The following is a 57,671-nucleotide window of genomic DNA, read 5'->3' as shown; positions in this document are numbered from 1 at the left end:
GCGCGATCGCGTGGTTCTTGCACAAAATGGCGTTGTCGTGGATCTCGTTGACGGACGAGCTCGGGTGGTCGGACAAATTCAGATCGGTAACCTCTACGTGGACGGTGTCACCATGGGTGATATTGACGCTGGGGTTCTGGAGGAGCGGACTTCCCTGGGTGAAGGCGGCCTGATCGCAATCACAGCAGTGATTGATAACCGAACCGGAAGGCTGCTAGAGCGTCCTACTGTGCAGGCTAAGGGCTTCTCCGAAGATGCCGTTGCCATGATGCCTGAAGTCACCGAACTGGTGGAAAACATCATGACTGACTTGGCTGGTGAAGGTGAGAATGATCCTTACCGCATGGTTCAGCAGCTGCGTCGTCGCGTCTCTCGTTTTGTGGAGCAGAAGTGGCGTCGTAAGCCAATGATTATGCCTACCGTTATCCCAACGACTCAGACTCAGGTGGAAGCGGACGAAGAGGAGATTCGCGCAACGCGCGAAAGCCTGTAAAAAGCAGCAGTAAAAGCGGGCGGCACCGGAAAGATGTGATGGTGCTGCCCGCTTTGTGCTTCCCAGGATATGCTGGGACTTATGTTATTTGTAGAGCAGGAACGCTTAGCATTAGCAGAGCTATTGCTAGAAAAAGGGGCAGAGGCGCCAACGCTGTGCGAAGGATGGAACACTGAGGACTTAGCGGTGCATCTCTACGTCAGGCAGCGCTATCCGCTGGCTACTGCCGGAATGTTTGTGCCAGCGTTATCCCCACTGCTCAAGCGCCGCACGCAAGAAACTGCGTCTATGCCTTTTACTGAAATTGTGGAGGCGTGGACGGAAGAAAAACGGGGATTCTCACGCAGTAAAACTCTGGACTTTTTCCTCAACACGGCGGAACATTTTGTTCATCACGAGGATCTGCGTCGGGGAGCGTCACTAGGAGAGGATTCTCTTGGGCATGGGGTACAACCGCGTAGCTTGAGTGACACAGCAGAGAAAGATTTGTTGCGGTTGCTACGTCTTTTTGCACCTAAATTGCTGCGGAAGTCATCGGTGCCTGTGGTGCTGGAACCTGATCGCTATCCACGGATCGTTGTGGCGGATTCGTGGGGAGTGGTCTCTTCTGGCAGCGCCGTAACCCATATCAGAGGCGGGGTTGGAGAACTAGTGTTGTGGGCTTTCGGCCGTGACGCCGTGGATATTGACGTGTGTCGAGATATTGGCAAAGTTGTTAGGTCAGGCCTGTAGGCTGGACTTAAATAAAAGGTAGTTTGCAGTGTTGCGAATGTGATGAATGTGACGTGAGCGTCTAAGCTTGGCTACATGACTGTCAGAAGCAATTCCCGATCTGCCGGATCCTCGGCGCACCAGAAACGCTCGCGAGGATCTTCTAATAGATCCGCACCACGAGCTACAGGTGGGTCAACTGGGCCGAACAGTCGTAATAAGAGGAGTGCTTCTTCTGTGAATCATCCTGCACAGTCTGCGCGTCGTGCCGCAGATACTTCTGAGGAGCGGACCGGCAGTGCTTTCCGCGCTGTCGGTGGTGGCCTGGCGTCTCTCTTCGGCGCTACGGCGCGAGGGGTCGGATCTCTTACTCGAGTCATCGGAGGACTCGGCAAAAACCGAGACGATGATGAGGTCGAGGAGTTCTTTGACGATGACACAGATAATAAGGCTCGTCGCAAGCGTTCTGCTGTCCGCAGCTCTGAGGATGATGCTGTTGAGGAGGACAATGATTACGGTGATGGCCGACTAGCTGAGCAACGCGCTGATTCTATTGGGCTTATCCTTATCGCTTTGGCCGTCGTTTTGGGTGCCTCTGTGTGGTTTAACATCGCTGGACCTATTGGTGAGGGAATTTCTGCAGGGGTGCATTTCCTCATCGGATCAGGGGCGCTGATTCTGCCAATTCTCCTGGTTGCTGGTGCTATTGCCCTGATGCTAGGGCATTTCCCGTCCACGGATTCGCGAGGACGCATTGTTGGCGGAACGATTCTGATTGCGGTGTCCGTGCTTGGCCTGGTGCATCTTTTCGGTGGTAATCCTTCCGACTGGCCGGGTCGCGCTGCCGCTGGTGGAGCCGTGGGGGCGTATACCGGTGGGATTTTGGCCAAAGGCTTTTCTTCCTATTTAGCTATCCCGCTTTTGGTCATCATCATTATTTATGGGGCCCAGAGGATCACAGACATCACAACACGGGAGCTTGTCGACGCCCTCCGCGAGTTTATAAACCAACATCGCGGGGCCGATGCAGATGAGGAATATTCGGATGTCGATGAAGAACTAGAGGCACGTGCGGAAGGGGAATCGTCTCGCAGGGGAGCGTTGGCAAGCAGAAAGGCTGCGCCTCGTACGAGCACCTGGGCTGAGAACACAGCGCCTTCTCGCGGTAGATCTGAAATTGATTCACGAATCAGCAAAAAGCCATCAACGCCTTTGGATGCTTATCCATTGGAAGAAAACGATGAAGAAACTGGGCTATTTGAGGTTCCGACAAACCCGGATCAGAGGCGTCGTCCCGCTGCGCCGAAGCGAAGCGATGATACGCGCTTGCCTAGAGATATTTCTGATACCGATGAGCTTCCGATCGTCACGGATAAGACTGAAGTGGTGGAAAGACGTCCTTCGGCCGCTAGAAACGCTGCCCAGCAAGTAGCGGGGATCGTCTCGGGGGACGTCGGCGGTGCAGTCTCAGGGGCGGTGGCCGGCAATGTTTCTGCTGCCGGCCAAGCTGTGACGGCTGCTGCGGCAGCTGCTGATGTGGTTGCGGCGGGGCGTAAGGCGGTACAGGAAGCGGTGTCGGCGCGTGCGCAGCAACCGGTGGCGTCGACAATCCACCAGGGAGTTGAAGATGCAAGGACTGTTGATCGCGTAGCAGATGATTACGAGGTTCCTAGTACTGAGCTTCTTATCCCTGGACAACAGCCCAAAACCCGTTCAGCTGCCAACGATCGGATGATTGAGGCGATCACCGATGTTTTCGCGGAGTTTAAAGTCGACGCGCACGTGACGGGATTCTCCCGTGGTCCAACGGTAACCCGTTATGAGGTTGAGTTGGGGCCGGGCGTGAAGGTATCCAAGATTACAAACCTCCAATCAAACTTGGCGTACGCGGTTGCGACGGACAACGTGCGCCTTCTGACACCGATTCCGGGTAAATCGGCCGTGGGCATTGAGGTCCCTAATACCGACCGCGAGATGGTTCGGCTAGGAGACGTGTTGAATGCTCCTGAGGTTCTGGCGGACACCGATCCGATGCTCATTGGCCTGGGTAAAGACATTGAGGGAGACTTTGTCGCGCACTCGGTGCAAAAGATGCCTCACTTGTTGGTGGCGGGTTCTACTGGATCCGGTAAATCGGCATTTGTAAATTCGCTTCTGGTATCCATGCTTACCCGAGCAACCCCTGAAGACATACGACTGATTCTGGTTGATCCAAAGATGGTGGAGCTTACGCCTTATGAGGGTATTCCGCACCTGATCACTCCTATTATTACTCAGCCTAAAAAGGCAGCGGCTGCGCTTCAATGGCTGGTGGAGGAGATGGAGCAGCGGTACATGGATATGAAGTCTGCGCGTGTGCGACACATTAAGGACTTCAACCGCAAGATTAATGCCGGCGAGATCCAATCTCCGATGGGGTCGCAGCGTGAATATCATGCGTATCCCTATATCGTGTGCGTTGTCGACGAGCTAGCAGACCTGATGATGACTGCGCCTAAGGAAATCGAGGATTCGATCGTTCGAATTACGCAAAAGGCGCGAGCAGCGGGAATCCACTTGGTCCTGGCTACGCAGCGCCCCTCCGTTGACGTTGTGACCGGTCTGATTAAGACAAACGTGCCGTCCCGGTTAGCCTTTGCTACTTCATCCTTGACCGACTCGCGAGTGATTTTGGATCAGGGTGGGGCAGAAAAACTTATCGGCATGGGCGATGGGTTGTTTATTCCGCAAGGAGGAAGGCCTCAGCGTATTCAAGGTGCCTTTGTTACTGATGAGGAAATCCAGTCCGTTGTAGACGCCGCGAAAGCACAGGGCCAGCCTAATTACACCGAGGGCGTGACCACTGATAAGGCAGCTGAGGCGAAGAAAGATATTGACTCCGATATCGGAAATGACTTGGAGGATCTGCTCCAAGCTGCTGAATTAGTTATTACTTCTCAGTTGGGTTCGACCTCAATGCTGCAGCGTAAACTGCGCATTGGCTTTGCCAAAGCTGGCCGCTTAATGGATTTGATGGAATCTCGAGAGATCGTGGGACCATCGGAAGGCTCGAAAGCGCGAGAAGTTTTGGTGAGGCCGGAAGAGCTAGAAACAACGCTGTGGATGCTTAAGGGCGCAAAGCCTGAAGACGCCCCTAAAGAGTTTGATACGGATGGCGGCGCCGATGCATCGTCTACAACAACGCAATCAACATATAACCCCACTGGCAATGCTTTTTAATTTTATCCATGGACAGCGCTTGGCTCTGCAAGGGGCTTAGCGTTGAAATGAGAAGCTTAGTCGGTCTGGGTGGGCAAAATGCTTGTGATCGACTACACTCGGGCACCGTGCATGGAGGGGAGTACCCCACCCACAGCATTGATCGTCAACACGGCAATCTTCATAGGTTCCCGGTCGTGCTGGCTCCTATAGGAGCTTCTGGCAAAAACAGCTAAAAGTTCTAGGAGTGGGGGAGACCTCCGGTTCATCCGCTGACCGAATGAGACCGGAGGTGTCTTTTTCCTTGGAAGTAAACATGATGGTATGGATCATCACTTTTGTGGTGATCTCAGGGTTTTTTGTTTTTGATTTTTATTCCCACGTAAAAACCCCACATGAGCCCACGCTCAAAGAATCTGCAGGATGGTCTTTGTTCTATGTGGTCCTGGCGTGCGCTTTTGGCGTCTTTCTTTGGTTTGTTTGGGGCGAGCCTGGTAACCCGCATCAACACGGGATTGAGTTCTTCACGGGATATGTGACGGAAAAAGCACTTAGCGTTGACAACCTGTTTGTCTTTGCGTTGATCATGGGGACTTTTAAGATTCCTCGTAAATATCAACAAAAAGTGCTGCTTATTGGCATAGCGCTGGCGCTGATCTTTAGGTTGATCTTTATTTTGCTTGGCGCCGCTGTGATTCACGCCTGGTCAGATGTGTTCTATATCTTCGGTATTTTCTTGTTGTACACCGCTATCAAACTCATCTATGACGAGGCAACCGATCAACCTGAGACCGACCCCAACGATATGCGGATAATCAAATGGTTGCGCAAAGTAGTTCACGTCACGCCCACCTATGAGAAGGATCATCTCTACATTCACCAAAAGGGTAAATTTGCGCTAACGCCGCTGTTTATCGCCCTGGTGGCAATCGGCATGATTGACCTCATGTTTGCGTTTGACTCGATTCCTGCAATCTATGGCATCACTAAAGAACCGTATATCGTCTTCACCACTAATGCGTTTGCGTTGCTGGGTCTGCGCCAGATGTACTTCTTGCTCGATGGCCTGCTTGAGCGTTTGGTCTACCTGCCTTATGGATTGGGCATCATCCTCGGCTTTATTGGAGTGAAGCTAGTCCTGCACGCCCTGCATGAAAATAATCTTCCGTTTATCAATGGCGGTAACAACGTTTCAGTGCCAGAAATTGGCACGGTGTGGTCACTTGTTGCCATCGTGGGGATACTGACGGTGACTGTGCTTGCCTCTGTAATTAAATCCAAACGCGATGACCCCCAAGGCGTAGTGCGCACTAAAGCGGTGTATGACACTGATGAATAAAGGCTAGCTACGCGCCAAGCAAGCATAGAAGGCAACGCAGAAAAGACTCTGCCGCATACATAAGGAAGCAATACCCTTAGTGCGGCAGAGTCTTTTGCATGCAACGGCAAATTTTCCAGCCGTTTTAATATTCAAAAATATTGATCACGGGGTTCCATGTGTGGGTGGTGCGTCCGGTGAGGGCACCCTCTGCGTAAAAGGGATCGCGGTCCATGATCGCTGTAGCGTCGGCAAGCGTGCTGGGCTCGGGCAGTCGTACAACGAGTAGTGCGCCCCCGTCGCCGTCGACAAAAGGACCAGTACCGATGACTGTTCCTTCTTCTTTGAGTTTGCTGCAAAATTCGCGATGACGTGGGCGAATCTCTGCGATTGCGGGGTTATTGGGGTCATAACTATAGAGGAAAGCAAAGGTGTTCATGTTTTAGATTGTATCGTTAGAAACCCAAGCACCACTGCGGGTTGATCGAGAATTCTCAGTTGACTAATCGTGTGGTGCAGCAAATGATTAGCGCGGAGGCGGGTATGGTGAGTGATTGTGAATGAGGAACGCACTGTCAACACACCGGAACATAAGCCTTCTAATTTTAATGTTCCTAACGTCCTGACTAGTCTGCGCATCATTGTCATCCCATTATTTGCGTGGCTCGTTATTTCAGGTGATGGTCAGCATGTCTCGTGGATGTGGTGGAGCCTAGGCGTCTTTGTTGCGCTCATGATTACGGACAAGTTGGATGGCGATATAGCACGAGCTAAGAACCTGGTTACTGACTTTGGCAAGATTGCGGATCCGATCGCAGATAAAGCGTTGATGATCACGGCGCTTGTGTGCCTGAATATTGTGGGACTCGTGGGGTGGTGGGTCACGGCTATTATTGTGGTTCGCGAACTCGGCATCACGTTCTGGCGCATGGGTGAACTGCGTAAAGGAAACGTGGTTCCAGCCAGCAAGGGCGGGAAGATTAAGACAACCCTCCAATCTTTGGCGGTAGCGCTGTATCTGATACCTCTGTCTGGAGTTTTTTCGGTTGTTCAGTTCCTCGTGATGCTAGCCGCCGTGGCGATCACTGTTATTACTGGTGTGCAATATCTTATCGACGCGCGTCGATTGAATCGTGAACGATAACGTGGAGGGCGCGCAGCGGGTTATCACCGCCTTGAAACGGCGAGGCGAGACCCTCGCGGCATGCGAATCGCTTACAGCTGGTTTGTACATGGCATCGCTTGGCGACGTTCCAGGCGCCAGCGCAGTGCTCACAGGTGGCTTTGTTACCTATGCTACGAGCTTAAAACACGATTTAGCCGGGGTGGATCAATCAATACTTGATGAGTTCGGCCCCGTTTCTTCCGAATGTGCTGTGGCTATGGCACAGGGGGCGCGCATCCGATGCGGTGCCTCTTGGGGGGTTTCTTTAACCGGTGTTGCCGGACCGGACCAGCAGGCAGGGCATCCGGTGGGTGAAGTGTGGATTGGGATTGCTTCCCCCGCGGGACAGGCCAATGCGTATCGTGCAGGAGACCTTAGTGACTTAGGTGCGAAGGACGGGCTTCTTGTGAGCACGCGACCTCATATCCGGTCTGCGGCTGTGCGATGTGCCCATGAACTCATGATGCGACTTTTAACAGTGTAAGGTTTGTGTAACGCTGTGATCTACTACTGCTCTATATTGAGTAGAGTTGACGCAAGTTTGGGAATTTCTATGGGAAGTGGGAACAAAAGGGCGGCTTAAGCCGTTTGAACTAACGATGATGAAATATACCGCTGTCTTAGATAATCCAGTTTCGGCTTCTGCCACTGGGCGGTCTGCTCGTGCACCAGAGCCGCTTTTGCGCCAAGCATTGGGAGCTGCGCTGCGTGCTTTCCGCGCAGACAAAGGTATTACGCTGCGCGAACTCGCGGAAGCGTCGAGAGTGTCTCCGGGATATTTATCGGAGTTAGAACGGGGCCGGAAAGAAGTATCCTCGGAGCTTCTGGCTTCTGTCTGTCATGCGCTGGGAGCTACTGTGGCTGACGTCCTTATTGAGGCCGCAGGCTCTATGGCCGTGCGGTCGGCTGAAGCCGATCTAGCTCGCGTATAAGCAAGACTAATTTTCTTGATTTTGTCCCCGACCTGTGGTGAACATGGTCTGATAGCTCGAACCTGAGCTAGGATTATTAAGCGCGTGCATAACGCGAACAAAACTATTGAAATGAAAGGCCTAACGCACGATGGCTAACCCATTTTCCAAGGGATGGAAATACCTGATGGCTCTCTTTGATTCTAAGATCGAAGAGAACGCTGACCCGAAGGTTCAGATTCAGCAGGCTATCGAGGATGCTCAACGCCAGCATCAGGAGCTATCGCAGCAGGCAGCAGCAGTTATTGGTAATCAGCGCCAGCTGGAGATGCAGCTCAACCGTCGTTTGGCTGAGATTGAGAAGCTTCAATCCAACACTCGCCAGGCTATTCAGCTTGCAGATAAAGCACGCGCTGAGGGCAACACGCAGAAGGCCACAGAGTATGAAAACGCTGCAGAGGCCTTCGCTGCGCAGTTGGTTACTGCGGAGCAGGGCGTAGAGGACACCAAGCAACTGCACGATCAGTCGCTTCAGCAAGCTGAGGCAGCTAAGAAAGCAGTTGAGCGTAACTCCATGGCGTTGCAGCAGAAGGTGGCAGAGCGCACCAAGCTTCTTAGCCAGCTCGAGCAGGCGAAGATGCAGGAGAAGGTCGCAGAGTCGATTCAGTCGATGAACTCTATCTCTAACCGCAATACTCCTAATCTTGACCAGGTTCGTGAGAAGATTGAGCGTCGATACGCTAATGCTTTGGGCACTGCGGAACTCGCTCAGAACTCCGTGCAGGGGCGTATGGCTGAGATCGAGCAGGCGGGCGTGCAGCTTGCAGGCCACTCACGCTTGGAGCAGATTCGTGCAGAAATGGCAGGCGGCCAGCTCGCGTCCGGCAATAGCGCCCAGCAGCGCTCGATTGAGGCGTCGCAGGCAGCACCGAGCGCTACCGATGATGCTGTGGCGCAAAAGATGCGAGAGCTTCGCGGAGAAGCATAAAGCTGCGAATCAATTGTTATACGAATAAGGCACAAGTCCCCGATTGGTGGTAGGACTTGTGCCTTTTTGTTGTGCTAATAAAGAGCGCCTAATCGCCGGCGCCACGTGCCATAAGCGCATCCGCTATGCCCCGCGCGCGACGGATGGAGCGGATCATCACAGGCGTTCCTAGGGCCATAAGAGAAAAAGTGGCACCGCGGGCTTTCCTAGCGTCTAGTACCTCATAGACGGTTGCGAGCATGAGGGGGATGAGTCGAAGTGTTAAAGAAAACGCCAACGTGATGGTTTCTACAGGAACTCCAAACCGTTCCGTGGGGGCTAATAGTCGTTGCACCGCCTCCATCATTGAATCCAGAGTGGTGGTCACCGTGAGAAGCATTGCGAGCATGAGCGAAGAAAAAATAGCTAAAACAAGGGTGGATGCGTACGGCAATCCTTTTTGCCACCACTGAAATGCGCCGAGGAATAGCAATATAAGTACTGGGGGCCACAGTTGCCCCCACGCAATACGCGGGGGAATTTTTGCCAAGATGTACAGAGATACAGAAAAGAGGACGCAGAATAGTGCGACAACCGGCTGTTTTACTAAAGCCGTTGTAGCTATGACAAAGACTATAAGGAAGCAAAACTTTGCACTTGGAGGGATTCTATGGATAACGGTTTCGCCTGGAACATAGACTCCTAAAGGGACATTGCGCATCATAATGGGTTGTTTTCCATAAGGGAGACATACTGTGGGATCACAGACTCGGGTGAACCATCGAGCAAGATTTTTCGCTCATGAACGCACAGAACTCGATCGAAATTGCTTAAAAGATCAAGGTCGTGACTGACCACAATAACCTGCTGCTCTAGCCCTTCGATGATGGTCTTGATATGAGCGCGGTTGCGCATATCTAAAAGTGTGGTTGGTTCATCCATGATCACGATTTCAGGCTCTATGACCAAGACAGATGCCAACGCAAGTAGTTGTTTTTGCCCTCCGGAGAGCAGATGAGGCGAGTGCTCCGCGTGTGATTCAAGGCCAAAACGGGCTAGCACGGTTGCGATGCGCTTGCGTCGTGTCTCTTTATCCAGTTTGAGGCGGCGCAAAGAGAAGGCAATGTCGTCTTTAACCGTTGGCATAATGATTTGGTTCTCTGCATCAGAGAACACAAAACCTACTTTACGGCGAACCATCTTGCCTTGCGTTGCGACGTCAAGGCCGTCCACGACTACGGTTCCTGAAGACGGATCGCTTAGCCCGTTAATAAGCCGCACCAAGGTAGACTTTCCGCCGCCGTTAGCACCGATAATACCCACGCGGTGTTCCTTGAGCGACAGACTTACGGAGTCGAGAACGGGCAGGTCTTCGTAAGCCACGGAGACGTTGTCAAAGATGATGCTTGGCATGGTCCTAGCCTGCGGACGGGGTGGTACGGCGAGTACCGCGGATATCCGGGAAGGCCGCGTGCACGCCTAATGCAATGACAACAGCGATGACGAGTTTTACAGCATCAGGGCCAACGAAGGGAATATTAACAGCTGCCGCCTTGGCAAAATCGAGGCCGGCTCGAATCATAAGTCCAAAGGTTCCGCATGCGTATTGGACTAAGAGTGCGGAAAAAGCTGCGAGGGCAAAGAAGACCGTGGCTAAAGGCTTGGATTTCTTTGGTGCGAGATACGCAATGGTTCCTGCTACCAAAGGCGATAGCAGGTAACCAACGAGGTAACCTACCGAAGGGCCTGATAATGCAGCCAGGGTAGTACGCCCACCTGCCAGTACAGGGAGACCGATTAGTCCGAGCGCGAGGAATAGAGCCGTCGCAAGGAAGCCTCTGCGTCCGCCTAGGATAAGGCCGGCCAAAATGATGACTGCGTTTTGCATAACGATAGGGACGCCGGCAGCGCCTACCGGAATGGAAACGAAAGCAAAAACAATGATAAGAGCCGCAAAGACTGCGATATAGGCGAGGTCAAGTAGTCGATTGCGCTGAGAAGAAGTGTTCACGTTCATAAACAGTAGTAGTTAACGCTGTTCAATTCACTATCGGGGCTGCGCTGTGCATGGGATTATCGCCTACGATGACCACTATGCGATTAACAGAGTTTCACCAGTTGGTAGTTGATGAATTCGGCAGCACTCGCGGACCGTGGTTGCTCCATTCTCATGTCCTGGCAGCATTGGGGGATACTCCGAATCGCTTAATTGAGAATGGGGTAGAGCCGCGAGCAGTGTGGTGGGCATTGTGCGAAGACTTTTCGATTCCCGAAAGCAGGCAGCTGGGGCTAGATAATCCGAATTAAAAGGTGCTCAGGACTATGCACAATTCTACGGAGACTGGTTTGCTTGTCGAACATCTGTTTGTGTATTCTCGTGGGAGATTAATGCGATGTTGGCAGTGGTCGTTAGGATTCATGCTTAGTTGAGTCGAGCTCACCAATCGGGGGTGGAATTCCCCGGCTATACACTGATGAGGGATCCGAAGTGCCCTGATCATTCGTTAAAAAGATGAGCCAGATTAATTTGAGTGTTCCTCAATGAGAAAAGAAGGATAAAAATGGCAGCTAAGAAAAGTTCGAAGTCTCAGCCGGCAACAGGGGATAATCGGCAAAAAGCGCTCGACGCGGCCTTGGCTATGATCGAGAAAGACTTTGGTAAAGGCGCAGTAATGCGCCTTGGTGACGAAAATAGGCCTCCGATTAGCGCCATTTCTTCTGGAAACACTGCAATCGACGTTGCCCTCGGCATCGGTGGTTTCCCTAAGGGGCGCATCGTCGAGGTGTATGGACCTGAGTCCTCGGGTAAAACGACTGTGGCGCTGCACGCCATAGCGCAAGCGCAGCGTGCTGGGGGGATCGCCGCGTTTATCGACGCCGAACACGCCTTGGACCCAGACTATGCACGCAAGCTCGGCGTAGATACAGACGCGCTGTTGGTATCTCAGCCAGATACCGGTGAACAAGCTCTGGAAATTGCAGACATGCTTGTTCGCTCAGGTGCCATAGACATCATTGTTATTGACTCCGTGGCTGCTCTTACCCCTAAAGCGGAAATCGAGGGGGAAATGGGAGATAGCCATGTTGGTTTGCAGGCGCGTTTGATGAGCCAGGCTTTGCGCAAGATCACAGGCGCTCTCTATAACTCGGGAACGACCGCTATCTTTATTAACCAGCTGCGTGAAAAAATTGGCGTGATGTTTGGTTCACCTGAGACAACTACGGGTGGTAAAGCACTGAAGTTCTATGCCTCAGTTCGGTGCGATGTTCGTCGCATCCAAACGCTTAAGGATGGGCAGGATGCCATTGGTAACCGGACCCGGCTAAAAGTGGTGAAGAATAAGGTCTCGCCCCCATTCAAAATTGCAGAATTTGACATCATGTATGGCGAAGGAATCTCGAGAGAATCCTCCATCATTGATTTGGGTGTAGACAACGGAATCATCAAAAAATCGGGCTCGTGGTTTACCTATGATGGCGACCAACTCGGGCAGGGTAAGGAAAAAGTCCGTCTGTACTTAAAGCAGACCCCTGAACTGGCAGACGAAATCGAAGAGAAGATCTTCCGGGCACTGCAGATTGGAAAGTACGCTAATCAAAACGATGCGCTTACTGATGATCCAGTAGATATGGTCCCTAATATCGACTTTGATGATGAGGACAATGGCTAAGATTGATCCAAGTCTAAGCAAAGAAGACAAGCTCAAGCGCCTTTCGCGGGCGCTTGAGCGCTATCACGAGGAAGGCAGCGAGCTTTTTGATAAAAAGTTCGAAGAAGCCAAAGCTCCGGTGAAACACCGCGCGCTTCTGTTGCTCAATCAACGTCAGCGCTCACGCCACGAGCTTAAGCAACGGTTGCTCTCTTTGGATTTTGAAGAAGACGTTGTTGATTCGGTACTGGAAGACTTTGAGCATGCAAAGCTACTCGACGACCAAACGTTTGCCAATGAATGGGTGCGGCAACGGCATGTAGCACGTGGAAAATCTCGCGCTGCGCTTAACCATGAGCTCAAAGAAAAAGGAGTGGCCAGGCAACAGTGTGAGGAAGCACTGCGCCAGGTTTCTGAAGATGATGAAGAAAGCGTGGCGAGCACCTTAGCCTGGAAAAAGGCTCGGTCGATTAAAAAAGTGCCCGAAACGCGAAACGACTATGACAAGGCACTCAGAAGAATCGTAGGTGTGCTTGTGCGTAGAGGCTTTGGGCAATTCCAGTCGCTGCAGATCGCACGTTCTGCACTAGAACAGCGGTTGGATGAACTTAAAGAATGAAAGCCAAGGAACAGCATCCTAAAAATGCAGGTGATCCGGTTATGGCTTTTATCCCTTGACCACTACAATGGCGTGACGTGTCATTGTCAACAAAAGATGTGCAGATGAAGAACGAGAAGTCCGAGAAAACAACTGTGGGCGTGGGTAAGACGTATGAGGTGCGAACCTTCGGTTGCCAAATGAACGTCCACGACTCTGAAAGACTTTCTGGGCTTCTTGAAGACGCCGGATACTCACCCGTAGCAGCTGGTGATGAACCAGATCTGGTGGTCTTTAATACCTGTGCTGTCCGAGAAAACGCTGATATGCGCCTTTACGGCACCCTGGGGCAATTACGCGCAACCAAAGTGGAACGCCCTGGGATGCAGATCGCCGTGGGCGGTTGTCTAGCGCAAAAAGACAAGGACACCGTTGTTAAGAAAGCGCCTTGGGTAGACGTGGTTTTTGGCACGCATAACATTGGTTCGTTGCCAGCGTTGCTTGATCGTGCGGAGCATAACAACCGTGCTCAGGTAGAGATCGTAGATTCCTTGGAGCAATTCCCCTCCGTCCTTCCCACAAAGCGAGAGTCTGCATATGCGGGATGGGTGTCGGTGTCCGTCGGATGCAACAATACGTGCACGTTCTGTATCGTGCCCTCACTGCGCGGTAAAGAAGCCGATCGCCGTCCCGGCGACATCCTGGCAGAGGTTCAAGCACTCGTGGAACAGGGTGTGTCTGAGGTAACGCTGCTTGGGCAAAACGTTAACGCCTATGGTGTTAACTTCGCGGATGCTTCGATTGAGCGTGATCGTTCCGCTTTTTCTAAGCTTCTGAGGGCTTGCGGTGATATCGAAGGGCTCGAACGACTGCGTTTTACCAGTCCACACCCGGCCGAATTTACTAGCGACGTCATTGACGCCATGGCGGAGACTCCTAATATTTGTCCGCAGCTGCACATGCCGCTTCAATCTGGTTCGGACAAGGTCTTGAAAGAGATGCGTCGCTCGTATCGATCAAAGAAATTCCTTGCGATTTTGGATGAGGTAAGGGCGAAGATACCTTATGCCTCGATAACCACAGACATCATTGTTGGTTTCCCAGGTGAGACTGAAGAAGATTTCCAGGCGACACTGGACGTGGTAGAAAAAGCCCGTTTTACGAGTGCTTATACCTTCCAATACAGCCCTCGTCCGGGAACACCTGCAGCAGAATATGAAAATCAGATACCAAAAAAAGTGGTGCAGGAACGCTACGAGCGTCTCCTAGAGCTGCAAGAGCGAGTGTCTCTCGAAGAAAACCAGAAGCTGATTGGCACAGAGGTTGAGCTTTTGGTGCAGGCTGAAGGCGGACGGAAGAACAATAAGACAAACCGGCTCACCGGACGTGCCCGTGACGGCAGACTGGTACATTTTTCCCCAGAAGGTGTCACGGATGGGGAGATCCGCTCAGGCGACATTGTTGTCACTACGGTCACTAGCGCGGCGCCGCACTTCTTAATTGCAGATTCTGGCGTTATCTCGCATCGTCGTACAAAAGCCGGTGATATGAGCGCCGCTGGAAAAGTACCTACGACTGCGCCTGTCGGCATTGGGCTAGGATTACCTTCAATAGGTGCACCAAGTGCACAGAAGTCCGCGTCGCAGGATGCTTGTGGCTGCTAAGTCAGGGAAGCACATTACATCTGTTTGCGCACTGTGCGCAGCATTATTGAGTCGTTAATAGGAGAAGGCAGTAGTGTCTGAAGCAAAACAAGAGCCAGTTTCTGCTAGCCAGTTAGCACGTGAAGAGAAGACCGTTTCTCGTCGTGTATCAACGGATGGCGCGCGTGCCGGCATGCTTGTGGCTCTTATCCTTTTTCTTGTTGGCCTTGCGCTACCTCATACAGGTGGAATTCGCGGGGTACAGCTACTCATCCCCGGCGACTATGGCTCAGTCAAGGTGGCGGAGCACATCTTTGTGTATGTGGGGACATTGTCCGTCGTTGTCCTTAATGGCTTGACGTTATTATTCCGACGTACTTTAGCTGCCAATGTATGCTATCTACTTGGTGGAATCTCCCTGCTGGTTTCCTTGTTCTGCTTATGGATGAGGCTGCCAAGTAAAGAGTTTCAAGGACAGACCGGTATCGGAATCGGCTTGTTATTGGAAGTGGCAGCCACGATTATTCTGGTCTTCTTTTTAAGCTTGATTATCTTTGCTCGAAGCGATGAACAAGCAAAGGTTGCTCAGGCGCGGGCAGAACATGAAAACCTCGATGAGGTCGGCTATGCACAGCGCTCTCTGCGCATAGCCGACCAGGCGAATATGCCGAAAGACAACCCATTATTTGTTGATGATCGGCGTCGGTTAGCTGCAGCGAAGCACAAGAAGAACCAGGAACGTGGAACCGACAAAGACAACCGATAAAGCCAGTCCCCGGTTAAACTAGTTTTTCCTCCCATGCGCGTACTGCAGCTACGTGTGTAAACCCAAGTTGGTTATTAACCGTTTGCATGGCCACGTTGTACGTGGCCATCTCGGTATATATACGCTTGATATGAGGCCATCGACGAAGCGCTTCCGCTATACAGAGCGTTTTGATCAGCGTGCCCAGATGCTTTCCCCTATATTCGCGTAGAACAAGGGTAAAGCTTTGTTCGGCGACAGAAGGAGATGCGTCGGCGCGTCGAGAAGCCTCGCTGAAAGCGATGGCCCTTCCTTGGTGCACGAGCACGGTAGAAACTACTTGGTTTCCGCGATGGCGAGTTGTTTCAGCTGCTTGTTCTAGCCTTTCCCTAGTCCAGGGGCGTGGCTTCCTAGTTAATGTGCCTACCGGTATGTCGTGGGCTGCTTGATCGAATAGCGACAGGAGGCTGTCGACGATATCATGTGGCGGCGCATGATCGTAGTAGGTGAGGGATTCACAATCTTCAGGAATCTCTGTGGGATAATCCTGAGCGGGTACATATCCTTGAATCTCATCCAGACCTTGGACAAAGCCTTGTTCATGGATGACTGACTCGAGGAAACTGCTCTATAAGGAGTCGGCTCCGCGGGCATGAGCTTCCACAATTGGATGATGGTACGACCTAGCTTTTCCGCAAGCGAGGGGAGAGATTCCAACAATAAGCGGACGCCTTCGCGTGCCTCGTCGCTTGGCTGTTCTGCGGGCAGGGGCTGAAGCTCCGCATCCAGGATGATGTCGCACGCGATTGAAGAAAGATTTGACTGCAGCGGCACGTCAATTTCTAGGTATCCGACTGGATAACCAACAGTGCTTTCCTCTGAATCCGGTAAAGAATGATCAGTGCAAGGAAGCATCTCTAAACCTAGCTCACCGATTGGATATGTCGGCGCCTGAGGCTCTGTCTGGACAGCAACAACAATAATTGTTCGTTGAGCAGGAGAACCATGAATTTGTTGGATAACAGAGGCAACGGTGGAAGACGTGGAGTTATCCCCGCTGATGTCTTGTGTCGCTAGATTAGAGGAAAAGTGAATGACCGAAGCAGATCACTCGGCTCGATGTGAGACGAGTTGGTGTGCTCCGGCCGTTCGATTTGGTAAAGCTTCAGCATCTAGCCAATTCTAGCGGTTTTCTACCGCATTGAGTGCCGCATTAGCCCATTCTTGCCATTGCTGCGCCTGCTCGCGCAATTGTGCAGCCTTCTTGGAGTTGCCTTTAGCCTCAGCCTCTGCGGCTTGCGCATTAAACTCTTCGACTTTGGCGGTGAACTGGGAGGCGCGGGCCTGTGCCTCTGGGTCGGTACGGCGCCACTGGGCATCAGCGGCATCTTCTACCCTGCGCTCAAGCTTGGAGATTTTATCCTCAAACTCGCGTACCCGGTCACGTGGCACATAACCGATTTCTTCCCATTTCTCTTGCAACTCGCGTAGCTTCTTACGGGCTGCGTCGAGATCCTTGGAAGGATCGATGAGCTGAGAGTATTCCGCAAGGAGAGCATCCTTTGCGTCGGCGTTAGCGCTGAACTCTCGATCTCGTTCCTCATTAACCGCATGACGCGCGTTAAAGAAGTAATCCTGAGCTTCTTTGAAAGCATTCCACAGTTTGTCGTCTACCTCACGGGGAGCCCGTCCGGCGGTCTTCCAAGAGGTCATAAGATCCCTGAACGTCTTAGCCGTGTCATTCCAGTCAGTGGAATTCTTAATCTCGTTGGCTTTGACTACGAGTTCTTCCTTCACCTTGCGTGCTGCTGCTCGGCCACGATCCAACTCAGCAAAGTGAGAACCACGACGACGATTAAAAGCGTCACGCGCACGTGAATAGCGCTTCCACAGTTCATCGTCTGTTTTGCGATCAATCCCCTTGATGCTCTTCCACTCATCGAGGATCTCGCGGATACGGTCGCCGGCAGTCTTCCAATCCGTCGAGTTCTCGGCTAGGTCTTCTGCTTCAGCTGCGAGTTCTTCCTTGCGAGCGATTGCTTTGATGCGGTGCTGCTGTTTTTCCTCGCGTGCTTTTTCTCCTGCGTCGTCTGCGCCATTGATGATGGTGCCCAAACGTCGCTCAAGCGATTCGATGTCGCCAATAAACGCTGCGGTAGGCAGGGTCTCCAGGATTTCTGCAGCCTTGCGCTTGATGTGATCCGCGTCGCCAGGATGCGTCTTAAGCCGTGCTTCTAACAAGGCAACTTCCGTAGCGGCATCGTCGAAGCGAGCCCCGTAGTGGGCGAGGCCTTCAGCCGGGGTGCCCGCTTGCCAGGACCCGATCTCTCGGTCGGTGCCTTTGTAGGTGACAAAGACAGTGCCGTCTTCTTCCACGCGACCCCATTTGCTGGGGTCGTTCTGCGGTGCAACAGGGACTGCAGGCGCTGAATGCGCTGCATGTGCACCAGGGCGTGGCCCCGGAACAGCTCCTGGTCGAGGACCGGGACGAGGACCTGGGGTGGGGCCTGGCTTGGGGGAAGTGTTAGAGCTCATAACGCTAGTCCGTCTTTCTATTCATCGTGCCGCGCGTCGCGGCTGCCGAAGCTTTAACAGAAGCACAAGGAGAGGAATCTCCTATTCCGAGTATGCCTTATGTTTCACTTCAATAAACTTACAGGTTTCGCAATGACACTGCCGCAAAATCAAGCGTGACATTCTCAGCAACTGAGCGCATGCAGGTTGGTTCTCTCAAGACCCACGTTTAGGCTTAGCTCTGAAAGCGTTGCGTACGTGCAATGTGGAAGGTAGTGGGAAGGCAGTTGTGGTGAGTATTGATACGGATACCGCGGTGGAAAGTCGTGGAAAATGTGAAACGAAACCGTGGGCCGTGTTGATTATTCCGAGCAGCCCAGCGCTTGTCTCAGAGTTATCTCCTGATGCGGCCTCAAGTGCGTTGCGCGAATGTGCGCGTCACATGATTGCAGACTTGTCTCCTGCGTCGATAGACATTGTTGGTGCATGTGATACCAACTTCCGTACAAACGTAAAAGGCAGTTTCAAAGCATGGGGCGCCCCCCACGTGAATGTGGGGAAGGGGTTTTATCTTTCTGAACTTATCGCTCGTTATATTGCGGAGCCTTTTCTAGCGGATAACCCTACGGTGGACGTGGCAGAGATCAGACCGCGTCTGGGTCAACCGCGCGGTGGAGCACTCACGATTGTGGTGGTTGATGGTTCCGCTGGGTTAACTGAACGGGCACCACTTGCTTTGCTTGATGCGGGGGAAGAAACCCACCAGCTCATGGAGAAACTGTTGGCAGGGGGACCTCATGCTCTCCACGATGACGCGGAAAAAGAGAAATTCAATGCGCTGGTTACCCAAGAAAACGGTGGGGTAGTGCATCCAGACTTGTGGCATGAACTCAGTGGGCTGGAAGTAGAAGAAGCGTTTTTAGCTTTGTCTGATTCGTCTTTGGGCGTAGGAAGATTTGTTGCAGTATGGAAAGGCACAGCAGCGGGTAGGAGAAGCAGGTGTCAATAGCGGTTACACAGCACAGAGAAAGTAGCATGCACAAGGAAAAACCGGGTCACCAGGATGCAGCCGGAATACGTCCCATCGCCGTCGTTGGTCCTACAGCGTCGGGGAAGTCAGCTCTTGGTATTGCTTTAGCGCACGAGCTAGACGGAGAGATAGTCAATGTTGACTCGATGCAGCTTTATCGAGGCATGGATATTGGCACAGCTAAACTTTCTATTCCTGAGCGCGAAGGGATCCCTCACCACCAGCTTGATGTTTGGGAGGTCACAGAGACTGCATCGGTAGCAAGGTTCCAACAAGACGCCGTGCGCGATGTGGAAGACATCATGGCGCGTGGGAAAACCCCCATTCTCGTGGGGGGATCGATGCTGTATGTGCAAGCGCTTGTCGACGCCTGGCAATTTCCCCCCACCGATAAGAAAGTACGGTCTCGATGGGAAGCAAAACTGGCTGAAATCGGTATTGACGCGTTGCATCGCGAGCTGGCGCTACTCGATCCCGCTGCGGCGGAGATCATCGAAGACAAAGATCCTCGCAGGACAGTCCGGGCGTTGGAAGTCATTGAGCTTACTGGTCAGCCATTTCAAGCCAGACAGCCGCCCAAAAATGGTGCTCCTCGTTGGGGGACGCGAATTCTAGGCCTATGTACGCACAGTGATTGGCTTAATCCTCGTATTGAGGTGCGCACTCGTCTCATGTTCGAGCATGGTTTTGTCGCAGAGGTTGAATCGTTGTTAGACAAAGGATTGGTAGCTGATTCGACGGCGGGACGGGCGATCGGATACGCGCAGGTTTTACAGGGAATGGCAGGTGATTTGACCTGGGATGAGGTAGTAGATCGGACGATCACGGGGACTCGCAGATATGTGCGCAGGCAAAGAAGCTGGTTTAATCGTGATCCTCGTATCTCCTGGATTGATGCTGCTGAAGACACGTCGTCGCAAGCGTTATCATTGCTAACGTGACTGTGACACATGAACTACCTCAGCAGATCTCGTTTGCTAAAGGCCATGGGACTGAAAATGACTTTGTAATTATCGAGGATCTTGACGCGAAGCTACCGTTGACGCCTCAGATCATAAGCGCCATGTGCGATCGTCGAGCGGGCGTGGGCGCAGACGGTGTTTTACGCGTTGCTCGTGTTGGGGCATTGCTGGATTCCGGTGTGCTTGCCCAAGCCCCGGAAGGGCTAGACCCATCTGACTATTTTATGGACTATTACAACGCGGATGGCTCCGCTGCAGAGATGTGCGGTAATGGAATACGCGTGTTTGCCCATTGGCTGAGGTCGCGAGCTTTAGTCGATGCAGATGACTTTAGTATTGGCACTCGTGAAGGAGTTCGTACCGTTTCGGTCCACTCCTTTAGTGCAACGGATGCTGACGTTAGCGTTGATATGGGACCAGCCGAGGTCACCGGTATCTCAACATGTCGTATCGGTACGGCCTCATACGCAGGTATGGGCGTGGATATGGGCAATCCACATCTTGCCTGTGTGGTTCCGGGTTTGACTCCGGAAGGCTTATCAGAGGTTGATCTGGTGCAGCCTGTTATTGACGGCGAGTTTTTCCCAGAGGGAGTCAACGTAGAGCTGCTTACGGAACTCGATCAACAATCGCAGATCCATATGCGTGTGTATGAACGTGGCGTGGGAGAGACCCGCAGTTGCGGCACCGGTACCGTCGCTGCGGCGCGCTCGGCGCTAGCTGATGCTGGGCTTGTCGACGGCCACGTGGTGGTATATATTCCTGGTGGCAGTGTCAGCGTGACAATCCAAGGAGACACCTCCGTTTTGCGGGGTCCCTCGAAAATCGTTGCGTGGGGCCAGCTGGATACCCGCGGTTTAAGCGCATAAACCCGTTAGATGAATAAACGCCCGGACCGAGACATATCGGTGCGGGCGTTTGCTGGTAAAAGGTGAGGCTAATTCTCACTCAGCCGTTTTGCGGCGCGTCGTGCGGCAATCCACGATTCCTCAAAATCAGAGGCACGACGGTCTGTAACCTCAAGGATTTTCTCTAGTTGCCCGATGGCCAACGCCTTAGTGAGGTGTCCATCGGCGCGGGTCAGGAATCGGCGCGAGGTCTTCCGAAGATAATGGAAAGCCTCAATATCCGGGTCGCTGCTTTCTGGGTCCAGAAGCGCAGGACGATAGAGGGTGCGATCTGCGATCGACTCCATGTCCGTACCCGTCTCAAACCTGTCATACTGCGTGAGGATATCTTGTATATCCTCAAGTGTGAGCCGGATGGAAGCACGGAGAGAATCTATCTCCCGTGTATTGGGACGGTGCTGAGTCATGAAGGTTGTTGCGCCGATAATGATGATAGAGAGCATCGCTCCGGGAAACTTGAGCCATATAACGAGGCAGACACAAGCAAAAGAGATCGCGATGTAAGGCCAGAGCGGCCTACGTCCTGCGTCGCTAATTCCAGCGAATTCCGGCATTATTTATCGTTCCTTTGGCATCAAGTTGCTGCGCGATTATGAGATGATATGGCCTAAAACTAAGTAAGGGGTGGGCAAAGAAATAATCGGGAGATCAGTGTCCACTACAGCCGCAGCCACCAGAACCGCATCCGCCGCCGGAACCACATCCACCTGATTCTGGAACGGACACGGATCCCACCAACACGGCTTTGCCTGAGATGACGGAGTCACGTTCTGGCAGAGAAGCTGCGTCGGGCAAACAGACGTCAAAGGGGAAAGGCCCGTCGACGGTTGCATGGATAAACCGTGAACCTGTGAGGGTATTCGTTCTGTACTCGGCTGACAAGACACGGACGTTAAAAGTTGCAAAAGCATCAGGGGCGGCAGTGCCATTGCCAGACATCACTGTAAGAGCGCCCTCGCTGACTACCGTTCCCAGGATCTCGGGGGAGGCCTGTTCAAAGTCTGTGATAGTCGGATACGTGATCACGTCGAAAGCGAGAGCAGATAAGCCTAGTTGTTGCCAACGCTGCTCGGGCTCGTCGACAAGCAAAGGCCCTTGCGCAAGATTGCAGGCCACTGTTGTGACTTCTTGCCCGTTGTAATCAACAATTTCGCACAATGCGAGGACGTCATTCACCATGGAGATATGCGCGAATGATTGAGTAACGGAGTCGAAGCCAGCAAAAGTTGCAAACGGCTCGACCGCCAGGATATTAATTTGTGCGCCGGAGTCGTCTGCATACTGAATAAGCTGTCCACCACGGACTTCGCCGGTCACGGCAAGTTTATCGGTGGCGATGGCTGCTTCAACGGCATCCTGCCACTTGTCAAAGGTCATACCAATGCTCAAGAGATCAGTGCTCATAGCGTCTGATTGTATCCCTTTGTGACCCTATTGATGGCATTGGAACTATTTCTCAGGAGTTCTTCTTACTCACGGAGGCTGACACTGCGTTACGACGAGACATAGACGAGCACGGTTGTATGTCACAGAAAAACATGTGAGGTTGGCTCTTGTGCTACGTTTTTGCTGCGTTCGCTAACAAAGATCATCGGTGCAAAGTACTAGTGTCGGGCTATTCAACATGCGACAATAGTCGGTAACGATGACTAAAAATAATGAAACCCCAATTCACGACCAGATCCTCAACTCCGATCATTCATCAGAGCAGCTAGGAACCGCGCATGATGACCTCCTTGACCAAGCCTTCAGGGACCATCGGCCTGTAGCACCGTATGAAGATTCTGGAGTAGATCAATCTGGGCTTCTTAGTTCTCGGCATGCAGATGGAGCAGCGTCCTCGTCTGGTGTGTCGGAGACCAAGCGGCCTACTGTTGGTGAGCTTGATCTAGAAGCTCGATCCAGCCTGCGCAGCCTCACCCGAGGCTCAAGTATCCATGCGACAGACCAAGATGACGGCTATGACGTTGAGTACCGAAAATTACGCCTAGAACGTGTGATTCTTGTCGGTGTGTGGACGCAAGGAACTACTGCAGAAGTAGAAGCCACTATGCAGGAACTTGCAGCTCTGGCTGAGACAGCAGGGTCGGAAGTTGTGGACATGCTCTATCAAAAGCGTGATAAGCCTGACCCAGGAACCTATATCGGTTCCGGTAAAGTAGTAGAGCTTAAAGACATCGTGATGTCTACCGGTGTGGATACCGTGGTGTGCGATGGTGAACTCTCGCCGGGACAGATGATTGCGCTGGAAAAAGCCCTAGATGTTAAGGTCATCGACCGAACGATGCTGATCCTTGATATCTTTGCCCAGCACGCTAAGAGCAAAGAGGGTAAAGCTCAGGTGTCATTGGCACAGATGGAATACCTCATTACCCGAGTTCGCGGTTGGGGTGGGGCATTGTCTCGGCAAGCGGGTGGCCGAGCAGGCTCCAATGGTGGCGTAGGCCTGCGTGGACCCGGTGAAACAAAGATCGAGGCAGATCGTCGTCGCCTTCGTTCAGACATGGCTAAATTGCGTAAAGAAATCGCTGGTATGAAAACAGCGAGGGAAGTGAAACGCTCGCAACGTCGCGAGTCTACGATTCCTCAGATCGCGATCGCCGGCTATACCAACGCTGGAAAATCATCCCTTATCAATGCTCTTACTGGTGCGGGCGTGCTTGTGGAGGACGCACTGTTTGCGACCCTGGATCCGACCACCAGGCGCGCTGAGCTTGCCGACGGCCGATCCGTGGTCTTTACCGATACCGTGGGTTTTGTCTGTCACTTGCCCACCCAGCTAGTGGAAGCATTCCGGTCTACCCTTGAAGAGGTCGTGGGGGCAGACCTTGTCCTCCACGTTGTTGACGGTTCCGATCCTTTCCCGCTGGAACAGATCAAAGCTGTTAACGGAGTGATCTCTGGCATTGTGCGGGAGCTGAAAGTAGAAGCGCCACCAGAGATCATCGTGGTCAATAAGATTGATCAGGCAGATCCATTGATCCTTGCAGAGCTGCGCCACGCGTTGGATGACGTGGTGTTTGTATCGGCGCAAGAAGGCGACGGCATTCCTGAGCTGGAAGCTCGTATCGAGCTTTTCCTGAATACGCTAGACGCACATGTTCATCTGCTGATCCCCTTTACCCGGGGAGATATCGTGTCGCGGCTCCACAAATTTGGAACGGTTTTGTCTGAGGAATATCACGCGGAAGGCACGCTTATCGACGTCCGCCTACCGCATTCTTTGGCATCAGAACTAGGGGAGTACCAGGTTACTTCTGCCTAATAATCCGAGGTGGGGGCGAAAACCGTACATGGTGCCCCCACTTTCTTGGAGAAAAGCCCCTTTGGGGGTGATAATAAAGGCTCGTGAGCAAAACTTCCTGGGGATGGACCCTTCACGGCGACGGTAAGACGATTGCCCCTGGTGCCGTAGTAGCACCAGAAGAACGATTGAGTTGGGGTCGGACCGTAGGTATCGGCATGCAGCACGTAATTGCAATGTTCGGCGCAACGTTGCTGGTGCCCACCCTGACCGGGTTCCCTGTGAATACCACCTTGCTCTTCTCCGGAATCAGCACCATGCTGTTCCTCCTGATCACTCGAAACCGGCTTCCCTCTTATTTGGGTAGCTCGTTTGGCTTTATTGCGCCGCTGATTGCCTCTCAAAGTGAAGGTATCGCTGTCCAGCTGGGTGGCGTAGTGGTCACGGGTCTTGTGCTCATCGCGGTGGGTTTTATAGTCAAAGCTGCCGGTAAACGAGTTATCGATCTTGTTATGCCACCTGCTGTCACGGGTGCCATTGTCGCGCTCATCGGGCTTAACCTTGCTCCGGCGGCTACCTCTAATTTCCAAGCGCAGCCACTGGTAGCAACGGTAACTTTGGCTGCGATCCTCTTTTTCACGGTTGCTGGGCGCGGAATGGTCGCCAGGCTGGGGATCCTCATTGGCGTCATCATAGGCTGGGTTTTTGCTGCTCTGACCGGAAATCTTTCCGAAGGTGCAACTACCGCTATTCACGATGCTGCATGGATCGGGTTACCGCAGTTCCACACACCGCAATTTACGGTGCACACCATCCTGGTGACTTTGCCGGTAGTGATCGTTCTTATCGCGGAGAACGTAGGACACGTCAAAGCCGTGAGCGAGATGACCGGGCGTGATCTAGACGATTTGGCTGGCGACGCACTCATCGCGGATGGTCTAGGAACTACTTTCGCCGGAGGCTTTGGCGGATCAGGTACCACCACATATGCAGAAAACATCGGTGTTATGGCAGCAATGCGAGTTTACTCAACAGCTGCTTATTGGATTGCGGCTTTGACTGCAGCCGTCTTGGCTTTTATCCCGAAGTTCGGGGCGCTCATTTTCACTATTCCTACGGGCGTTCTCGGTGGTGCGGCCATCGTCTTGTACGGCCTTATCGGAATGCTTGGCGTGCGGATTTGGCAAGACAACAAGGTCAACTTTAATAACCCGGTGAATCTTACCGCTGCAGCCGTGGCACTTATTGCGGGAATCGGAAATCTGACTCTCACAGTCTTCGGCGTTGAGCTTCAAGGTATCGCTTGGGGTTCCATGGGCATCATCGTCTTCTACCCAATCCTGCGATGGTTGTACACCCGCGTTGGCGAGGGACAAACAGCACGATTTTAACAACAGGCCAGTATCCTGATCGCTGATTCTTGATCAGGATACTGGCCTGCGCTATTTTCTATGAGAACATAGCCGGCGTACGTGTACCGTGTATCCATAGAGGTCATGAATAGGAGGGGACCCTCATGGAACATATACAACAGTCAGTGATTGAGAACCGGCTCCTTGTTGGAATCCACTATAAGGTCCCGCTCTTGGAGATTCCTACGGTGTTTGAGCCAGCATATACAGCTCTCGGGGATCTGTTTAAAAAGCACGGAATGGCGCCTGCTGCCCAAGTGGCTTATTACTATGAGATCTCAGATGGAGTAATACACATGGCTCCAGCATTTGTGGTGTCCCCGAAAGACTGGCCCTTGCTGGAGGCTGCGTGCGAGACTTCTGACGATGCTCATCACGAGTATCTTCCTGGCCAGGTAGGGGCGATGGCTACATGGAAAACACCAAGCACTGCCGCAGCATTTATGGAACATAGGGGGTCGTATTCTGATCTTCCCATGCTGTGGAGTGAACTGGAGAAACGAGTATCAGAATGCGGGGAACCAGGGCTGCTTCGCTGGGAAGAGTACACGGTGATGTCGGAGCAAGAGGAAGAACGTGTGACTCGCTTGTATTGGTCGTATTCCTAAGCTTGTTTGCCTCTTTGCCCCGGCTACTTGGATTTAAGAACCAGTGTGTCCCCGGAGTAGCTCACTAAACGGAGTCAAATTTTCCTGAGGGTCGATCCTACTGTGTCGTCTCGTTTCTTTGCTGAGAACAAAATCTCCGAGACCATCTACTTGCGAGGAGACATTGACCATATGCTCTGCTAACTCGTTGGCAGCTCGTTGAATTCTTATGTGAATCGCCTCTGACTCGACGCCACCAAAATCTTCTGTAGCAACGAAAATCCCTGTAGGCACAAACAACTATTGCGCGCATATAGGTAAACAAGGGACGCAAAGCGAAGTCGAGAACCAAGGAATGCCGTGCAGTGCCTGCAGTAGCGCCGATAAGTACCGGCATATCGACGAGCGCTTCTGCATCAAGAACATCAAAAAAAGTTTTGAATAATCCGGAGTAGCTTGCCTTAAAGACGGGGGTCACCGCCACCAGGGCATCTGCAGACGATAATTTTTGCTTGACTTCTTCTAGTCGTGGTGTCCCGATGCCCGTCGACAATGCGGTGCTGAGATCCGGGATCAATTCAGATAGCTCGACTAGATGAATCTCTAAAGACTCACCACGCGCAGTGACAGCCGCAGATACAGCACGAGCGATGGTATCGCTGACATTTGAGGTGGATGAGGGCGTGGATAAACCTGCTGATATGACAACAAGAGAGCGCATAACTTAAGACTCCTTAGACGTTGGATCAACGAGGAAGTGTGGAGAATCCCGGTGCTCAGCGAGCCAGCGGTGGCTAGGAGGATTGCTGGGAACGTGGTCTGGACGGCGAGCTTCCATGCGCTTACGCAATTCAGGAACCACGTCTTTTCCTAAAATCTCAATCTGTTTCAAAACAACTTCTTGCGGAAGTCCCGCATGATCGATTAGGAACATTTGGCGCTGATAATCGCCGACCCAGTCTGCAAAGTGCATCGTTCTCTCAATGACTTGTTCAACTGTGCCTACGGTTAGGGGCGTTAATGAGGAGAATTCTTCTAGTGACGGGCCGTGACCATAGACAGGAGCATTATCAAAGTAAGGCCGGAAAATGCGTTTGGCTTCGGATTCTGTTTCAGCGATAAATACCTGTCCGCCAAGACCAACAATTGCTTGGTCGGCTTGGCCATGGCCATATGACTCATAGCGTTTGCGATAGAGCTTGACCATTTTGGCTGTGTGTTCTTTGTTCCAAAAAATATTGTTGTGAAAGAAGCCGTCACCGTAATAGGCCGCTTGTTCGGCGATTTGTGGGGAGCGGATGGAACCATGCCACACAAAAGGCGGTACATCTTCGAGCGGGGCCGGGGTAGAGGTATAACCCTGTAGCGGTGTACGGAATTTACCGTGCCAATTAACAACTGGCTCGCGCCATAGCCTGCGGAGAAGATGATAGTTTTCTACTGCTAGCGGTAAGCCGTCGCGGATGTCTTTGCCAAACCACGGATAAACAGGGCCGGTGTTTCCACGTCCTAGCATGAGATCGACCCGGCCTTGCGCAAGATGCTGGAGGAATGCGTAGTCTTCGGCGATCTTTACTGGGTCATTTGTTGTGATAAGCGTAGTTGAGGTCGAAAGCTGGATGTTGGAGGTTTTGGCGGCGATATATCCCAGATGCGTCGTGGGTGAGGAAGGCACAAAAGGTGGATTGTGGTGTTCACCGGTAGCAAAGACATCGAGTCCTACTTCTTCCGCTTTGAGGGCTATCTCGGTGATTCGGTTAATGCGTTCGTGCTCTGTGGGGGTCTTGCCAGTAATAGGGTTGGGGGTGAGATCGCCGATCGTGAAAATTCCGAATTGCATGGTGGTTCCTTCTTATTATCGAAAGTGTTTGGAAAACATTTTATATGACATGTCAACAAAAATATTTCGCAAGTATTCCACACTGATAATGCAGGGGGAGTGTTCATGTTAGGAATCGGAATATTCAACGCGACTTTAGTCGCTTAACCAGCGCATAAGTAAAGCGCTGAGGGGGTAGCGTACCTAGCCTCAGCGCTTTACTAGAAAAGGACTATTCAGCGTCAAGATCTTTTTCGATCAAGGCTGCAATCTTCTCAACTGCTTCTGCGTTCTCAGAAGTTACGGTGACTTTATCGCCTTTTTCTGCGCCGAGGGCCATGATCATCAAGGATGAAGCTGCATCGGTTTCATCATCGTCTTCTCCCTCAAGGGCAAGGAAGATTTCCTCATCGAACTCGCCGGCTGCCTCTGCGATGATGGAAGCTGGGCGTGCGTGGAGGCCAACTGCGGAGCCGACTGCAACAGTCTTAGAAGCCATGGAATATTCCTTTCATAGTGCTGGATCCAGCTCTAGGATGCTGAATCCTAACGCTTTTCTTTGTCCTTAGAGGGCCTTAAATCTTAGTTTTTCATGCGTATGAGAGCCTCGCATAAGAGCCGCACAGTGCACAAAAACCATGATTAGAGTTTTCCTCGGTAGGTTCTATGCCCGATTCTATTCCGATTCTGTCGGTTTTTCCATTAAACGGGCATAGAATTGTCATAATGCTTTGCGTTTGAGTGTTTGACGCTCCACGGGAGAGCATTACGAGATAGTTCTATGCTTGGGCTTTGGCAGCTGCCTGCTCTGCCACTTTGTTGGGCCACAAGCTTTTTAGCGCGATGACAGAAAACGCGGAAACAATCACACCAGCTACGATCCCGAGGACGAAGCCCCAGATGGGCTCGATGGCAAAGGAAACAAAAATTCCGCCGTGGGGAGCCCGAGAGATGGTGTGCGTTGCCATGGTTATCGCTCCGGTGACTGCGCCGCCAGCCATCATTGATGGGATGACTCGTAGTGGGTCGGCTGCAGCGAAAGGAATGGCTCCCTCAGAAACAAAGGAAAGACCGAGCAACCAAGCAGATTTGCCGTTCTCTTGCTCTGCTGGGGTGAAAAGGTTTTTCCTTATAAGCGTGGCAAGGGATAGAGCAATCGGGGGGACCATTCCGGCGGCCATGACTGCTGCCATGATCTGTAGAGAAGCCTGGTCGCCTGTGGACAAGCCTGCTGTGGCAAAGAGGTAGGCAGCCTTATTGACTGGTCCGCCTAGATCAAAGCACATCATTAAGCCAAGGATGATGCCTAAAAGAACAGCGGAAGAGCCGGACATCGTTCCTAACCAGTTTTGCAGCCCCATCATGGCTGCAGACAAGGGGCGTCCTAAGAGGAGGAACATGATGAGGCCTATGAGCAGCGAGGTGAGAAGCGGAATGATGACCACTGGCATAAGTGATTGGACAATCCTATGTACTTTCCAGGAGCTAATCCACAACGCAATGACGCCAGCCAATAAACCAGTAACGAGGCCACCAATAAAGCCCGCACCCAAGGTCACGGAGATGGCGCCACCGACAAAACCGGGGGCGATACCGGGGCGTCCTGCCAGAGCATAAGCAATATAGCCAGACAGCGCTGCCACAATAAAACTCATTGCTGCTTGACCGGTCGCAAAGAGGACAGCGCCAAGATAAAGCAGTAGCCCTGAGCGGTCAAAGGTTATGTCGGAGCCGTCGATAGCTACAGTATTGCCAGGCAGATTGGTAATCGAATACTCACTAACAATTGTCTTCCAACCATTGGCTATGTCATACCCACCAAAGAGAAATCCCAATGCAAGGAGGAGTCCGCCTGCGGCAACAAAAGGAACCATGTAGGAGACACCAGTCATGATCGACTGCTGCACCTTCTTGCCTAGGCTCAGGCCTCCACTTCCTGCTGAAGCATCGGCTGTTTGCCTGGAAGATGAAACGCCTGAGACTTTGCGAGCTTGTGGATTCTGTGCAGCGAGAACGGCTTCCTCCAACATTGCTACTGGCTCGTTGATAGCCCGTTTAACCCCAGATGCGACTAGCGGTTTACCTGCAAAGCGCTCCCTGTCTTTTACACCAACATCGGTGGCAAAAATCACGGCGTCCGCAGCATCAATCGTTTCTTGGGGGACAGGCGTAACTGCTGAAGATCCTTGGGTTTCTACCACCAACTCAACATCGTCGCGTTTGGCGGCTTCTTGACTGAGGGAATCTGCGGCCATGTACGTATGGGCTATGCCGGTGGGGCATGCTGTTACCGCAACGATACGAGTGACATGCTTTGTATTAATCGTTGCAGCTTCTGAATCATGGGAAACTTCCGGGGTATTCGTGACTGGAGCTGGGTGAATGACCGCATTTACCAACTCAACCACGTGTTCTTCCGAAGTAGCGCTGTGTAATGCGTCGACAAAATCTTTTCGGACGAGGGCCCTGGCGAGTTTGGAAAGGATCTTTAAGTGCTCTTTTCCTCCTCCAGCAGGTGCTGTAATTAAGAAGATAAGGGAAGCTGCACCGTCAGGAGCGCCAAAATCCACGCCTTCTGTGAGTCGTGCAAAAGCAAGGGTTGGTGTGTGGATAGATTCGGAGCGGCAATGTGGGATAGCAATCCCACCAGGGACACCGGTGCTAGATTTTTCTTCTCGCGCGAGGGCATCAGCGAGGAGTGTTTCTGCGTGATCGGTACGGCCAGCGTCTGCGACGATGGTGGCGAGGGAAGAAATAACATCGGTTGGAGTTGGACCGAACTCAGCGTCCAACCGCACCAGCGAGGCAGTGATTACAGGTTGAGCCATGGTTTTCCTTGAGACTATGCTTCCGTTCGCGTCAAGGACGATGAGAAAGAGCTGTCCTTCAACGTGGTGGTGGAAGGTAAACTGTGTGATAGAGGGGAGGAGTGGCTAGAGCAGCGCCAGACCTTACTCGGAGGTGCTCTGAGTAAGGTTAATAAAAGCGAAGACTCGAGTCCCAGCTACGTCTATGAGATCAGGAGTTGGGATAGTAGTGCCAGGTAAGGCCGCGGCTGCGCTGCCATAGGCGACGCCTAGCGCCAGGGACTCGGCCTGGGATAAACCTGTGCTTTGTCCCATGATAAAGCCAGCGAGGGTGCAATCGCCAGCCCCGACAGTGGAGACGACGGTGGTTGCTGGCGGTTGAGCAATCCATGCTCCGGTAGCGGAGACAAGTACCGCTCCGGAAGCGCCCAGCGTTACTAGTACGGCTTCTAGCCCCTGTTTTATTAACTCTTCTGCTGCGGAGACTACTGGCTCGTAGTTTCCTTTTTCAGCTTCGGCTTCAAAATCTATGTTCTCAGCGCCAACTAGCTGACCTAGTTCCATGCCATTCGGTTTGATTATCGTGGGTGCGACCTTATTAAAGTCAGTGGCTAGCGCAACCAGCGGCTTATCAGAGGTATCAACTGCGATATTGATTCCCGGGATCTCTTGTTGCAGCTTTTCCACCAGTTGGGAGTACCAATTTATTGGTGCTCCGGGGGGCAATGAACCAGAGAGAACGACCCAAGATGCGCGTCGAGAAAAGGCAAGGAGCTCGGATTCTAAAGCTTCAATGTTCGTGGAATCTAGTTGTGCTCCTTGATCATTGAACTTTGTTGTCGTTCCGTCAGGCTCTGTCACAGCAGTGTTGACTCGAACATGCCCGCAGACCGGTACTGCATGCCCTGGAATGTCGGCTTGTTTGACCAACTCTATAAAAGGGTCGTTGGCTGCGGAGGGGAATAGCGCAATGGTTTCCTGTCCCGCTTTTGCTAGTGCTTGAGATACATTTACCCCCTTTCCGCCAGCTACGCTTTTGTTGGAGACCGGGCGCTGCACAGAGCCGCGCTGTAAAGCGGTATCAAGGGTAAGCGTTGTGTCAATGCTTGGATTGGGCGTGAATGTAAGTATCACGGGATCACCACCTGGGTGTTGAATGTGTTGAAGCTGTCTTGTAGCTGTCGCGGGGCATGCCGATCGGTTACTAGGAAGTCGATGTCGTCAATGCTGGCGAACGTGATGTCAGAAGTTCGATGAAGTTTCCCGGAGTCACATAGCGCGACTATGCAACGAGATTGCGCGATCATGGTCGCTTTGATGGAAGCTTCTCGCGGATCGGACGTGGTCAGCCCTGTTTTGATACTGAGACCGGTTGTCCCCATGAATGCGATGTCTGCTTTAAGAGTGCGTAAGGACGCTTCCGCTCTTTCACCAACAATCGCTTGAGTTCTACCTTTAAGCGTCCCACCGAGGATCATCACATCGGGAACGCCAGCTCCGCTAAGGGTTTTAGCCACGTTCGGCGAATTGGTAACAATTAACCAGTTCTGTCCCACGTAGTTGCGAGCTAAAACACCTGCGAAGCTCTCCGTGGTTGATCCTGCATCAATAAAGATAGCCGCGTTTGGGCTGGGGATCAGGGGTAGCGCTGCATGAGCGATAGCTTGTTTACGCCGTTGTGTTTGATGGATGGGAAGGTCGTCGTCATCATCTACCGCAAGTATTTCTACGTGAGGCATGGGGAAACCAGACACGGCACCGCCGTGGACTCGCGTTAGTAAACCTTGGTGCTCAAGGCTTTTTAAATCGCGTCTGATTGTCTCGGGCGTGACACAAAATTGTCGAGAAAGCTGTGTCACGCTACAACGACCTAAATCATTGGTAAGAGTGACAATTGCGGACTGTCTAAGCTGAACCTCTTCGACGGTGGCCATAGTCACCTCCTAACAAAATTGGCGTTTTGTGAAGAGTTGAAGCATGTTGATTTCCGCCGTTTTTACCGTTTCTGCTGGAAAAATGTTGAAATCAATGCCCAATTTATGCCCACTTGTGTCTGTTTGTCAATAGTTCCCTGTTTGTTTGGTTGCGGAAATGTTGAGTTTGTGGTGATGTGTAAAAAGAATGAACTTCAACTGTGAAGATGGGTGGAAACCTTGAATAACGTTGCAACTGACACAGTTTTTAAGGGCACTGGAGTGGTATCTGGTGTTCGCTACGCAAAAGCTGTGTGGATTAGCCCGCGTCCCGAGTTACCGCAGGCTGGTGAAGTGATCGAGGAGTCCCTGCGCGAGGCTGAGTTTGAACGTTTTACAACCGCTGCGGACGTCGTCGCTAAGCGTTTGCTTGATCGCTCACAACGCGCAGAGGGCACTGCTTCGGAGGTCCTGAAAGCCACTGCAGGCATGGTCAATGATCGTGGCTGGAGAAAGGCTGTGAAAAAAGGCACACAAGGTGGCCATCCGGCTGAATATGCCGTTGTTGCGGCTACCACTAAATTTGTTTCGTTGTTTGAGGCTGCCGGCGGAATTATGGCCGAGCGCACCACAGACCTCCGTGATATCCGTGATCGTGTTATCGCGCAGCTTCGCGACGAGCCAGAACCAGGCCTCCCGGACGTTGAAGAGCAGGTTGTGCTTTTCGCAGATGATCTTTCTCCTGCGGATACCGCCGCGCTGGACACCGATTTTTTTGTGGGGCTAGTCACTGAGCTAGGCGGACCGACCAGCCATACCGCTATCATCGCTCGGCAGCTAAACGTACCTTGTATCGTTGCAGCTGGCGAGAAGATTCATAAGGTACAGCTCGGCGAGCCTGTGCTTGTCGACGGCGCCCTGGGGACCGTGACTCTTAAAGCGGACCCGGAAACCGCCCGTGCAGCGGAGCAAGAATCCAAGCTACTCGCAGAGCGTATTGCGCAATGGCGAGGGCCAGCAACCACCAAAGACGGGCACCGCGTGCAGCTACTGGCCAATGTGCAAGATGGCAAAGCCGCTCGCATTGCAGCCACTGATAGCCAGGCTGAAGGCATCGGTCTGTTCCGTACTGAGATGTGCTTCCTCACCGCAACGGAGGAGCCAAGCGTTGAGGAGCAAGCAGAGGTCTATAAGAAGGTCTTGGAGCAGTTCCCAGATTCTAAGGTTGTCGTCCGATCGCTAGATGCCGGTTCTGATAAACCTGTTGCTTTCGCTTCAATGGCAGATGAAATGAACCCAGCTCTTGGAGTGAGGGGGCTTCGGGTAGCGCGTGCCAATGAGGCTCTTCTGACGCGACAGCTTGATGCTATTGCCAAGGCAGCCGCGGATCTTGGTCGTGATGAGCATTCACCGACGTGGGTTATGGCGCCGATGGTGGCAACTGCTCGTGAATCGAAATGGTTTGCGGGGCTATGCGCAGACCGTGGTTTGGTCGCCGGTGCCATGATTGAAGTCCCAGCGGCTTCTTTGATGGCTGACAAGCTTATGCCACATCTTGATTTTGTCTCGATTGGTACAAATGACCTCACCCAGTACACCATGGCGGCGGATCGTATGTCTCCGCAGCTGGCATACCTGACCGACCCGTGGCAACCAGCGGTATTGCGCCTTATCGCGCACACGTGTAAAGAGGGCGCTCGCTTTGATACTGCTGTGGGTGTTTGTGGCGAGGCCGCTGCTGACCCGCTGTTGGCTTGTGTACTTACCGGATTGGGTGTTAACTCGCTATCCGCTGCTTCGACGGCTATCGCTGGCGTTGGTGCTCAGCTTGCTGCTGTTGATATGGAAACCTGCAAGAAAGCAGCAGAGGCGGCATTAGATGCCGAGGGCGCTAAAGAAGCGCGTGCTGCTGTGAGGGCTATCATCCAGCCTTAAGTCTGGGCCTAGGAGCTCAAAGGGCGGGAGTCACCTTGTTACAGGTGACTCCCGCCCTTTATTTCTACGTTTGTTTACCTACGCGGTTATAACCTCAACATCATGTTCGCGGAGTGCTTTGATGAATGATTCGGGAGCATTTGAATCTGTGATGACCACGTCTATGTCGTTAATCGAACCAAAACTGACTAGATAATCGGTTCCCATTTTTGTTGAGTCGCACAAGACGACCACTTTATGGGCGTTAGTGATCATGGCTGATTTAATCGCTGCTTCTTGGGAATCTGCAGTGGAAAGGCCATGATCAATCGTTAGCGCATTTGTGCCGATAAAAGCGACATCTGCACGCATGAGAGCTAATGTTCGTAGCGCAGTGTCACCCACAACTGCTTGGGTGATCGCGCGTACGCTTCCGCCAAGAAGCTGGATCTCGTCGAGGCCCGAGTTGGCCAGTGTTAGTGCGATAGAGAGGCTATTAGTAACGATTGACCAGTGCTTTGCGGCTGGTTGTACTGATAGGAGCTCTGCTAGCGCAGCTGTGGTGGTGCCTGCATCAAGGAACATCCCGCCATGGGATTCTGGTAGATACGACAAGGCAGCATGGGCAATGGAGTTTTTAGCTCCGGATGCCGAACGCGCACGAGTGTCCAAACTAAATTCGGTGGTTTGGAATGTTTGGTTTGCTACTGCGCCACCATGGACTCGATGAACGACTCCCTCGCGGTCGAGCACTGCCAAGTCTCGTCGAATGGTCTCAGCAGTGACATCAAACCGGGCGGCCAGCTCAGTGACATTGACGCGCCCCTCTACCGCCGTAAGAGAAGCTATTTGGCGCCGTCGTTCTTCTGAGTACATGTCCAATCCCTTCGAGTGAAATCAAATATCGGAAAAGTCCGATGCCCGAACCGTTGTTTTCTGCAAAACTTACCTTTTGTTATTTTGTCACGAGTAAATGGAGAAAACAGTCAAACGGACAAATGAATCACGAATGTTCGGACATGAATCAAAATCTTTTTTGGGAAAAGTAGACGTTAGCCAAGGTGGTAGTGTCCGTTTTCTTTGAATGTGATGTTTATCTTGCTTTGTACACCCGCCCCGAAGCGGGGGTAATGGCGCTGTGCGGTATCAAAGGGTAAGGGTGGGCCTAGAGCTTCCGAATGACGGAGACTACCTTGCCCATAATGTCCGCTTGATCACCGGGAATTGGCGAGAAAGCATCGTTGTGGGGGAGTAGCCATACACCTGAAGCATCTTTATGGAACTCCTTCACCGTAGCCTCGCCATCAATTAGTGCGGCAACAAATTCGCCCTGTTCTGCAACTGGCTGGGACCGCACTACCACCCAGTCCCCGTTGAGGATTCCGGCATCGCGCATGGACTCACCTACGACTTCGAGCATGTACAGCTCCCCATCTCCCACAATCTCTTGGGGGAGTGGATAGTAGGCATTGACGTTTTCTTCAGCCAGGATTGGGCTGCCTGCCGCAATGGATCCCACGATAGGAATGAAGCTGGTGGGCGATGTCTCGGAAGGGTCGGGTGACTTTGTGGTCTTGACGCTTTGTTTCCTGCCTGGTTTGGGTGTGCTGGATTCGGGCAGTGTCCTGACATCGACTGCGCGTGGCTTGTTAGGGTCCCGGCGTAAATAACCTTTCTTCTCCAGTTCCTTAAGCTGATAAGCCACGGAAGAGGTGGACTGTAGTCCTGCTGCATCTCCAATTTCGCGAATGCTTGGCGGGTAGCCGCGCAAAACGACGGCATCCCTGATTACTTCAAGGATGCGGCGTTGGCGTTCGGAAAGCTTCTTTTGATCGGGTTCGGTGCTGTTTTGCCTAGTGGATTGCTTTGGCATTGATGTCGTGTCCCTTCGGAGTTTGCTGGGGGAAGTTTGTTTGATGCTCCGCGAACGTGTTCGTTCTCTACTGCTGTTTACCTTAGCTTATCTTTGTGCTCTTAGGGTGATATGTTCGAAAAAATGGCGGAAAGACTTGACCATAAGTTCGAACAGGTGTAAAAATCGAACATGTGGTTGAATTCTCGAACATATGATCGTGTTTTTGCGTGATGTGTTTGAAGCGGTTTTTATAGTGGCTTTATTGCTTAATCAGTAGAGATGATTTCTTTGCTGCGAAAAGTTAGGAAATGTAATGACGCTGGCTTATCGCCCTCAAATGATGATTGATTCTCGCATGGATCGAGCTCAGATCGTTCCTCCGTCTGACGTATGGGACATTGGCGTGAATCGCAGTAATAATGTTGAAACGAATGTTCGTACGCTTTCTTTGGTAGAAGAGACTGGATACATCGAACGGAATCAAAAGGTGCATCGGAGTTCGTTGAGCATGGTGACTCCTTGTTGGAAGGAACACATCAGCAATGCCCTTGCCGGCGCTGTTTTTGGTCTCTTCCTTCTTCTCGGCATTATCGTTGCCGGTGAGATTGAGGGAAACACAAATGAAATCCCGGTACAGAATGTTCCCGGTTCTGCGATGCTTCAAGCCGGAGTTCCAGCACAGCGGTAGTAACAAGGCATCACGCACAAGGATCGTGTGCTCTTGGTGGCTGTTATTTAGCAGTTATTGTTTAGGTCGGTGCGGTAGCCTTTAAACTACGCTAGTTAAACGACTATCGAGTGTAGGGATTATTTAAAGTGTACTGCCCGTTCTGCCATCATGAGCATTCCAAAGTTATCGATACCAGAATGATTGATGCTGGTTCGGCAATTAGGCGGCGGCGTGAATGTGCGAAGTGCAGAGGTCGCTTTACCACTGTAGAAAAAGCACAGTTATTAGTAGTAAAGCGTAACGGCCTAACAGAGCCTTTTAGTCGCGATAAAGTTATCGTCGGAGTGCGTAGAGCCTGCCAAGGCCGCGATGTGAGTGAAGACGCACTAAAACGATTAGCTCAACAAGTAGAAGAACGTATTAGGAAACACGGAAGTTCTCAGATTCATGCAAATGATATAGGCCTGGCAATTCTGGAACCTTTGAGGAAGTTGGACGAGGTTGCCTATTTGCGTTTCGCTTCTGTGTATAAATCATTTGAGAGTGCTGATGATTTTGAATCTGAGATCCGTTTGATGCGTCGTCGCGATCGTAGCTTTTAGAGTTGTTCGATTGCCTTGGCGATCTTTCTCTCAGAGACCGATTGCGTAGTTCCTAATCGTTGGGCAAAAAGGCTGACACGCAATTCTTGAATCATCCACTGAATCTCGCGTACATGACGAGCAGATTTTCCATGTCCGTATTTTTGGACTTTCTGAGCTAAGTCTCGTTCTAGTTGATTAAGCAGCGCTTGCCTATCCGCATCTCGGTCAGGCATCCGTTCCATGTCTTCAAGCCGGAGCATGATTGCTTGTACATATCTCGAAAGATGCTTGAGATGCTGTACCCCGTGGTGGGATACAGCATGCGGCGGAAGTAGAAAATTGAGCTGATTATTGATGTCGTCGATAGCCGGGCCTGTCCAATTGCTGATCTCTGGTGTGATGCGGAGATACGAGTTAATGCCGGGGGCTAACTCGACAACTATTGAACGCACCTTGCTAGGAACTAACGGTTTAATAATCGCTTGCAGCTTGGAGAATTCTTCTGGTGATCTCACCGCGCCACCGTTAGCAATGATCAAATCTCGAACGACTGCAACTCGCGCGTCGTTGACAAAGCCCGTGGCGCCACCATGCGGATAATTTTCTATCGCAACTCGTTGCTGAAGCGGCAGTCCATTGAGTATTTTTTGAGTATTCACGGACACCGCTTTAAGAAGCAGGGTGAGGGTCGCGGTAAACATGGAGGCGTCAGCTTCACGTTTAGTGGCCATAGCCTTGACGGAAACACCTTCCGGCGTGACCACGAGCGCTGGGTACGTGGTGACCATCTGACCATCGACTTTTGTGGTGACTTCTTGCGAGATAGTTCCTAGAGACTGCGGAGTCCATTCTTTAGCAGAGGATTGCTCAACGGCATGGGATACACGAGAAACTGATGCCCGGATTTGTTCAGAACGCCGGGATTTGAGTGATTCGAGCGATTTATCCCGATCGATGATACGTCCGCGTTTATCCACAGCAGCGAATGTGATTTTGAGATGTTTGGGAAGCGCTTGCGGGTTAAAATCATCCGCAGATATTCCAGGGCGACCCAATTCCGATAAGCATTCGGCGATACGCTGATAAAGAGAACCGTCGCGATAGCTCAGCATGGTCGTGATTTTATGTGCAAAATCTGGTGCGGGAACAACGGTTTTACGCAGGTGTTTGGGTAAGGAACGGATCAGGTCGGTAACTAGATCTTCTAACAAACCTGGAACTAGCCACTCAAAGCCATCGGCATCGAGGCCTCCTAGCAACGGTACGGGTACGAGGACGGTGACGCCGTCGTCTTCGGCGCTGGGATCAAAGTGATAGGTTAAGCCGAATTCCAAAGATCCTCGGCGCCATACATCGGGGAAGTCTTGCTCATCAACGTTTGCTGCCCCCTCTCGGCAGAGTTCCTCTAGGTCAAAGTCCAGAAGGTGTGGCGTTTTCTGCGCAGCGGTTTTCCACCAGCGGTCAAAGGAACGCCCGGTGGCGATGTGCTCAGGGAGCCTGGAATCGTAGAAACTAAAGAGGGTATCTTCATCGACTACCACGTCGCGGCGTCGGATTTTTTCTTCAATTTGCGCAGCAGAGAGTAGCTTTTCTGCGTTACGACGATAAAACGCATGGTGCGTACTCCAATTGCCGTTGACCAGCGCCTCCCGAATGAACATATCGCGGGCAGCACGAAGATCAATAGAGGCATACCCGACTGATCTATCAGCAATAACTGGGACACCATATAACGTAGATCTCTGGTGCACCATGGCTGCCACACGTTTTGTGGACCAATATGGTTCAGAATAATGGTGTTTGAGCAGATTTTTACCTATATGTTCGACCCAAGCAGGGTCGATTTCCGCTACATTCCGTGCCCACAACCGGGAAGTTTCTACCAGTTCCGCTGCCATAAGAAACTGCGGTGGGCGTTTGGCCAGGGAGGAACCCGGGAACACCAAAAATCTGGAGTTTCTGCTGCCTATGAACTCTTTGGAGTCTCCATCTCTCAAACCGATGTGGGATAGCGATCCAGAGAGGAGAGCTTTGTGTAGGTTGTCTGGATCGAGGTGACCTCCAATGTCATCTGGGTTGGTCCATCCAATTTGTTCGCCGATGCTGCGCAACTGACGAATGAGATCTGACCATTCTCTGATGCGCATATAGTGTAAAAATTCGGATTGCATGGTACGTCGAAAAGCATTACCAGACAGTTCTGCGCGCTTTTCTGAGACATATTCCCAGAGCTTAAGGTAGCTAAGAAAATCGCTACGCGTGTCCTTAAAACGGGCGTGAAGTTGGTCAGCCTGGCTTTGTTTTTCTAACGGACGCTCACGGATATCTTGAATGCTTAGAGCGGCTACCACTATGTAGGCCTCTCTGAGGCAACCAAATTCTTCCGCTGCAATCAGCATTCGAGCTAAGCGAGGATCCAAAGGAATCTTGGCTAGGCTTCGTCCAACCGTGGTGAGTTTGGGGGAGTCTCCTTGGTCGGAATCGGTCAGTGCTCCTAGTTCTCTAAGCAATAAGAAGCCATCGCGGATGGCTCGGGTATCGGGAGCTTGAATAAAAGGAAAGTTTTCAATGTCCCCTAATGCTAGAGAAGCCATCCGGAGAATGACGCTAGCCAAATTTGTTCGCAAGATCTCTGGATCAGTAAATTCTGGTCGAGATTCAAAGTCTTGCTGGGAGTACAACCGGATTGCTATGCCGTCGGTGACGCGACCACAGCGACCCGTCCTCTGGTTAGCGCTCGCCTGCGAAATTGGTTCGATAGGAAGACGCTGGACTTTTGTCCGGGTGGAATACCTTGAAATGCGTGCGGTTCCAGTGTCCACTACAAAATGAATGCCGGGAACAGTAAGTGAGGTTTCCGCTATGTTTGTTGTCAAAACAATTCGGCGTCCTGAATGGGGAGAGAAAACCCGATGTTGTTCTTGGTTGGAGAGGCGCCCAAAGAGGGGAGTAACCTCAACGTTTTTCCATCGTTTGGCTTCGATAGCATCCATTGCTTCACGGATATCCGCCTCTCCGGCAAAGAAACAGAGAATGTCTCTGGGGCCGTACCCCATAAGCTCCTGAATAGCCTGGGTGAGCCCATCGATGGGGTCGACGTCTATAAGTTTTTCCCCGTCGGAGACTTCAAGAGGACGATAAAGAATCTCAACGGGGTATGTGCACCCGGAGACCTCAATGATTGGCGCAGGAACGCCATGGGCGTTAGCGAAGTGCTGGGCAAACCGCTCTGGATCAATCGTCGCAGAGGTAATGATGACTTTAAGATCAGGACGCCGCGGAAGAAGCTGTTTGAGATAGCCGAGAATAAAGTCGATATTGAGACTGCGCTCGTGGGCTTCGTCGATAATTATTGTGTCGTAAGCGTTGAGGAAACGATCTCGCTGCATCTCTGCAAGCAGAATGCCGTCGGTCATCAATTTGATGGACGTGGATGCGGAAACGCGATCATCAAAGCGGATGGCGTACCCCACCGAATCGCCGATTTTTTGGCCGAGTTCTTCTGCGATGCGTTCTGCAACCGTGCGCGCAGCAAGTCGCCGCGGTTGCGTATGCCCGATCAAACCGCGTACTCCGCGGCCTAGCTCTAAACAGATTTTAGGGATCTGTGTGGTTTTTCCAGACCCAGTTTCTCCCGCGATAATCACAACCTGATTGTTGGTAATAGCTTCTGCGATGGCATCGCGCTGGCTAGAAACCGGAAGGTTTTCGGGGAAGGTAACAGCAGGGACGCCTGCTGCCCGTTGCAATAATGTCGCCTGGGCTTGATCAATATCATCGGCGATAGCCTTGATTGCGCCCATGGAGGAAGCCTTGTGAATACGACGAAGAAAGCCTCGTTCTTCAGTAATGCTGACCTGGCTAAGTTGTGCGCGAAGCGCTTGCTTTGCTGAGCGTAATTCGGCATGTGGCCGAGGAGATGCTACTGAGCTCCGTTGCTTCCTGTGCGAAGTTGAGCTCGCGTTGGTATCAATGTTCTTGTTATTGCTGGTCTGATGTTTCGCAGTATTCATTTCCTGACCATGGTACTTGGCGCTGTTGAGTAAGCGAATCTCAACTGTTGAGTACATACCTTGTGCTTGTGAGGAGCATACTGCACCTACAGCCCCTAATGTGGGTATTATTTCCTATTTTGTATGTATAAGAGGCGGGTGGGGAGTCGGAGCTTACCCCCATTCTGTTTAAACAGATAATCTATACAATGAAAATCGTTTTTTACTATATAAGAAAATAAATGGAGGCATGATGTCTGACCCGCACGATAAAGATGGCAATGCGATAGGGGACCATAATAAGGGTGGGACAGATGATTTTCGTCCTTATCCAGAAGTCAATCACCCAGAAGACAAGCCGGATTTTCCTTATCTAGCTTCCGACGCTCGGCAGAATCAGACGGGAAGCTATGACGGCTATTCCGCACATGCGATGGGGCAATCAACCGCTGGGGTAGATAACGGCGCTTATGGAAACCCCACGGCGCAGGAGATGCACCCGGATGTGGATCGATTTATGGTTACTGGTGATCCACAGCTTCAGATTAAGACTGCAATTAAATATGGATTTGGAATCACTTTTGCTCGTCCAGCACTGTGGATTTTTGGCTCTTTTATCTTCTGTCTGATCCTGGTCGGCGGGAGCATTGGCCTGGCGGTATCCAAGGTGGTCTCTCAAGCCGGTTCCAATTCCATCCCAACCCCTGAAGACTCGGGCACCCCAGTCTTTGACATTGTTACGTCGTTGATTATTGTGTTTTTTACTGCGTTCCTGTACCAATTATTACTGCGGCAAATAGACGGGAAAAGTATTTCTTTTTCTGCTGTTTTCCAAAAAGTGAATTATTGGCCCACGACTCTTACCTTAATCGTTATTATGGCGATCGAGTTTCTTGTGGTGGCTGTGATCGGGGTTGTTTTAGGTGTCAATCTGGTGAATATCACTACTACCCTGAATGACCCACAATTTGTTGCTTTGGTGGTAGGAGGAGTAGTAGCTTATGTGCTTATCTCCTTATTAATCCAGCCGTTTGTAAGTTTTTCTGCGTACTATGCGGCAGATCGCCGGGGCGGAGTGAAAGATGCTCTGCTATGGGGATGTGCTGTGGGGAAGAAACATTACCTTCGGATCCTTGGCTTCTTGATCCTCACTGGACTTCTTTCTCTTGCTCTTATGATCTTTACTCTTGGACTAGGAATGATTATCGCCCTTCCGGTCGTTTATAACGCTACGGTTCATGCTTATAGGCAACTCGCAGGTGGCCCGTACCCGAAATATTAGGGATTGGCTCTAAAACAAAACTCTAAAAGCGCTGTTCGGTGAAACTAAACCTCGCCGAACAGCGCTTTTGCTTTATTTTTACGCCTGGGAGGCTAAGATATTGTGATAGGCCTGGCCGACAATTGAACCGAGCTTTTGATATTCCTCTGTACGGGTGGAGGAGGCGCGGAAGATCAATCCAACCTGGCGCGAGGCAGTTACTTCACGGGCGAAGCTTGCTGTCGCGATATTGGGTCGACTGCATTCAATAGGTATCGAACTCTCGGGAACCAGTGTACTTCCAAGACCCGCTCCTACGAGTTGCATAACGGTGGTAAGGCTAGCTGCACGCATGTCCGCGTTCTTGGAACGCGCGGGGTTAACATCTACTTGTTTGCAAAGGTCTACGATTTGGTCGTGCAAACAGTGGCCGTCGTCAAGCAAAATAAGGTCAAGGTCTCGCAGGCTGCTCAATGTGAGATTGTCGCAGCCTGCAAATGGGTGATCCTTATGGAGCACCATTCGGAAGTTTTCGGTGTAAAGAGGCATCTCGATAATTCCTGGCTGCTCTGTGGGAAGCGCCAGTACTGCACAATCGAGTTGGCCGTCGCGCAGCTGTTGAAGCAGATGCTTGGTTTGTTCTTCAATAATGCGTAACTCGAGATCAGGAAATTCCTCATGTACTAAATCAAGTAGTTGCGGAAGGATATAAGGCGCAATCGTCGGGATAATGCCTAAAGACAGGGGTCCTGAAAGCGTCCCGGATGCTCCCTGTGCATAAGATGTAAAGGCATCGGCGGCATCTAATGTGGCTTTTGCAAAGGGGAGGAGGGCCTCACCTGCGGGGGTTACGATAACCCGACGGGTGGAGCGCTCGATAAGTTGCACGCCTAGGCCATTTTCTAGGGCAACCAGGGCCTGCGATAGGGACGGTTGGGAAATGGATAGCTTGGCTGCAGCGCTTCCGAAGTGCTTATTTTCCGCGATTGTGACAAAAGTTCGTAGTTGCGCGAGAGTTGGTCGGTATTCTTTATTGCTCATACCTATTTATTATAGCTCGTTAAATCGTAAAGTCATATTGACACTGTGGTGGGGAATAGGTATAAACGATTGTAGGTGCATGACACTACGGTGAAACCTATTAAGCGTGCCTGCTATAAGAAGGATTATGTGGGGCTAGTGTGTGGTTTGAGAACCGCTTAAGCCCTAACAAAACCCGCGGTTGCAGGTATCTTTTGGCATGCATTTGAGCATGATCTGCCGTGGTTAACCGAGAAACCTGTGGATTTTCGGCTGGCTACGGAAATAAAAGTAACGTCATTTGTTTTATTGGAGGAAAACATGGCAATCCTGACAGTTGGAGAGAAGTTCCCTGAGTTCGAGCTCGTGGCCCTCAAAGGTGGTGACCTGCACGATGTTAACGCCTCCCAGCCTGAGGATTACTTTGAGACCGTCTCTTTGGACAAGTACGAAGGCAAATGGAAGGTAGTCTTCTTCTATCCGAAGGACTTTACCTTTGTGTGCCCCACCGAAATTGCCGCTTTTGGCAAGCTCGATGAGGAATTCCAAGATCGCGATACTCAGATCCTTGGTGGTTCCATTGACAACGAGTTCTCTCACTTTAACTGGCGTGCTACTCACCCTGAGCTCAAGACCGTCCCATTCCCAATGTTCTCCGACATCAAGCACGAACTTATCCGTGAGCTTGGCGTTGAGAATGCTGCAGGTGTTGCAGACCGTGCGACCTTTATCATCGACCCCGACGGAATCATTCAGTTTGTGTCCGTTACCCCAGATGCAGTTGGTCGCAACGTAGATGAGGTTCTTCGCGTACTGGATGCCCTCCAGTCTGAAGAGGTCTGTGCTTGTAACTGGCAGAAGAACGACCCAACCAAGAACATCGACAAATTTGAGGTCGTTCAGGAATCGCTGAAGTAACCAGTTGACATAATCAACTGTGATAACGCCCGCAGCTAAAAGAGTTAAAAGGGCGTGATTGGCCCGACTCATCCTTTGTATAGAGATTTTATATAGAGAGACTGATATCGGGCCACTTTTAGATAAGAACGTTTCAATGAAAGGGAAAACATGTCCATCGAGAATCTTAAGAATGCTCTTCCGGAGTACGCAAAGGACCAGAAGCTAAACATCGGTACCCTGGTTAGGTCTACTGAACTGAGTGAGCAGCAGCTGTGGGGAACTTTAGTAGCCACTGCGGCAGCCACCCGCAACGATACGGTTATCTCAGAAATCCTTGATGAGGCTCAGGATCATCTTTCTGCAGAGGCAATTGAAGCTGCTTTTGCCGCCGCGACTGTTATGGCTATGAATAACGTGGCGTACCGCGCAAAGAGCTGGTTTGGTGATGACTTTGCGCAGGTGAAATTTGGCCTGCGAATGAACATCATCAACAAGACCGGCGTAGATAAAGCTGACTTTGAACTATGGGCTGTCGCTGTTTCCGCTATTAATGGTTGCGAGCACTGCGCAGTAGCACACGTTAAAACAGTGCAAGAAGAGGGACTGACCAAGGAACAGGTCTGGGAGAGCATCAAGATCGCTGGCGTAATGCAAGCCATCGCACAGGCAGTACAAATTGAGGCTGCTCGTTAAACGCAACTCCTTACATACAACTGGTTAAACACGGCTCGCTGGAAACTATAGGTTCTGCATTCCTTTACAGTTCCTATGAGATGATTACGTACGCAGCGCCTAGGAGTTGAAAATCCTAGGCGCTGCGTACGTGCATAACCACGCGGGAGGCTAGTTCGCGTAATCGAGTGTTAATTGCGAGAACCGTACCTCGCCTGCGGCATCAGAAGCATCGAGATCAACGGTTCCAACAAAAGCAAAGGCATTATCGCCTGCGGGGTCTTTGATTATCTGACGGACTTGCCAGGCTCTACCAGAATCTTGAAGAAAGAAATACTCCCGACCGCGGGCCTCGGGTCCCGTGTCGAGGTCCGCGTACTCGTCAAAGTAATCATCCAAAGCAGCTCCAAAATCGGGAACTTCGCCGAGATAAGCGAGCATTTCTTTGAGCTGGTTTTCCTTCTCATCTGCAAAAAGCTGGACTAGTCGGAACATCGTATTGCGCACCATAATGGTAAAGGCACGCCTATTAGCTGTAAGTGCGGTGGGGTCTTCGACTCCGAAAGCTAGCTCGCGTTCAAGAGTCTCTTGAGAAATCGGTGCATCGGGGTCTGCCATCTGAGCCCATTCGTCGACAAGCGAGGAGTCAACTTGGCGTACGACCTCTCCGAGCCACATGATGACGTCGTCAAGCTCTTCGGTGCGATACTCGGCGGGGACGCTGTGCTGCAGTGTCCTCCACGCATCGGTGAGATAGCGCAGCACCACGCCCTCAGAGCGCGCAAGGCCATATGTGGCTATCAGATCGCTGAAAGTCATGCCATGCTCGATCATGTCCCGGACTACTGATTTGGGGCTTAACTCAAATTCTTTAGCCCATGGATGACCCTGTGCATATATCTCGAAAGCGTTCTCTAATTCATCCTCTAATGGCTTTGGCCATGTGATGTCCTCGATCAATTTCATGCGTTCGGTGTAGTCAACGCCCTCTACTTTGAGGGCGGCTCTCTCGGTTGCGCGCGCTTCTTTTTGCTGCGCGATCAAAACTTGCCGAGGATCATCCAAAATAGCCTCGAATGTACTAATCACGTCAAGGACAAAAGTGTCCGCTTGGCGATCAAGCAATTCAAGGGAAGCCAGCGCGAAAGGTGCCAAGGGCTGGTTGAGTGCAAAGTCGCGCTGTAGCTCCTGGGTAATCGCATAGTAGCGGCCGGTTTCATCCGGGGTTTCTAGCTTCTCGACGATCCCAGCGTTGAGAAGCCCCCTGAATAATTCAAGGCAGGTCAGGATATCTTTGTTTTGTTTTTCACGCGAATCATGGTTGTTACGAAGCAACTGTTTGAGATGCATGTAGCCATTACCGGGGCGGCTAATGATATTAAGGAGCATTGAATTAGATACCCGAAATTGGCTTTGCAAATGTTCCGGTTCAGCGGTGCTGAGGCGTTCGTAGGTGCGTTCTCCCCAGACAACATCGCCGTCACGTGCCGATTTTTTGCGTAGCTTTTTTAGCTTTTTGGGGTCGCTGCCTGCTCGTTGCCGGAGTCGCCAATTTTCAATTTCAAATTCAGGAGCCTCAATGACCACGGATCCGACTGTGTCAAAGCCAGCCCGTCCCGCACGGCCTGCAATCTGATGGAATTCTCGAGACGCAAGGATGCGCTGTTTCGTGCCATCAAATTTAGCTAGACCAGTAAACAACACGGTGCGAATAGGCACATTAATGCCCACACCTAAAGTATCTGTGCCGCAAATTACTCGCAGAAGACCCGTCTGAGAGAGCTTCTCCACTAGACGGCGGTATTTGGGGAGCATCCCGGCATGGTGTACCCCAATACCGCGACGCAGTAGCTTGGAAAGAACATGCCCAAAGGTTGTGGTGAACTTAAAGTCACCGATCTCTTGCACGATTTTTTCTTTGGCCGCATTGTCTATGATCGTCATGCTCGTTAGCGATTGGGCGCGTTCAATGACCTCCCGCTGGGTGAAATGCACAACGTAAATAGGGGCCTTACCCGTTGAAAGAAGGTCTTCAATAGTCTCGTGGATGGGGGTATAGACGTAAGAAAATTCCAGCGGGACTGGCCTTGTGGACCCGGAGACCAGTTGGGTATCGCGCCCGGTGCGCTGTTCCAAATCTTTTTCCAAGAAAGAAGTATCGCCTAGCGTTGCTGACATAAGCAGGAACTGCGCCCGGGGTAGCTCCAAGAGCGGAACTTGCCAAGCCCAGCCGCGACCAGGTTCGGAGTAATAATGGAACTCATCCATGATCACTTGGTCGATATCAGCGCGAGCGCCGTCCCGAAGCGCAATATTGGCAACGATCTCGGCGGTGGCGCAAATGATGGGGGCATTGCCGTTAACAGTGGCATCACCCGTCATCATTCCTACTGACTCAGGGCCGAAAATATCGCATAGTGCGAAGAACTTTTCGCTGACAAGAGCCTTGATGGGGGCCGTATAAAAAGAGTGTTGTCCCCGCGCCATCGCAATAAAATGAGCTGCGGTAGCAACCATGGATTTTCCGGATCCCGTAGGGGTTGCCAAGATCACATTGTCTCCGGCAAGGATTCCCAGAGCGGCTTCTTCTTGAGCCGGATAGAGAGAAATTCCCTTAGCCTTTGTCCACCCCAAGAAAGAATCAAAAATAGCATCGTCTAAAAGCGACGAGGGGACTTCTTCTAGGTCGGGGAGCATCTGAGTAAGGTTCACAGTGATTAACCCTAGCCGGGTTTGCTGCTGTGTGCTGAAACGAGTATCACATGCGCTAAGAACGGAAAAGGCATCATGGAAAAACAGCTATACGACGTTGCACCGCGAGGAGGGATTACGCTTACTAGTCCTCCTCGCGGCGGCTGGTTTTGTTGCTAGAGATCGGTTTCCTCATCCGATGTATCGGTGGTGTCTACAGGAGCAGACTGCTCTTGGTCGTTCTCGCTTTTCCCGCCGTTTAAAGAACGATTATCGATGTCTGCAAGGAATTTCTCGAATTCTTCTCCCAGTAGCTCGGCGTTAGGCACAACGCCTTCTCCTGGCATGACGGCCTCAGGATTCGCCTCGCGGTACCGTTCAAGTTCTTCATCGTATTGTTGTTCCAAAAGGCGAACAAAATTTTCGATTTCTGCAGAACTCGCAACTTGTTCTTCAATCTGAAGAGCAACCTTGCGAGAATCCTCTTCCAACGTACGAAGCGGAAACTTTAACCCGGTGGAAGAAGAGACAGCCTCAAGCAAGCTCAACGTTGCTTGTGGATACGGTGATGCAGAAAGGTAATGCGGCACATGTGCGGTGTATCCGGCTACGTTTCGTCCTTGTTTGTTGAGCAGGCGTTCAAGCTGAAGCGAGGCAGACCCCGGGACTGTGATCCTGGTATCTAAGCTGAAATGATGATCGATTAAGTCCGCAGAGTTTCCGTGAGCGGAAACCACCATGGGCCTGGTATGAGGTGCAGCCATAGGAGCTGCATACAGACATATGGTGCGAGACACACCAAAGCGCTCCACGAGATCCGCGACGGCTTTAGTAAAAGCATCCCACCGAAGATCAGGCTCGGGTCCAGAGAGAAGTAGGAAAGGCGTTCCCGAATTATCTCGGAGAACCTCAATACCTAACGCGAGTTCCTCTGCGTTAACAATATTATTGTGTTCGATGGTTACCGAAGGTCGTCGGGATCGGTAGTCGATGAGCTCGTCATTATTAAATGAAGCCACTGGCCTGTGATCGAGAGCCGCAAGCAAATGCTCCGCACTAGCGTCGATTGCATGTCCAGCGTCCGCATAACCCTGGAGTGCAACGATGAGAGTCGGGCCTTCGCTGTCTTTTAAAGACACTTCAGGCGCAGGGAACTCTAATTCGTACATGCGAGCGTTTTTCTCTTGCATGTTACTGTTACTCCTCCTAAACATCTTCCCACATCTTAATAGCGTTCATAGTGCAGGACTAAAGACATAACGAGGCCACTATTTACGCTAAGCCCTCCATTTTAGTCTGTTTTACGATAATGCGGGCAAGCGGTAGCGCAGTCTTCTCCATAGAACACAATAGTGGCGTTGAACAGCCATTTCTCTGTGTACTTTCAACAACAGGGCGTGTGAGGTTTTTGTTCCACGCTGAGTATTTTTCGCGGTTACCAGCGCTTTTGTAGAAGCATCCGCTAAGGATAAGCGAAAAGTAGTTGTACACAGGCAGCAAAGGAAACCTAGAGTTATCCACCGATAAGAGCGGTTCAAGCATCAGACGCTATCTAAACCGAGACAGTCTCAGTAGAAATGTGAGGCATGAACATTGTCTTTACTCCGAGAGAAATACTTGCCAATATCCCCGGTTTGCTTGGCTATTACCCACATGAATCCTTGGTATTTGTTACCTGCGTCAAAAATTCTGAGAACCGTATAGCCCTGGGTCCTGTACTACGTATGGATATTAGCGATGCTAGGCATCTGCCGGATGTGGATCAGGCATTAAGCGTTGTGGAACCGGAATTTGTGATGGGTTTTGTGGTTGCGTCACGATTAAGCGCAGAACAGATCGAAGACTTGCGAGACTATCTTTCCCAATTATCTCAGTGCGGGATTCTTCACCTGGATGGATGCTGGATTACCACGGATATTGCTACGTCACAGCGATACCGGGCGTTGTTCCTAAGCGATGATGTACAAATATGGGCAGATAAGGATCGAGGCTGGCGGGAAGGTAAGATCTCGCAGGTCTCAGCATCCTTTACCAGCCAGGCTTTGCTCGAATGCGGAGAGCTGCCCGCTATCAGTCGTGGGGAGGCCTTTCATTATTTTGAGGCAACAGGGGAGCAGCTGGAGGATTTGGATGTTGCGTCTTTACATCAAAGTGCATTGATACGGGCGCAAGCAATAAAAAATGATAAGCAGCAGGGACATGACTTAATTAATCAACTTCGTGTGATCCTCATGTCGGCTTGTGAGTCTCCCGCGGACACGCATTATCTTAAGGACGCGCAACTGAACGTAGTCAGAGAGATATTCTCGGATTCCTTCCTCAGGGATTTATGCCTCTCCGAGTTTCTTGAACAGCCGGAGGCCGCACGGCGTGTAACTCGTGAAGTCGCACAGCTCTCATCAGGCAATATCCGTGCCAATGCGTTATGCGTTTATGCCATTAGCTGTTGTAGTACGCCTTTGTCTCCACGGATTCCCATTGCCTTGGCTAGCGCTTTAGACGACAGTCCTGACCACCGCCTTAGCCGCTTACTGCTAGCTGGGTATCAAACTGGGGAGCTATCCCGTGTGTACGAGGCCGTGCAGGAAGGCGTACAACAAACATGGAATTCTCTCGGCTTGTGCAATGACAAGAAAACGAATGCAGCAGCATAAACATAGAAATTTATGCTGCTGCAGGATGATGGAAATCGGTTATCTAGGTGCGCTATGGGCACGTTCATCCCAGATGAGAGGTAAAAGCCCACGCATCTTCAACAATGGTGGAGAGATCGGTGCGCGTAGGACGCCAACCCAGTTCCGACTGGGCTTTGGCCGAAGACGCAATCAAAACAGCAGGATCACCAGCTCTGCGTGGTGCAACCTCTGCTGGAATGGGATGTCCCGTCACGGTACGGCATGCTTCTATGACCTGTTTGACCGAGAAACCTTCCCCGGAGCCAAGATTGAAAATTCTATGGACACCCGGTTGATTGGATTCCATAGCTAGAACGTGAGCATCGGCGAGATCGCGGATATGGATGTAATCGCGGACCGCAGTGCCGTCCTCGGTCGGCCAATCGTCACCGAACATAAGAATCTTGTCGCGGTGTCCCAAAGCAACCTGGAGTATCAGAGGAATAAGGTGGGTTTCCACTTCGCGATTTTCACCGATGTTTCCGTAAGCTCCGGCAACGTTGAAATAACGCAGGCTTGTAGCGCTCATGCCATAAGCTTGTGCATAAGACGTGATGGCGTGGTCGATAGCAAGCTTAGTGGCACCGTAGGGGTTGGTTGGTTGGGTGGGGAAGTCCTCTGTGATGGGGACTGAAGCTGGTTCGCCGTAGGTTGCTGCAGTCGAAGAAAAAACCAGATTTGCTACGTTGTTGGCGCGCATCGCATCCAGGAGCGCCAATGTGGTAACAAAGTTGTGCTGCCAGTACTCGGAGGGTTTTTCCACCGATTCGCCGACCAAGGAGCGTGCTGCAAAGTGTAGGACGGCATCGTATGAATTAGATGCAAGTATCTCGTTGGCTTTGTCGCGGATATCTCCCTCGACGAGAATGGCTCCAGCAGGTACGGCCTCCCTGTTGCCAGTAGAAAAGTTATCCACGATTGTAACTTCGTGGCCCTGCTCTAGAAGGACTGCAGCGCAGACGCTTCCTACATATCCAGCTCCGCCAGTGACAAGGAGTTTCATGCCTGTACCCTTTAAATTAAATTTCTTCGATTCGTACTGCGTGAGCTAGGTCGTCGATAAGCTCTACTGTTTTTTCGCCATGCGTAATGGTGACTCGGCCATCTACTTCGCTGAGCGTGACAGTTGTTCCGATTCGGATGTCTGCGTCAATGAGAGCCTGGAACTGGTCAGAATCTACCTGAAGTATCTCGTTGATCTGAACGATCCGCACGTCTCTAGGGGTGGAACGGGCTACATCGACGGCACGCTTACCTGGTTCTTCCTTCTTCTTGAGGGAAACGCCAAGCTCATCTAGGCCTGGGATTGGGTTGCCAAAGGGGGAGCGCGTGACATCATCGAGGACCTCGACGAGGCGTCGTTCCACTTCGTCGCTCATGACGTGTTCCCAGCGGCATGCTTCATCGTGAACTTTGTGGATATCTAGGCCAATAATGTCTGTAAGGAGACGCTCTGCGAGGCGGTGCTTTCGCATCACGGCGGTGGCTAGAGCTCGTCCAGTAGGTGTCATTTGAAGGCTGCGGTCGGATGCGACTACGACAAGGCCGTCACGTTCCATACGTGCAACGGTTTGGCTGACAGTAGGACCTGACTGATCGAGGCGTTCGGCGATGCGTGCACGAAGGGGAGTGACTCCCTCTTCTTCCAGCTCATAGATGGTCCGCAGATACATTTCTGTGGTATCGACCAAATCTTTCATTATTTAACCTCTTTCCTTTATCCACCGTGGGGCAGGCTAATCAAAGTTCGTGGCGAGTTCTCCTACATAAATCTATATGGATTCTGTCGAACTTGCAGGTTTGGACTAAGTAGCATGCATGCGGGGTGTAAACCACGCACGCTAGCAATAGCGTATCAGAATGGGTTGTTGAAAATAAATTGAACAATCCAATTAATCGGTAGTGAAAAGTTAAACTCCCTTGAAGCGAAATCCTTCCTGCTTCAAGGGAGTCTCTAGAGTGTATGGGTGAGCTAGATTGCGTAGGCGCGAAGCTTGTCGGCGCGAGCACCGTCGCGAAGCTTAGTCATAACCTCGCGTTCGATTTGGCGGACGCGTTCACGGGATAAACCGAATTGACGGCCGATCTGATCAAGGGTGCGGGGGACACCATCGTCTAAGCCATAGCGCATGCGGATGACATCTTGTTCACGCTGCTCAAGAGTGTCAAGGACCGAACGAATATCGGAGTGACGCAATGAAGCAACGACCGCGGACTCGGCATCGGTTGCCTCAGAGTCTTCAATAAAGTCACCCAGAGGGGCTTCTTCATCAGCGCCGACGGGCATATCTAGACTGACTGGATCGCGAGACTGGCGTAGCAGAAGCTCAATCTTGGACTCATCGATTCCGGATTCTTCTGCAAGCTCCTCATTGGTGGCTTCCCGGCCAAGGTGTTGGTACATTTCACGCTTGATCCGTGAGAGCTTGTTCACCTGTTCCACTAGGTGAACAGGGAGACGAATGGTTCGGGATTGATCCGCCATGCCTCGCGTGATTGCCTGCCTGATCCACCACGTTGCGTATGTGGAGAATTTAAAGCCCTTGGAATAATCAAATTTTTCCATGGCTCGGATAAGCCCGAGGTTGCCTTCCTGGATGAGGTCGAGAAGCGGCATGCCACGGCCTGTATAACGCTTAGCTAGGGAAACAACAAGGCGAAGGTTTGCCTCTAGGAGGTGCGCGCGTGCTTTGCGTCCGTCTTTGACCAAAACCTTAAGGTCGCGCTTCATTGCGCGCGTTAGCGGTTCTTTAGAGTCCTCTAGAAGATGCGCGGCATAAAGCCCAACCTCAATAGTTTGGGCCAGCTCCACTTCATCTTCTGCGGATAATAGGGCAGTTTTACCGATGCCATTGAGATAAACGCGGACGAGGTCTGCAGAGGGATTATCGTTAGTTTGTCCACGGCGACTTCCGCGGTCAATCAACTCCTGAGCTAGTTCTTGGCTGGATGATTCTGTCATCATGACCTCCTCAAGTCGGCGCTTCTATGGGACTCAACGGAAAACCCCCTAAGAAAGTTCCCGATTGCCTTCGATGGATTAACTCGGGGTTATCTCTTAGCCCCGAAAGAGTGCAATTGGATAATCTTTTCGGCTTAATCAACACTCCACTATCACGGTGAAAGGTCCTTGATTAACGGAAGCGACCTCCATCATCGCACCAAAGTGGCCCTCTTCCACGTGAATCTCACGTTGCCTTAATGCTGTGGCAATCTTTTCCATGATGGGCTCTGCTTGTTCTCTCGGAGCAGCCTCTGACCATGAAGGTCGTCGGCCTTTGGCCGTGGCACCCATAAGCGTGAACTGGCTGACTAAAAGAACAGGGGCCTGTGCCTCGGAAACACTTTTTTCTCCTTCAAGAATGCGAAGCTCCGCGATTTTCCGAGCCATTGTCTTCCATGCATCGGAGTCGTCGTCTCTTCCTACTCCTACCAGTGCGAGAATCCCTCCCGTAACCGGGGCGTCAATGCTGCCGACGATATGACCATCGACGGATACAGATGCCGAACTTACTCGTGTGAGGACTGCGCGCATTGTCATCACCAACCCGTTGTGATGTCTGCGGGAAGAATAATCCCATGTTGAATGAGAGCGACGATGGGTTGAATGAGGGCTGCGTGGAGGGAGCTATCCTCAAGTCCGTTGCTAAAAGCATAAAGGTCTGCGACTTCGCGCAGGGGCAGCCCAGCTGGGTGTAAGCCAGCAATAATGGCGGCAATGTGGTGATCTACGTCGTGAATAAAGCGGAAACCATCGGTGCGCGTCAGCCTTAACGCAGCTGGTGCAAATCCCATGCCCGTCTCCAGATCTGTTGTAGAGACATCTTCTTTGGCCACACCAGGGCGCAGATAATACTGGGCATCCAAAATTGCCTCCGCGTCTTTATCCCGCAACCATTCCATTCGCACAAAGTGTTCTTGGATCTCATCGCCCACATAGGCGTCGATGGGGTGGGAGACGTTCTCAAAGACCACCTCGGAGGGGAGATGATCGTCGATACGCTTTATCGCGATGAATCCGAATCCCACTGCGGTGACGTTCGCGCGGTCAAAATGCTGCAACCAGTGTTGTGTGCGTTGTGCTCCCTCGCTGCTGCGGGGATCTATGGATTCGTCCCTCAACCAGGTGTTGACGTAGTCGATGCTATCGACGGTGTCTCGCTGGATGAACCATGCTGATACTCCCAGCTCTGGAATCCATGACGCAACTCGTGCCGGAACAGATTCTTCTTCCCGATACACCCAGGACCCCAATGCGTGAAGGCAGCCCTGTTCTTTGAGATGCTCGACTCCACCTCGGACAACACACTCGGTGGCTCCATCTAGATCGAGGCCGGAGTCGCGATAGACATGTCCAATTTCTGGGGGACCGACAACAAAGGGCGGGTTGGCTACGATCCGATCAAATTTTTCGCCGGCCACGGGCTCAAACCAAGAGCCAGAGCGTATGTCGAGCGATACGTTATTTGCTGCACCGTTGGCTTCAGCAAAGTCAAGAGCGCGATCGTGGACATCAGTAGCGACGATCGTGCGCGCGTGCGGAGCTTGGCCCAGTGCTTGGATGCCGGATCCTGCGCCGAGGTCGAGCAACGTGTGGACAGGCGTGCGTGGGGTCGTCGAGAGTAGCGATAAGCTGGCGGCGCCGATACCAAGCACATGGTCTTTCCCCGGGACGTGGTGTGCGACCATAGAGGCATCCATGTCAGAAAAAACCCAGACTAGTCGACCATCGATCAGGGTGCTGCGAATATCAATCCCGATAGTAACTAGGGAGTCCTTCTCCTGCGCCATCCCGAGCGTTAAAAGAGTGTCGACGATCTGCGCGCCGAGAACGCTGTCAAGGTGCTGTCGAGGTACCTCAGCATGGACCAGGAAAGCTCGTATCAGGATGGCTAGTGGTTCTTCTTCTCGCGTACGCAGTGCATAGAGGATCGATGCAGGTTCACCTCGGGCTATAGACGAGAAAGCTGCAGGTCCTAGATATTCTTGGAGCGCGGCAGGAGTGAAGCCTGCCTCTTCAAGCGTCTGGACGAGCTGGGGTGAGATCTCAGTGAGAGTACTGCGCATGTATGTAGCACGTCTTTCTGTGAAACGGCGTGGGGAGAACCGTGGGTGAAACACTGTAGAAACCGTAACAGGTTAAGCGACGGAAGCTAAAGGAAGGAGCGTTGAGAAGGTTGTAGCGTGTCGACGCCTGCCGGTGCCGCTCACAGTTTCGTATTGCGCTACAGCGGTTACGTAGGATTTTGTGAGGCGTCATTGTCTGCGTCATCAGCGTCAATAACCACAGGCTGATTTGTTGTCGTGGAGGGACCAGAAATCCGCTTTTGATTGCTGTAGACGTCATTCAAATACCGTTCTTGTTCCCGTGCCGCAGCAGGTTTGTACACGGTTGGTGCGCGAGGATCTCTTTTCTCTCCTACGCCATTGGCAATGACGACGGCGATCCAGGGGAGAGGTACGCAGATGACAAACAGGATGACTGATAGAACCATGTTGTGCATCCAGATATATGCGGCCATGGCTGCGAGCAGGAAAGGGATCCTTAATCCTTGAATCCAGGAGTAGACAACTTCGCGGTGATGGCGATCTTCTGAGGGGCTCTTCTTGGCATCGGTGACTAATTCCACACGATGGCCCACGAGGCGGCGTAAAACACGAGCCTTTCGGGCTTAGCTTGAGCTCGGCTACCTCAGTATCCGCAAGATTATGCTCACTGTGATCTCCTTGATGCTGCTGCATAACCTCCTAGGGTAGACCCACGTAGTCGAGACCACACATCGTGGTGCAATATAGGTGGAGTGAGTACGAGCACGCAGACCATCGAACGTCCAGACATCAGAGAAGACAATCTCACTGGTGATGACACCCCGAAGTTCTTCCATTACGTGAAAAAGGATCAGATTGTTGATTCTGCGATTTCAGGGAAAATGGTTGTCGCTCTCTGTGGGGAGACCTTCCCTGTGACCAAACAAGCTAAGCCTGGGTCACCTGTGTGCCCGGATTGTGAACGTATCTATAGGGGCCTACGTAAAAAGTGAAAAGCGACCTACGCGCCTGGCAGCGCAAGGCGCTTACCAAGTATTTGATGAAGGGCCCGCGGGACTTTCTTGCAGTGGCCACGCCTGGAGCCGGTAAGACCACCTTTGCGCTCAGAGTGGCCACGGAGTTAAAAGAAAACCGTACGGTTGACAGGGTCATCGTGGTGGTTCCTACGGAGCACCTAAAAGTGCAGTGGGCGCAGTCAGCGGCACGAGTGGGGCTAGCTCTAGACCCTTACTTTAAAAACTCCGATGCAGTTAATCCCCAATACGATGGTATCGTGGTGACCTATGCGCAGGTTGCTATGCACCCGTTTAAGCATCATGCGGTGTCTACCGCAAAGCGTTCCTTAGTCATCATGGATGAGATTCACCACGGCGGCGATGCCAAAAGCTGGGGCGATGGAATCCGCGATGCGTACGGTGACGTGGAACGTCGATTAGCTTTGACCGGAACTCCTTTCCGCTCGGATGATTCCACGATTCCGTTTGTTCGCTATGAAGAAGATGGTGAAGGGCACCTCGTTTCCCAATCGGATCACACGTACGGTTACTCGGATGCGTTGGCGGATGGCGTAGTGCGTCCCGTGGTGTTCTTGGCCTATTCTGGCGAAGCCCGCTGGCGCACAAACGCGGGGGAGGAGTTCGCCGCGCGTTTAGGGGAACCTTTGAACCCGGAGCAAACGGCGCGCGCATGGAAGACTGCTCTCGATCCCAGAGGCGATTGGATACCTGCGGTGCTGCAAGCCGCACATACGCGGCTACTACAGCTACGCAAACACATCCCTGACGCAGGCGGTC

The 57,671-nt window shown here is 51.8% G+C and carries 52 protein-coding genes and 3 pseudogenes (2 of these 55 only partly in view); 28 read left to right on the top strand and 27 right to left on the bottom strand.

Annotated features, from left to right (window positions below):
• The 4 genes from CBE74_RS19705 to CBE74_RS19690 all read left to right on the top strand — a co-directional run.
• A protein-coding gene (locus tag CBE74_RS19705) for a ribonuclease J (RefSeq protein WP_087454146.1) crosses the window boundary here: on the top strand, window positions 1–493 show its 3' end. 1,559 nt of this gene lie to the left of the window's left edge; only the last 493 of its 2,052 coding nucleotides appear in the window; its start codon lies beyond the left edge, outside the window; it ends in the stop codon at window positions 491–493.
• 69 nt (window positions 494–562) lie between these two features.
• Window positions 563–1,225, top strand: a complete 663-nt coding sequence (locus CBE74_RS19700; protein WP_087454145.1) for a TIGR03085 family metal-binding protein — start codon at window positions 563–565, stop codon at window positions 1,223–1,225.
• Window positions 1,226–1,300: 75 nt separating this feature from the next.
• The gene (locus CBE74_RS19695) at window positions 1,301–4,423 is read left to right on the top strand and encodes a DNA translocase FtsK (RefSeq protein WP_087454144.1); all 3,123 of its coding nucleotides are present in this window, start codon (window positions 1,301–1,303) and stop codon (window positions 4,421–4,423) included.
• Between the two features lie 298 nt (window positions 4,424–4,721).
• The gene (locus CBE74_RS19690; RefSeq protein WP_375167323.1) at window positions 4,722–5,741 is read left to right on the top strand and encodes a TerC family protein; all 1,020 of its coding nucleotides are present in this window, start codon (window positions 4,722–4,724) and stop codon (window positions 5,739–5,741) included.
• A gap of 124 nt (window positions 5,742–5,865) precedes the next feature.
• On the opposite strand, the gene CBE74_RS19685 is transcribed toward CBE74_RS19690, so the two are convergent.
• On the bottom strand, window positions 5,866–6,159 hold the full coding sequence (locus tag CBE74_RS19685) for a YciI family protein (RefSeq protein ID WP_087454142.1): 294 nt from the start codon (window positions 6,157–6,159) through the stop codon (window positions 5,866–5,868).
• 111 nt (window positions 6,160–6,270) lie between these two features.
• On the opposite strand from CBE74_RS19685, the gene pgsA reads away from it, so the two are divergent.
• The 4 genes from pgsA to CBE74_RS19665 all read left to right on the top strand — a co-directional run bounded on the left by pgsA (window position 6,271) and on the right by CBE74_RS19665 (window position 8,784).
• Entirely contained in the window at window positions 6,271–6,864 is a 594-nt protein-coding gene (pgsA, locus tag CBE74_RS19680) for a CDP-diacylglycerol--glycerol-3-phosphate 3-phosphatidyltransferase (RefSeq protein WP_087454141.1), read from the top strand.
• Window positions 6,854–7,369 carry a CinA family protein gene (locus CBE74_RS19675; RefSeq protein WP_087454140.1) on the top strand — a complete coding sequence of 172 codons (516 nt, stop codon included), beginning with the start codon at window positions 6,854–6,856 and terminating at the stop codon, window positions 7,367–7,369. Before pgsA ends, CBE74_RS19675 begins: the two co-directional genes overlap by 11 nt.
• A gap of 115 nt (window positions 7,370–7,484) precedes the next feature.
• Window positions 7,485–7,817 (top strand): helix-turn-helix domain-containing protein, encoded by a 333-nt coding sequence (locus CBE74_RS19670; RefSeq protein WP_087454139.1) that lies wholly within the window; start codon window positions 7,485–7,487, stop codon window positions 7,815–7,817.
• A 130-nt stretch (window positions 7,818–7,947) separates the two neighbouring features.
• The gene (locus CBE74_RS19665; RefSeq protein ID WP_087454138.1) at window positions 7,948–8,784 is read left to right on the top strand and encodes a PspA/IM30 family protein; all 837 of its coding nucleotides are present in this window, start codon (window positions 7,948–7,950) and stop codon (window positions 8,782–8,784) included.
• Window positions 8,785–8,872: 88 nt separating this feature from the next.
• Here CBE74_RS19665 and CBE74_RS19660 read toward each other — a convergent pair whose 3' ends face one another.
• From CBE74_RS19660 to CBE74_RS19650, 3 genes are read right to left on the bottom strand one after another with little or no spacing between them, the layout of a single operon-like run.
• Window positions 8,873–9,487, bottom strand: a complete 615-nt coding sequence (locus tag CBE74_RS19660; protein WP_087454137.1) for an energy-coupling factor transporter transmembrane component T family protein — start codon at window positions 9,485–9,487, stop codon at window positions 8,873–8,875.
• Complete coding sequence (locus CBE74_RS19655) at window positions 9,484–10,176, bottom strand: energy-coupling factor ABC transporter ATP-binding protein (RefSeq protein WP_087454136.1); 693 nt, start codon at window positions 10,174–10,176, stop codon at window positions 9,484–9,486. The genes CBE74_RS19660 and CBE74_RS19655 overlap by 4 nt, the downstream gene beginning before the upstream one ends.
• A gap of 4 nt (window positions 10,177–10,180) precedes the next feature.
• The gene (locus CBE74_RS19650; RefSeq protein WP_166740997.1) at window positions 10,181–10,780 is read right to left on the bottom strand and encodes a biotin transporter BioY; all 600 of its coding nucleotides are present in this window, start codon (window positions 10,778–10,780) and stop codon (window positions 10,181–10,183) included.
• Window positions 10,781–10,857: 77 nt separating this feature from the next.
• Here CBE74_RS19650 and CBE74_RS19645 point away from each other — a divergent pair, with 77 nt between their 5' ends.
• The 5 genes from CBE74_RS19645 (at window position 10,858) to CBE74_RS19625 (ending at window position 15,420) form a co-directional block, all read left to right on the top strand.
• Complete coding sequence (locus CBE74_RS19645; protein ID WP_087454905.1) at window positions 10,858–11,070, top strand: DUF3046 domain-containing protein; 213 nt, start codon at window positions 10,858–10,860, stop codon at window positions 11,068–11,070.
• Window positions 11,071–11,324: 254 nt separating this feature from the next.
• Window positions 11,325–12,434 carry a recombinase RecA gene (gene recA, locus CBE74_RS19640; RefSeq protein ID WP_087454135.1) on the top strand — a complete coding sequence of 370 codons (1,110 nt, stop codon included), beginning with the start codon at window positions 11,325–11,327 and terminating at the stop codon, window positions 12,432–12,434.
• Window positions 12,427–13,032: a recombination regulator RecX gene (gene recX, locus CBE74_RS19635; protein ID WP_087454134.1), complete on the top strand. Its 606-nt coding sequence runs from the start codon at window positions 12,427–12,429 to the stop codon at window positions 13,030–13,032. Before recA ends, recX begins: the two co-directional genes overlap by 8 nt.
• 104 nt (window positions 13,033–13,136) lie before the next feature.
• On the top strand, window positions 13,137–14,675 hold the full coding sequence (gene miaB / locus CBE74_RS19630; protein WP_087454133.1) for a tRNA (N6-isopentenyl adenosine(37)-C2)-methylthiotransferase MiaB: 1,539 nt from the start codon (window positions 13,137–13,139) through the stop codon (window positions 14,673–14,675).
• 73 nt (window positions 14,676–14,748) lie between these two features.
• On the top strand, window positions 14,749–15,420 hold the full coding sequence (locus CBE74_RS19625; RefSeq protein WP_087454132.1) for an Rv2732c family membrane protein: 672 nt from the start codon (window positions 14,749–14,751) through the stop codon (window positions 15,418–15,420).
• A gap of 13 nt (window positions 15,421–15,433) precedes the next feature.
• Here CBE74_RS19625 and CBE74_RS19620 read toward each other — a convergent pair whose 3' ends face one another.
• From CBE74_RS19620 to CBE74_RS19610, 3 genes are all read right to left on the bottom strand, one after another.
• Complete coding sequence (locus CBE74_RS19620) at window positions 15,434–15,832, bottom strand: GNAT family N-acetyltransferase (RefSeq protein WP_233426107.1); 399 nt, start codon at window positions 15,830–15,832, stop codon at window positions 15,434–15,436.
• Window positions 15,823–16,314, bottom strand: a complete 492-nt coding sequence (locus CBE74_RS19615; RefSeq protein WP_225871132.1) for a hypothetical protein — start codon at window positions 16,312–16,314, stop codon at window positions 15,823–15,825. Before CBE74_RS19615 ends, CBE74_RS19620 begins: the two co-directional genes overlap by 10 nt.
• Window positions 16,315–16,581: 267 nt before the next feature.
• A complete protein-coding gene (locus CBE74_RS19610) occupies window positions 16,582–17,934 on the bottom strand; it encodes a DUF349 domain-containing protein (RefSeq protein ID WP_087454131.1) in 1,353 nt (450 codons plus the stop codon).
• Between the two features lie 268 nt (window positions 17,935–18,202).
• Here CBE74_RS19610 and CBE74_RS19605 point away from each other — a divergent pair, with 268 nt between their 5' ends.
• The 3 genes from CBE74_RS19605 to dapF are packed head-to-tail and all read left to right on the top strand — an operon-like array spanning window position 18,203 to window position 20,774.
• Complete coding sequence (locus tag CBE74_RS19605) at window positions 18,203–18,922, top strand: hypothetical protein (RefSeq protein WP_087454130.1); 720 nt, start codon at window positions 18,203–18,205, stop codon at window positions 18,920–18,922.
• A 26-nt stretch (window positions 18,923–18,948) separates the two neighbouring features.
• Window positions 18,949–19,884: a tRNA (adenosine(37)-N6)-dimethylallyltransferase MiaA gene (miaA, locus tag CBE74_RS19600; RefSeq protein WP_087454129.1), complete on the top strand. Its 936-nt coding sequence runs from the start codon at window positions 18,949–18,951 to the stop codon at window positions 19,882–19,884.
• Window positions 19,881–20,774: a diaminopimelate epimerase gene (gene dapF, locus CBE74_RS19595; protein ID WP_087454128.1), complete on the top strand. Its 894-nt coding sequence runs from the start codon at window positions 19,881–19,883 to the stop codon at window positions 20,772–20,774. Before miaA ends, dapF begins: the two co-directional genes overlap by 4 nt.
• A gap of 68 nt (window positions 20,775–20,842) precedes the next feature.
• Here dapF and CBE74_RS19590 read toward each other — a convergent pair whose 3' ends face one another.
• Entirely contained in the window at window positions 20,843–21,367 is a 525-nt protein-coding gene (locus tag CBE74_RS19590) for a hypothetical protein (protein WP_087454127.1), read from the bottom strand.
• A gap of 94 nt (window positions 21,368–21,461) precedes the next feature.
• Window positions 21,462–22,217: a hypothetical protein gene (locus CBE74_RS19585; protein ID WP_087454126.1), complete on the bottom strand. Its 756-nt coding sequence runs from the start codon at window positions 22,215–22,217 to the stop codon at window positions 21,462–21,464.
• A gap of 241 nt (window positions 22,218–22,458) precedes the next feature.
• On the opposite strand from CBE74_RS19585, the gene hflX reads away from it, so the two are divergent.
• From hflX to CBE74_RS19570, 3 genes are all read left to right on the top strand, one after another.
• A complete protein-coding gene (gene hflX / locus CBE74_RS19580; protein WP_087454125.1) occupies window positions 22,459–24,078 on the top strand; it encodes a GTPase HflX in 1,620 nt (539 codons plus the stop codon).
• A gap of 83 nt (window positions 24,079–24,161) precedes the next feature.
• Window positions 24,162–25,448: a uracil-xanthine permease family protein gene (locus CBE74_RS19575; RefSeq protein ID WP_087454124.1), complete on the top strand. Its 1,287-nt coding sequence runs from the start codon at window positions 24,162–24,164 to the stop codon at window positions 25,446–25,448.
• A 125-nt stretch (window positions 25,449–25,573) separates the two neighbouring features.
• A complete protein-coding gene (locus tag CBE74_RS19570; protein WP_087454123.1) occupies window positions 25,574–26,077 on the top strand; it encodes a hypothetical protein in 504 nt (167 codons plus the stop codon).
• A 33-nt stretch (window positions 26,078–26,110) separates the two neighbouring features.
• Here the strand turns inward: CBE74_RS19570 and CBE74_RS19565 are convergent.
• The 6 genes and pseudogenes from CBE74_RS19565 to CBE74_RS19540 all read right to left on the bottom strand — a co-directional run bounded on the left by CBE74_RS19565 (window position 26,111) and on the right by CBE74_RS19540 (window position 32,616).
• A pseudogene (locus tag CBE74_RS19565) lies at window positions 26,111–26,777 on the bottom strand (FMN reductase).
• Between the two features lie 3 nt (window positions 26,778–26,780).
• Window positions 26,781–27,896, bottom strand: coding sequence for an LLM class flavin-dependent oxidoreductase (locus CBE74_RS19560; RefSeq protein ID WP_087454122.1), 1,116 nt, complete (start codon window positions 27,894–27,896; stop codon window positions 26,781–26,783).
• 211 nt (window positions 27,897–28,107) lie between these two features.
• Entirely contained in the window at window positions 28,108–28,374 is a 267-nt protein-coding gene (locus CBE74_RS19555; protein ID WP_013911704.1) for an HPr family phosphocarrier protein, read from the bottom strand.
• 280 nt (window positions 28,375–28,654) lie between these two features.
• Window positions 28,655–30,703, bottom strand: a complete 2,049-nt coding sequence (locus CBE74_RS19550; RefSeq protein WP_087454121.1) for a PTS fructose transporter subunit IIABC — start codon at window positions 30,701–30,703, stop codon at window positions 28,655–28,657.
• A gap of 123 nt (window positions 30,704–30,826) precedes the next feature.
• Window positions 30,827–31,816: a 1-phosphofructokinase family hexose kinase gene (locus tag CBE74_RS19545; protein ID WP_087454120.1), complete on the bottom strand. Its 990-nt coding sequence runs from the start codon at window positions 31,814–31,816 to the stop codon at window positions 30,827–30,829.
• On the bottom strand, window positions 31,813–32,616 hold the full coding sequence (locus CBE74_RS19540) for a DeoR/GlpR family DNA-binding transcription regulator (RefSeq protein ID WP_087454119.1): 804 nt from the start codon (window positions 32,614–32,616) through the stop codon (window positions 31,813–31,815). The genes CBE74_RS19545 and CBE74_RS19540 overlap by 4 nt, the downstream gene beginning before the upstream one ends.
• Window positions 32,617–32,826: 210 nt before the next feature.
• Here CBE74_RS19540 and ptsP point away from each other — a divergent pair, with 210 nt between their 5' ends.
• Window positions 32,827–34,530, top strand: coding sequence for a phosphoenolpyruvate--protein phosphotransferase (ptsP, locus tag CBE74_RS19535; protein WP_087454118.1), 1,704 nt, complete (start codon window positions 32,827–32,829; stop codon window positions 34,528–34,530).
• Between the two features lie 78 nt (window positions 34,531–34,608).
• Here ptsP and CBE74_RS19530 read toward each other — a convergent pair whose 3' ends face one another.
• Together CBE74_RS19530 and lexA are read right to left on the bottom strand one after the other, a co-directional pair.
• Window positions 34,609–35,385 (bottom strand): DeoR/GlpR family DNA-binding transcription regulator, encoded by a 777-nt coding sequence (locus CBE74_RS19530; protein ID WP_013911699.1) that lies wholly within the window; start codon window positions 35,383–35,385, stop codon window positions 34,609–34,611.
• Window positions 35,386–35,674: 289 nt separating this feature from the next.
• Window positions 35,675–36,382, bottom strand: a complete 708-nt coding sequence (lexA, locus tag CBE74_RS19525; protein ID WP_087454117.1) for a transcriptional repressor LexA — start codon at window positions 36,380–36,382, stop codon at window positions 35,675–35,677.
• Between the two features lie 295 nt (window positions 36,383–36,677).
• Between lexA and CBE74_RS19520 the strand changes: the two genes are divergently transcribed.
• Together CBE74_RS19520 and nrdR are read left to right on the top strand one after the other, a co-directional pair.
• Window positions 36,678–37,052: a cell wall hydrolase gene (locus CBE74_RS19520; RefSeq protein WP_087454116.1), complete on the top strand. Its 375-nt coding sequence runs from the start codon at window positions 36,678–36,680 to the stop codon at window positions 37,050–37,052.
• A 128-nt stretch (window positions 37,053–37,180) separates the two neighbouring features.
• Window positions 37,181–37,636: a transcriptional regulator NrdR gene (gene nrdR / locus CBE74_RS19515; protein ID WP_087454115.1), complete on the top strand. Its 456-nt coding sequence runs from the start codon at window positions 37,181–37,183 to the stop codon at window positions 37,634–37,636.
• On the opposite strand, the gene hrpA is transcribed toward nrdR, so the two are convergent.
• Complete coding sequence (gene hrpA / locus CBE74_RS19510) at window positions 37,633–41,631, bottom strand: ATP-dependent RNA helicase HrpA (RefSeq protein WP_087454904.1); 3,999 nt, start codon at window positions 41,629–41,631, stop codon at window positions 37,633–37,635. The two genes, nrdR and hrpA, sit on opposite strands and share 4 nt — an antisense overlap.
• A gap of 229 nt (window positions 41,632–41,860) precedes the next feature.
• On the opposite strand from hrpA, the gene CBE74_RS19505 reads away from it, so the two are divergent.
• Window positions 41,861–42,892, top strand: a complete 1,032-nt coding sequence (locus CBE74_RS19505) for a DUF2189 domain-containing protein (protein WP_233426025.1) — start codon at window positions 41,861–41,863, stop codon at window positions 42,890–42,892.
• Between the two features lie 78 nt (window positions 42,893–42,970).
• Here CBE74_RS19505 and CBE74_RS19500 read toward each other — a convergent pair whose 3' ends face one another.
• Window positions 42,971–43,912 carry a LysR substrate-binding domain-containing protein gene (locus CBE74_RS19500; RefSeq protein ID WP_087454113.1) on the bottom strand — a complete coding sequence of 314 codons (942 nt, stop codon included), beginning with the start codon at window positions 43,910–43,912 and terminating at the stop codon, window positions 42,971–42,973.
• A gap of 300 nt (window positions 43,913–44,212) precedes the next feature.
• On the opposite strand from CBE74_RS19500, the gene CBE74_RS19495 reads away from it, so the two are divergent.
• On the top strand, window positions 44,213–44,809 hold the full coding sequence (locus tag CBE74_RS19495; protein WP_087454112.1) for a peroxiredoxin: 597 nt from the start codon (window positions 44,213–44,215) through the stop codon (window positions 44,807–44,809).
• Between the two features lie 150 nt (window positions 44,810–44,959).
• On the top strand, window positions 44,960–45,484 hold the full coding sequence (gene ahpD / locus CBE74_RS19490) for an alkylhydroperoxidase, AhpD family (protein WP_087454111.1): 525 nt from the start codon (window positions 44,960–44,962) through the stop codon (window positions 45,482–45,484).
• 150 nt (window positions 45,485–45,634) lie between these two features.
• Here the strand turns inward: ahpD and CBE74_RS19485 are convergent, their stop codons facing one another.
• Together CBE74_RS19485 and CBE74_RS19480 are read right to left on the bottom strand one after the other, a co-directional pair.
• On the bottom strand, window positions 45,635–48,175 hold the full coding sequence (locus CBE74_RS19485) for a DEAD/DEAH box helicase (RefSeq protein ID WP_166740999.1): 2,541 nt from the start codon (window positions 48,173–48,175) through the stop codon (window positions 45,635–45,637).
• A 155-nt stretch (window positions 48,176–48,330) separates the two neighbouring features.
• On the bottom strand, window positions 48,331–49,344 hold the full coding sequence (locus CBE74_RS19480; protein WP_087454110.1) for a PAC2 family protein: 1,014 nt from the start codon (window positions 49,342–49,344) through the stop codon (window positions 48,331–48,333).
• A 396-nt stretch (window positions 49,345–49,740) separates the two neighbouring features.
• On the opposite strand from CBE74_RS19480, the gene CBE74_RS19475 reads away from it, so the two are divergent.
• On the top strand, window positions 49,741–50,808 hold the full coding sequence (locus tag CBE74_RS19475) for a DUF4192 domain-containing protein (RefSeq protein ID WP_087454109.1): 1,068 nt from the start codon (window positions 49,741–49,743) through the stop codon (window positions 50,806–50,808).
• A 39-nt stretch (window positions 50,809–50,847) separates the two neighbouring features.
• On the opposite strand, the pseudogene galE reads toward CBE74_RS19475, so the two are convergent.
• From galE to CBE74_RS19445, 6 genes and pseudogenes are all read right to left on the bottom strand, one after another.
• A pseudogene (galE, locus tag CBE74_RS19470) lies at window positions 50,848–51,832 on the bottom strand (UDP-glucose 4-epimerase GalE).
• Between the two features lie 16 nt (window positions 51,833–51,848).
• Window positions 51,849–52,529, bottom strand: coding sequence for a metal-dependent transcriptional regulator (locus CBE74_RS19465; RefSeq protein WP_087454108.1), 681 nt, complete (start codon window positions 52,527–52,529; stop codon window positions 51,849–51,851).
• A 272-nt stretch (window positions 52,530–52,801) separates the two neighbouring features.
• Window positions 52,802–53,791, bottom strand: a complete 990-nt coding sequence (locus CBE74_RS19460; RefSeq protein WP_014525892.1) for a sigma-70 family RNA polymerase sigma factor — start codon at window positions 53,789–53,791, stop codon at window positions 52,802–52,804.
• Between the two features lie 138 nt (window positions 53,792–53,929).
• A complete protein-coding gene (gene dtd / locus CBE74_RS19455; protein WP_087454902.1) occupies window positions 53,930–54,364 on the bottom strand; it encodes a D-aminoacyl-tRNA deacylase in 435 nt (144 codons plus the stop codon).
• A 5-nt stretch (window positions 54,365–54,369) separates the two neighbouring features.
• Window positions 54,370–55,896 carry a DUF7782 domain-containing protein gene (locus CBE74_RS19450; RefSeq protein WP_087454107.1) on the bottom strand — a complete coding sequence of 509 codons (1,527 nt, stop codon included), beginning with the start codon at window positions 55,894–55,896 and terminating at the stop codon, window positions 54,370–54,372.
• Between the two features lie 167 nt (window positions 55,897–56,063).
• A pseudogene (locus CBE74_RS19445) lies at window positions 56,064–56,571 on the bottom strand (DUF3099 domain-containing protein).
• Window positions 56,572–56,630: 59 nt separating this feature from the next.
• Between CBE74_RS19445 and CBE74_RS19440 the strand changes: the two are divergent.
• Both CBE74_RS19440 and CBE74_RS19435 read left to right on the top strand, forming a co-directional pair.
• Window positions 56,631–56,870: a DUF3039 domain-containing protein gene (locus tag CBE74_RS19440; RefSeq protein WP_013242069.1), complete on the top strand. Its 240-nt coding sequence runs from the start codon at window positions 56,631–56,633 to the stop codon at window positions 56,868–56,870.
• Window positions 56,867–57,671, top strand: partial view of a DEAD/DEAH box helicase gene (locus CBE74_RS19435; RefSeq protein WP_134315928.1) — the 5' end (the start) only. The gene runs 902 nt beyond the window's last position; only the first 805 of its 1,707 coding nucleotides appear in the window; its start codon is at window positions 56,867–56,869; the stop codon falls past the right edge of the window. Before CBE74_RS19440 ends, CBE74_RS19435 begins: the two co-directional genes overlap by 4 nt.

Origin of the sequence: Corynebacterium silvaticum (assembly GCF_002162115.2) — a bacterium.
In the GTDB taxonomy this organism is placed as follows: domain Bacteria; phylum Actinomycetota; class Actinomycetes; order Mycobacteriales; family Mycobacteriaceae; genus Corynebacterium; species Corynebacterium silvaticum.
This window is presented reverse-complemented; position numbering and strand designations above follow the sequence as displayed.

Coding starts and splice junctions, on each gene's coding strand:
- CBE74_RS19465 (WP_087454108.1), bottom strand. CDS start 52,529: ATGAAAGATTTGGTCGATACCACAGAAATGTATCTGCGGACCATCTAT.
- recX (WP_087454134.1), top strand. CDS start 12,427: ATGGCTAAGATTGATCCAAGTCTAAGCAAAGAAGACAAGCTCAAGCGC.
- CBE74_RS19660 (WP_087454137.1), bottom strand. CDS start 9,487: ATGATGCGCAATGTCCCTTTAGGAGTCTATGTTCCAGGCGAAACCGTT.
- CBE74_RS19505 (WP_233426025.1), top strand. CDS start 41,861: ATGATGTCTGACCCGCACGATAAAGATGGCAATGCGATAGGGGACCAT.
- CBE74_RS19460 (WP_014525892.1), bottom strand. CDS start 53,791: ATGACAGAATCATCCAGCCAAGAACTAGCTCAGGAGTTGATTGACCGC.
- CBE74_RS19450 (WP_087454107.1), bottom strand. CDS start 55,896: ATGCGCAGTACTCTCACTGAGATCTCACCCCAGCTCGTCCAGACGCTT.
- miaA (WP_087454129.1), top strand. CDS start 18,949: ATGCACAAGGAAAAACCGGGTCACCAGGATGCAGCCGGAATACGTCCC.
- CBE74_RS19560 (WP_087454122.1), bottom strand. CDS start 27,896: ATGCAATTCGGAATTTTCACGATCGGCGATCTCACCCCCAACCCTATT.
- CBE74_RS19690 (WP_375167323.1), top strand. CDS start 4,722: ATGGTATGGATCATCACTTTTGTGGTGATCTCAGGGTTTTTTGTTTTT.
- CBE74_RS19585 (WP_087454126.1), bottom strand. CDS start 22,217: ATGAGCACTGATCTCTTGAGCATTGGTATGACCTTTGACAAGTGGCAG.
- CBE74_RS19550 (WP_087454121.1), bottom strand. CDS start 30,703: ATGGCTCAACCTGTAATCACTGCCTCGCTGGTGCGGTTGGACGCTGAG.
- CBE74_RS19570 (WP_087454123.1), top strand. CDS start 25,574: ATGGAACATATACAACAGTCAGTGATTGAGAACCGGCTCCTTGTTGGA.
- CBE74_RS19700 (WP_087454145.1), top strand. CDS start 563: ATGCTGGGACTTATGTTATTTGTAGAGCAGGAACGCTTAGCATTAGCA.
- CBE74_RS19650 (WP_166740997.1), bottom strand. CDS start 10,780: ATGAACGTGAACACTTCTTCTCAGCGCAATCGACTACTTGACCTCGCC.
- hflX (WP_087454125.1), top strand. CDS start 22,459: ATGACTAAAAATAATGAAACCCCAATTCACGACCAGATCCTCAACTCC.
- CBE74_RS19665 (WP_087454138.1), top strand. CDS start 7,948: ATGGCTAACCCATTTTCCAAGGGATGGAAATACCTGATGGCTCTCTTT.
- recA (WP_087454135.1), top strand. CDS start 11,325: ATGGCAGCTAAGAAAAGTTCGAAGTCTCAGCCGGCAACAGGGGATAAT.
- miaB (WP_087454133.1), top strand. CDS start 13,137: ATGAAGAACGAGAAGTCCGAGAAAACAACTGTGGGCGTGGGTAAGACG.
- CBE74_RS19480 (WP_087454110.1), bottom strand. CDS start 49,344: ATGCAAGAGAAAAACGCTCGCATGTACGAATTAGAGTTCCCTGCGCCT.
- CBE74_RS19655 (WP_087454136.1), bottom strand. CDS start 10,176: ATGCCAAGCATCATCTTTGACAACGTCTCCGTGGCTTACGAAGACCTG.
- CBE74_RS19530 (WP_013911699.1), bottom strand. CDS start 35,385: ATGTACTCAGAAGAACGACGGCGCCAAATAGCTTCTCTTACGGCGGTA.
- CBE74_RS19695 (WP_087454144.1), top strand. CDS start 1,301: ATGACTGTCAGAAGCAATTCCCGATCTGCCGGATCCTCGGCGCACCAG.
- CBE74_RS19555 (WP_013911704.1), bottom strand. CDS start 28,374: ATGGCTTCTAAGACTGTTGCAGTCGGCTCCGCAGTTGGCCTCCACGCA.
- lexA (WP_087454117.1), bottom strand. CDS start 36,382: ATGCCAAAGCAATCCACTAGGCAAAACAGCACCGAACCCGATCAAAAG.
- CBE74_RS19520 (WP_087454116.1), top strand. CDS start 36,678: ATGACGCTGGCTTATCGCCCTCAAATGATGATTGATTCTCGCATGGAT.
- CBE74_RS19685 (WP_087454142.1), bottom strand. CDS start 6,159: ATGAACACCTTTGCTTTCCTCTATAGTTATGACCCCAATAACCCCGCA.
- CBE74_RS19495 (WP_087454112.1), top strand. CDS start 44,213: ATGGCAATCCTGACAGTTGGAGAGAAGTTCCCTGAGTTCGAGCTCGTG.
- CBE74_RS19610 (WP_087454131.1), bottom strand. CDS start 17,934: ATGAGCTCTAACACTTCCCCCAAGCCAGGCCCCACCCCAGGTCCTCGT.
- CBE74_RS19500 (WP_087454113.1), bottom strand. CDS start 43,912: ATGAGCAATAAAGAATACCGACCAACTCTCGCGCAACTACGAACTTTT.
- CBE74_RS19540 (WP_087454119.1), bottom strand. CDS start 32,616: ATGGCCACCGTCGAAGAGGTTCAGCTTAGACAGTCCGCAATTGTCACT.
- hrpA (WP_087454904.1), bottom strand. CDS start 41,631: ATGAATACTGCGAAACATCAGACCAGCAATAACAAGAACATTGATACC.
- CBE74_RS19670 (WP_087454139.1), top strand. CDS start 7,485: ATGATGAAATATACCGCTGTCTTAGATAATCCAGTTTCGGCTTCTGCC.
- CBE74_RS19645 (WP_087454905.1), top strand. CDS start 10,858: ATGCGATTAACAGAGTTTCACCAGTTGGTAGTTGATGAATTCGGCAGC.
- CBE74_RS19615 (WP_225871132.1), bottom strand. CDS start 16,314: ATGCTTCCTTGCACTGATCATTCTTTACCGGATTCAGAGGAAAGCACT.
- dtd (WP_087454902.1), bottom strand. CDS start 54,364: ATGCGCGCAGTCCTCACACGAGTAAGTTCGGCATCTGTATCCGTCGAT.
- ahpD (WP_087454111.1), top strand. CDS start 44,960: ATGTCCATCGAGAATCTTAAGAATGCTCTTCCGGAGTACGCAAAGGAC.
- CBE74_RS19590 (WP_087454127.1), bottom strand. CDS start 21,367: ATGCCGGAATTCGCTGGAATTAGCGACGCAGGACGTAGGCCGCTCTGG.
- CBE74_RS19475 (WP_087454109.1), top strand. CDS start 49,741: ATGAACATTGTCTTTACTCCGAGAGAAATACTTGCCAATATCCCCGGT.